At 72.8% G+C, this 56,860-nt stretch carries 51 protein-coding genes, 1 tRNA gene and 3 pseudogenes (2 of these 55 running past the window's edge); 42 read left to right on the top strand and 13 right to left on the bottom strand.

From position 1 onward, the window contains the following. The 11 genes from ABFY03_RS31425 to ectB all read left to right on the top strand — a co-directional run. A protein-coding gene (locus ABFY03_RS31425) for an amino acid adenylation domain-containing protein (RefSeq protein WP_346171412.1) crosses the window boundary here: on the top strand, positions 1 to 1,194 show its 3' portion. 459 nt of this gene lie to the left of the window's left edge; only the last 1,194 of its 1,653 coding nucleotides appear in the window; the start codon falls outside the window, past its left edge; the stop codon is at positions 1,192 to 1,194. Next, the gene (locus ABFY03_RS31420; RefSeq protein ID WP_346171411.1) at positions 1,187 to 2,137 is read left to right on the top strand and encodes an alpha/beta hydrolase fold domain-containing protein; all 951 of its coding nucleotides are present in this window, start codon (positions 1,187 to 1,189) and stop codon (positions 2,135 to 2,137) included. The genes ABFY03_RS31425 and ABFY03_RS31420 overlap by 8 nt, the downstream gene beginning before the upstream one ends. Next, positions 2,134 to 3,729 carry an AMP-binding protein gene (locus ABFY03_RS31415; RefSeq protein WP_346171410.1) on the top strand — a complete coding sequence of 532 codons (1,596 nt, stop codon included), beginning with the start codon at positions 2,134 to 2,136 and terminating at the stop codon, positions 3,727 to 3,729. The genes ABFY03_RS31420 and ABFY03_RS31415 overlap by 4 nt, the downstream gene beginning before the upstream one ends. Next, on the top strand, positions 3,726 to 4,430 hold the full coding sequence (locus ABFY03_RS31410) for a rhodanese-like domain-containing protein (RefSeq protein ID WP_319010366.1): 705 nt from the start codon (positions 3,726 to 3,728) through the stop codon (positions 4,428 to 4,430). The genes ABFY03_RS31415 and ABFY03_RS31410 overlap by 4 nt, the downstream gene beginning before the upstream one ends. 92 nt (positions 4,431 to 4,522) lie before the next feature. Continuing rightward, a complete protein-coding gene (locus tag ABFY03_RS31405; RefSeq protein WP_346171409.1) occupies positions 4,523 to 5,785 on the top strand; it encodes an NAD(P)/FAD-dependent oxidoreductase in 1,263 nt (420 codons plus the stop codon). Between the two features lie 95 nt (positions 5,786 to 5,880). Continuing rightward, on the top strand, positions 5,881 to 6,429 hold the full coding sequence (locus tag ABFY03_RS31400) for a DUF3291 domain-containing protein (protein ID WP_319010364.1): 549 nt from the start codon (positions 5,881 to 5,883) through the stop codon (positions 6,427 to 6,429). Between the two features lie 42 nt (positions 6,430 to 6,471). Further along, positions 6,472 to 8,418, top strand: coding sequence for a class I tRNA ligase family protein (locus ABFY03_RS31395; RefSeq protein ID WP_346171408.1), 1,947 nt, complete (start codon positions 6,472 to 6,474; stop codon positions 8,416 to 8,418). Next, a complete protein-coding gene (locus ABFY03_RS31390) occupies positions 8,415 to 9,527 on the top strand; it encodes an NAD(P)/FAD-dependent oxidoreductase (protein WP_346171407.1) in 1,113 nt (370 codons plus the stop codon). Before ABFY03_RS31395 ends, ABFY03_RS31390 begins: the two co-directional genes overlap by 4 nt. Positions 9,528 to 9,616: 89 nt before the next feature. After that, entirely contained in the window at positions 9,617 to 10,900 is a 1,284-nt protein-coding gene (locus ABFY03_RS31385) for a lysine N(6)-hydroxylase/L-ornithine N(5)-oxygenase family protein (RefSeq protein WP_319010361.1), read from the top strand. Next, a complete protein-coding gene (locus tag ABFY03_RS31380) occupies positions 10,897 to 12,084 on the top strand; it encodes an amino acid:polyamine antiporter (RefSeq protein WP_346171406.1) in 1,188 nt (395 codons plus the stop codon). The genes ABFY03_RS31385 and ABFY03_RS31380 overlap by 4 nt, the downstream gene beginning before the upstream one ends. 54 nt (positions 12,085 to 12,138) lie before the next feature. Beyond that, positions 12,139 to 13,389, top strand: a complete 1,251-nt coding sequence (ectB, locus tag ABFY03_RS31375; protein WP_346171405.1) for a diaminobutyrate--2-oxoglutarate transaminase — start codon at positions 12,139 to 12,141, stop codon at positions 13,387 to 13,389. 278 nt (positions 13,390 to 13,667) lie between these two features. On the opposite strand, the pseudogene ABFY03_RS31370 reads toward ectB, so the two are convergent. Further along, positions 13,668 to 14,021: pseudogene (locus tag ABFY03_RS31370) on the bottom strand (winged helix-turn-helix transcriptional regulator); the annotation flags it as partial. A 107-nt stretch (positions 14,022 to 14,128) separates the two neighbouring features. Between ABFY03_RS31370 and ABFY03_RS31365 the strand changes: the two are divergent. Further along, positions 14,129 to 15,340: a pyridoxal phosphate-dependent aminotransferase gene (locus ABFY03_RS31365; RefSeq protein WP_319010358.1), complete on the top strand. Its 1,212-nt coding sequence runs from the start codon at positions 14,129 to 14,131 to the stop codon at positions 15,338 to 15,340. Positions 15,341 to 15,484: 144 nt separating this feature from the next. Further along, positions 15,485 to 16,783, top strand: coding sequence for an ATP-grasp domain-containing protein (locus ABFY03_RS31360; protein ID WP_319010357.1), 1,299 nt, complete (start codon positions 15,485 to 15,487; stop codon positions 16,781 to 16,783). 564 nt (positions 16,784 to 17,347) lie between these two features. On the opposite strand, the gene ABFY03_RS31355 is transcribed toward ABFY03_RS31360, so the two are convergent. Next, a complete protein-coding gene (locus ABFY03_RS31355) occupies positions 17,348 to 17,959 on the bottom strand; it encodes a TetR family transcriptional regulator C-terminal domain-containing protein (RefSeq protein ID WP_346171404.1) in 612 nt (203 codons plus the stop codon). A gap of 67 nt (positions 17,960 to 18,026) precedes the next feature. On the opposite strand from ABFY03_RS31355, the gene ABFY03_RS31350 reads away from it, so the two are divergent. The 4 genes from ABFY03_RS31350 to ABFY03_RS31335 all read left to right on the top strand — a co-directional run bounded on the left by ABFY03_RS31350 (position 18,027) and on the right by ABFY03_RS31335 (position 22,692). After that, positions 18,027 to 19,574: a DHA2 family efflux MFS transporter permease subunit gene (locus ABFY03_RS31350; RefSeq protein WP_346171403.1), complete on the top strand. Its 1,548-nt coding sequence runs from the start codon at positions 18,027 to 18,029 to the stop codon at positions 19,572 to 19,574. Further along, a complete protein-coding gene (locus ABFY03_RS31345; RefSeq protein ID WP_346171402.1) occupies positions 19,571 to 20,320 on the top strand; it encodes an SGNH/GDSL hydrolase family protein in 750 nt (249 codons plus the stop codon). Before ABFY03_RS31350 ends, ABFY03_RS31345 begins: the two co-directional genes overlap by 4 nt. A 110-nt stretch (positions 20,321 to 20,430) precedes the next feature. Further along, the gene (locus tag ABFY03_RS31340; protein ID WP_346171401.1) at positions 20,431 to 21,309 is read left to right on the top strand and encodes a hypothetical protein; all 879 of its coding nucleotides are present in this window, start codon (positions 20,431 to 20,433) and stop codon (positions 21,307 to 21,309) included. Positions 21,310 to 21,426: 117 nt separating this feature from the next. Further along, positions 21,427 to 22,692, top strand: a complete 1,266-nt coding sequence (locus ABFY03_RS31335) for an MFS transporter (RefSeq protein WP_346171400.1) — start codon at positions 21,427 to 21,429, stop codon at positions 22,690 to 22,692. A 257-nt stretch (positions 22,693 to 22,949) separates the two neighbouring features. Here the strand turns inward: ABFY03_RS31335 and ABFY03_RS31330 are convergent, their stop codons facing one another. Beyond that, entirely contained in the window at positions 22,950 to 23,288 is a 339-nt protein-coding gene (locus tag ABFY03_RS31330; protein ID WP_346171399.1) for an alpha-amylase, read from the bottom strand. 987 nt (positions 23,289 to 24,275) lie between these two features. Between ABFY03_RS31330 and ABFY03_RS31325 the strand changes: the two genes are divergently transcribed. From ABFY03_RS31325 to ABFY03_RS31305, 6 genes are all read left to right on the top strand, one after another. Beyond that, positions 24,276 to 26,288 carry an ATP-binding protein gene (locus ABFY03_RS31325; RefSeq protein ID WP_346171398.1) on the top strand — a complete coding sequence of 671 codons (2,013 nt, stop codon included), beginning with the start codon at positions 24,276 to 24,278 and terminating at the stop codon, positions 26,286 to 26,288. A 248-nt stretch (positions 26,289 to 26,536) separates the two neighbouring features. Next, positions 26,537 to 27,706: a ThiF family adenylyltransferase gene (locus tag ABFY03_RS31320; protein ID WP_346171397.1), complete on the top strand. Its 1,170-nt coding sequence runs from the start codon at positions 26,537 to 26,539 to the stop codon at positions 27,704 to 27,706. Continuing rightward, positions 27,703 to 28,356: a GNAT family N-acetyltransferase gene (locus tag ABFY03_RS31315; protein ID WP_319010348.1), complete on the top strand. Its 654-nt coding sequence runs from the start codon at positions 27,703 to 27,705 to the stop codon at positions 28,354 to 28,356. The genes ABFY03_RS31320 and ABFY03_RS31315 overlap by 4 nt, the downstream gene beginning before the upstream one ends. 100 nt (positions 28,357 to 28,456) lie before the next feature. Further along, positions 28,457 to 29,146, top strand: a complete 690-nt coding sequence (locus tag ABFY03_RS38025) for a DUF8189 domain-containing protein (RefSeq protein ID WP_487222188.1) — start codon at positions 28,457 to 28,459, stop codon at positions 29,144 to 29,146. A gap of 804 nt (positions 29,147 to 29,950) precedes the next feature. After that, positions 29,951 to 30,793: a PP2C family protein-serine/threonine phosphatase gene (locus tag ABFY03_RS31310; RefSeq protein WP_319010346.1), complete on the top strand. Its 843-nt coding sequence runs from the start codon at positions 29,951 to 29,953 to the stop codon at positions 30,791 to 30,793. Between the two features lie 249 nt (positions 30,794 to 31,042). After that, positions 31,043 to 32,077 carry an MASE1 domain-containing protein gene (locus tag ABFY03_RS31305; protein WP_386723551.1) on the top strand — a complete coding sequence of 345 codons (1,035 nt, stop codon included), beginning with the start codon at positions 31,043 to 31,045 and terminating at the stop codon, positions 32,075 to 32,077. Positions 32,078 to 32,905: 828 nt separating this feature from the next. Here ABFY03_RS31305 and ABFY03_RS31300 read toward each other — a convergent pair. From ABFY03_RS31300 to ABFY03_RS31280, 5 genes are all read right to left on the bottom strand, one after another. Next, the gene (locus ABFY03_RS31300) at positions 32,906 to 33,217 is read right to left on the bottom strand and encodes an SCO5918 family protein (protein ID WP_319008235.1); all 312 of its coding nucleotides are present in this window, start codon (positions 33,215 to 33,217) and stop codon (positions 32,906 to 32,908) included. A gap of 49 nt (positions 33,218 to 33,266) precedes the next feature. Continuing rightward, on the bottom strand, positions 33,267 to 33,506 hold the full coding sequence (locus ABFY03_RS31295; protein ID WP_319008234.1) for a CBS domain-containing protein: 240 nt from the start codon (positions 33,504 to 33,506) through the stop codon (positions 33,267 to 33,269). 35 nt (positions 33,507 to 33,541) lie between these two features. Continuing rightward, on the bottom strand, positions 33,542 to 34,819 hold the full coding sequence (locus tag ABFY03_RS31290; protein WP_346171396.1) for a DEAD/DEAH box helicase: 1,278 nt from the start codon (positions 34,817 to 34,819) through the stop codon (positions 33,542 to 33,544). A 281-nt stretch (positions 34,820 to 35,100) separates the two neighbouring features. Continuing rightward, positions 35,101 to 35,304 (bottom strand): cold-shock protein, encoded by a 204-nt coding sequence (locus tag ABFY03_RS31285; protein WP_319008232.1) that lies wholly within the window; start codon positions 35,302 to 35,304, stop codon positions 35,101 to 35,103. A gap of 362 nt (positions 35,305 to 35,666) precedes the next feature. Next, positions 35,667 to 36,065 (bottom strand): hypothetical protein, encoded by a 399-nt coding sequence (locus ABFY03_RS31280; protein WP_346171395.1) that lies wholly within the window; start codon positions 36,063 to 36,065, stop codon positions 35,667 to 35,669. Between the two features lie 744 nt (positions 36,066 to 36,809). Between ABFY03_RS31280 and ABFY03_RS31275 the strand changes: the two genes are divergently transcribed. The 12 genes and pseudogenes from ABFY03_RS31275 to ABFY03_RS31220 all read left to right on the top strand — a co-directional run bounded on the left by ABFY03_RS31275 (position 36,810) and on the right by ABFY03_RS31220 (position 47,527). Then, the gene (locus tag ABFY03_RS31275) at positions 36,810 to 37,259 is read left to right on the top strand and encodes a hypothetical protein (protein WP_346171394.1); all 450 of its coding nucleotides are present in this window, start codon (positions 36,810 to 36,812) and stop codon (positions 37,257 to 37,259) included. Next, the gene (locus tag ABFY03_RS31270) at positions 37,198 to 38,736 is read left to right on the top strand and encodes an integrase (RefSeq protein ID WP_346171393.1); all 1,539 of its coding nucleotides are present in this window, start codon (positions 37,198 to 37,200) and stop codon (positions 38,734 to 38,736) included. Before ABFY03_RS31275 ends, ABFY03_RS31270 begins: the two co-directional genes overlap by 62 nt. 77 nt (positions 38,737 to 38,813) lie before the next feature. After that, a complete protein-coding gene (locus ABFY03_RS31265) occupies positions 38,814 to 40,454 on the top strand; it encodes a hypothetical protein (RefSeq protein ID WP_346171392.1) in 1,641 nt (546 codons plus the stop codon). Beyond that, positions 40,451 to 42,571, top strand: a complete 2,121-nt coding sequence (locus tag ABFY03_RS31260) for an integrase (RefSeq protein WP_346171391.1) — start codon at positions 40,451 to 40,453, stop codon at positions 42,569 to 42,571. The genes ABFY03_RS31265 and ABFY03_RS31260 overlap by 4 nt, the downstream gene beginning before the upstream one ends. Continuing rightward, the gene (locus ABFY03_RS31255) at positions 42,571 to 42,972 is read left to right on the top strand and encodes a hypothetical protein (protein WP_346171390.1); all 402 of its coding nucleotides are present in this window, start codon (positions 42,571 to 42,573) and stop codon (positions 42,970 to 42,972) included. The genes ABFY03_RS31260 and ABFY03_RS31255 overlap by 1 nt, the downstream gene beginning before the upstream one ends. A gap of 152 nt (positions 42,973 to 43,124) precedes the next feature. Then, positions 43,125 to 43,769, top strand: a complete 645-nt coding sequence (locus ABFY03_RS31250; protein WP_346171389.1) for a uracil-DNA glycosylase — start codon at positions 43,125 to 43,127, stop codon at positions 43,767 to 43,769. Between the two features lie 192 nt (positions 43,770 to 43,961). Next, a complete protein-coding gene (locus tag ABFY03_RS31245; RefSeq protein ID WP_346171388.1) occupies positions 43,962 to 44,219 on the top strand; it encodes a hypothetical protein in 258 nt (85 codons plus the stop codon). A gap of 50 nt (positions 44,220 to 44,269) precedes the next feature. Next, complete coding sequence (locus ABFY03_RS31240) at positions 44,270 to 44,431, top strand: hypothetical protein (protein WP_346171387.1); 162 nt, start codon at positions 44,270 to 44,272, stop codon at positions 44,429 to 44,431. A 325-nt stretch (positions 44,432 to 44,756) separates the two neighbouring features. Then, positions 44,757 to 45,056 carry a hypothetical protein gene (locus ABFY03_RS31235; protein ID WP_346171386.1) on the top strand — a complete coding sequence of 100 codons (300 nt, stop codon included), beginning with the start codon at positions 44,757 to 44,759 and terminating at the stop codon, positions 45,054 to 45,056. 94 nt (positions 45,057 to 45,150) lie between these two features. Then, on the top strand, positions 45,151 to 45,639 hold the full coding sequence (locus tag ABFY03_RS31230) for a hypothetical protein (RefSeq protein WP_346171385.1): 489 nt from the start codon (positions 45,151 to 45,153) through the stop codon (positions 45,637 to 45,639). A gap of 82 nt (positions 45,640 to 45,721) precedes the next feature. Continuing rightward, positions 45,722 to 46,339, top strand: a pseudogene (locus tag ABFY03_RS31225) (pentapeptide repeat-containing protein); the annotation flags it as partial. Positions 46,340 to 46,498: 159 nt separating this feature from the next. Next, positions 46,499 to 47,527 (top strand): hypothetical protein, encoded by a 1,029-nt coding sequence (locus ABFY03_RS31220; protein WP_346172380.1) that lies wholly within the window; start codon positions 46,499 to 46,501, stop codon positions 47,525 to 47,527. Between the two features lie 262 nt (positions 47,528 to 47,789). Here the strand turns inward: ABFY03_RS31220 and ABFY03_RS31215 are convergent, their stop codons facing one another. Both ABFY03_RS31215 and ABFY03_RS31210 read right to left on the bottom strand, forming a co-directional pair. Further along, positions 47,790 to 48,356 (bottom strand): hypothetical protein, encoded by a 567-nt coding sequence (locus tag ABFY03_RS31215; RefSeq protein ID WP_346171384.1) that lies wholly within the window; start codon positions 48,354 to 48,356, stop codon positions 47,790 to 47,792. Positions 48,357 to 48,566: 210 nt separating this feature from the next. Next, positions 48,567 to 48,881: a hypothetical protein gene (locus ABFY03_RS31210; RefSeq protein WP_346171383.1), complete on the bottom strand. Its 315-nt coding sequence runs from the start codon at positions 48,879 to 48,881 to the stop codon at positions 48,567 to 48,569. Positions 48,882 to 49,234: 353 nt separating this feature from the next. Here ABFY03_RS31210 and ABFY03_RS31205 point away from each other — a divergent pair. Continuing rightward, positions 49,235 to 49,714, top strand: a pseudogene (locus ABFY03_RS31205) (tyrosine-type recombinase/integrase); the annotation flags it as partial. A gap of 97 nt (positions 49,715 to 49,811) precedes the next feature. Here the strand turns inward: ABFY03_RS31205 and ABFY03_RS31200 are convergent. Next, positions 49,812 to 49,885 (bottom strand) — tRNA-Pro (locus tag ABFY03_RS31200). Positions 49,886 to 49,989: 104 nt separating this feature from the next. Between ABFY03_RS31200 and ABFY03_RS31195 the strand changes: the two genes are divergently transcribed. Next, positions 49,990 to 50,496 (top strand): DUF309 domain-containing protein, encoded by a 507-nt coding sequence (locus ABFY03_RS31195; protein ID WP_346171382.1) that lies wholly within the window; start codon positions 49,990 to 49,992, stop codon positions 50,494 to 50,496. A 189-nt stretch (positions 50,497 to 50,685) separates the two neighbouring features. On the opposite strand, the gene ABFY03_RS31190 is transcribed toward ABFY03_RS31195, so the two are convergent. Both ABFY03_RS31190 and ABFY03_RS31185 read right to left on the bottom strand, forming a co-directional pair. Beyond that, on the bottom strand, positions 50,686 to 51,054 hold the full coding sequence (locus tag ABFY03_RS31190) for a DUF488 domain-containing protein (protein ID WP_346171381.1): 369 nt from the start codon (positions 51,052 to 51,054) through the stop codon (positions 50,686 to 50,688). A 29-nt stretch (positions 51,055 to 51,083) separates the two neighbouring features. Continuing rightward, positions 51,084 to 51,683, bottom strand: a complete 600-nt coding sequence (locus tag ABFY03_RS31185; RefSeq protein ID WP_319008227.1) for a TetR/AcrR family transcriptional regulator — start codon at positions 51,681 to 51,683, stop codon at positions 51,084 to 51,086. A gap of 189 nt (positions 51,684 to 51,872) precedes the next feature. On the opposite strand from ABFY03_RS31185, the gene ABFY03_RS31180 reads away from it, so the two are divergent. The 5 genes from ABFY03_RS31180 to ABFY03_RS31160 all read left to right on the top strand — a co-directional run. Beyond that, entirely contained in the window at positions 51,873 to 52,730 is an 858-nt protein-coding gene (locus ABFY03_RS31180) for a phosphatase PAP2 family protein (RefSeq protein WP_346171380.1), read from the top strand. Continuing rightward, a complete protein-coding gene (locus ABFY03_RS31175; protein ID WP_319008225.1) occupies positions 52,727 to 53,767 on the top strand; it encodes a DMT family transporter in 1,041 nt (346 codons plus the stop codon). The genes ABFY03_RS31180 and ABFY03_RS31175 overlap by 4 nt, the downstream gene beginning before the upstream one ends. A gap of 88 nt (positions 53,768 to 53,855) precedes the next feature. Continuing rightward, positions 53,856 to 54,872 carry an SPFH domain-containing protein gene (locus ABFY03_RS31170; protein WP_346171379.1) on the top strand — a complete coding sequence of 339 codons (1,017 nt, stop codon included), beginning with the start codon at positions 53,856 to 53,858 and terminating at the stop codon, positions 54,870 to 54,872. Next, the gene (locus ABFY03_RS31165) at positions 54,869 to 55,780 is read left to right on the top strand and encodes a diacylglycerol kinase catalytic domain-containing protein (protein WP_346171378.1); all 912 of its coding nucleotides are present in this window, start codon (positions 54,869 to 54,871) and stop codon (positions 55,778 to 55,780) included. Before ABFY03_RS31170 ends, ABFY03_RS31165 begins: the two co-directional genes overlap by 4 nt. 643 nt (positions 55,781 to 56,423) lie before the next feature. Continuing rightward, positions 56,424 to 56,860 carry the 5' portion of a GNAT family N-acetyltransferase gene (locus ABFY03_RS31160; RefSeq protein WP_346171377.1) on the top strand. 430 nt of this gene lie beyond the right edge of the window, so the window shows 437 of its 867 coding nt (coding positions 1-437); it begins with the start codon at positions 56,424 to 56,426; the stop codon falls past the right edge of the window.

The raw sequence follows: 56,860 nt of genomic DNA, 5'->3' as shown, positions 1-56,860 counted from the left end.
GTCCTCGCGGGCCCGGCGCGGGAGTGGCCGACCGTGCCGCACCGGCCCGACTCCACGGCGTACATCATCTTCACCTCGGGCTCCACGGGTGAGCCCAAGGGCGTGGAGATCACCGTCGCCAGCCTGGTCGCGTACTTCGGGAACCACAACGAGGTGCTCCGGTTCACCCCCGCCTCGCGGGTGTTCAGCCTCTCGCCGTTCCACTTCGACGTGTCGATCGAGGACACGCTGCTGCCGCTGTCGCTGGGCGCGTACGTCCACCAGTTCGGCGGGATGCACGCCGGAGCGGTCATGCGGGCGTTGATCACCCGCGAGCGGATCACCCATCTGATCGCGGTCTCCACGCTGTTGACGATGATCACCGAGGGCGGGCGGCACGTCACCCGGGAGAACTTCCCGTGCCTGGAGATGGTGATGACGGGCGCGGAGGTCTGCGACCCGGGGGTCATCAACGTCTGGAAGGAAGGCCTGCCCGAGGTCCGGGTGATCAACGTCTACGGGCCGACCGAGACGACGATCGTCTGTGTCGCCCACGAGATCGTGCGGGTGGACCCGGACCGCGTCGGCTCCTATCCGATCGGCCGGCCGCTGCGCGGGGTCGAGGCGCGGATCGTGGACGACGGGTCACCGGTCCACGAGCCGGGCCGGGTCGGGGAGTTGTGGATCGGCGGCGAGCAGGTGATGCGCGGCTACCTCGGCCGGCCGGAGGAGACCGCCCGGCGCGTGGTCGAGGTGGACGGCGTCCGCTACTACCGCACCGGCGACCTCTGCGCGTACGACGAGAACGGCGACATCGTCTTCCGGGGCCGGAACGACGACGAGGTGAAGCTCGCCGGCCGGCGGATCCATCTGGGCGAGATCCGGCAGACCGTGCTGAGCTGCCCCGGCGTCGAGCGGGCGGCCGTCGCGCTGGTCCCCCGGCTGGGCCACGACGTGATCGCCCTGGTGGTGATGGCACCGGACCGGGCGGCGGTGGCGACGGCGGAGAAGCGGCTCGCCGAGCTGCTGCCCGCCTACATGATGCCCAGCGTGATCGCCTGGTCGCCCGAGCTCAGCGTCTCCTCGACCGGCAAGACGGACGAGAAGCTGCTGATGGGACGGCTCGCCGAGGCGGTCCGGGAGGAGAGCGCGACCCGCTTCGCCTTCACCCCGGCCGGGGACGTGAGGCCCGTCGACGGGGGTGGGCATGCCTGAGACGGAGACGGGGGTGGCCACGGCCGGCACGGAGTCGGCGCTGCACCCCGAGTTCGGGCGGCTGGCCGCCGCCCGCCGGATCATGGCGGTACGGGCGTCGACCGGTTCGCTCACGCAGGACCGGGCCAACGCCGAGCGCTGGATCGCCCGCTTCGGCGGCGCCGTCGACCCGGCGGACGGCGCCGCGATCGAGCGGGGGCCGCACTCGGTCACCGTCCGGCCCCCGCGGGAGGACCCGGACAGCCCCTGGGTCGTCTACATCCACGGCGGCGGGATGGTCTACTACTCGACCGACGTCTTCCAGCCCTTCTTACGCACGCTGGCGGGCACCCTGCGGGCGCCCGTGGAGGCGTTCGACTACCCCAAGGCGCCGGAGCACACCGTCGAGGTGGCGGTGGAGCGCCTGGCGGACCACATCGCCGCCCGGTGCGGGGAGTCGACGGGCCGGCCGGTGGTGCTGGCCGGCGACAGCGTCGGCGGACTGCTCGCGCTCTATCTGAGCCTGCGGGTGTCACCCGGGGCGTTCGCGCGGATCGTCCTCCTCTACCCGGTCCTCGACCTGCGGACCGAGCGGGCGTCCTACCGGGCCTTCGGCGAGGGCCACTTCCTCGACCGGGACGCCATGCGGACCTTCCTCTCGTTCCTCGAACCCTTCTTCTCCGCCCGGGACTTCGATCCGATGCGACTGTCGGAGAGCGATCTGGCACGGCTGCCGGGCACCTCGATCGTGACCGCCGGCTGCGACGTCCTCCGGGACGAGGGGATCGCCTGGGCGGAGCTGACCGCCGCCCGCTCGCCCGGTCTGCGGCACCTGCACTTCCCCGATCTCCCGCACGACTTCTGCCTGTACGCCGGCCGGCTGGCCTCGGCGGGAAGCGCGGTCGCCGAGATCGCCCGGACCGCCTTTCCGCTCCCTCCTCTCGACGAACGGGGTCGCTCGTGACCGGAGTCAACGGCGCCGCGGGTCCGCCGCCCGCCCTCGGTGATCTGCTGGCGGGACCGGCCCGCCGCTGGCCGGACCGCGTGGCGATCGACGACGGCGGCGTGCGGCACACCTTCGCCGAGCTCGAGGACGGCGCCCTGAGGATCGCGGCCTGGCTGGAAGGGCAGGGGGTGGGCCCGGGTGACCGGGTCGTGGTCCTCACCGAGACCCGGCCTGTCATGCCCATGATCATCCTGGGCATCTGGAAGCGCGGCGCCGTCCACGTCCCCGTCGACGCGGCGGAACCAGGACCCCGCCTCCACGCGCTGCTCGACCGGCTCCGGCCCGCCGCCGTGGTCACCCCGCCCGGGCGGCCCCCGGTGCTCCCCGGCGTCCCGATGCTCGACGGGGAGGGCCTGGTCGGCGTCCTCCACGGGCCCCCCGTCGCGCACACCACCGTGGCCCACGGGCCGGACGACCTCGCGTACATCGTCTTCGCCTCCGGCGCCACCGGCGAGCCGCAGGGCGCCGAGATCACCGCCGCCGGCCTGGTCGCCCACTTCGCCGGCCACAACGAGGTGCTGGGCCTCACACCCGACTCCCGGGTGCTGTCCCTCTCCCCGTTCCACTTCGACGTGTCGCTGCTGGACACCCTGCTGCCCCTCTCCGTCGGGGCCTTCGTCCACCAGTTCCGCGGCCTCCCGGCCGGCGCCGTCCTCCGCTCCACGCTGGCACGGCAGCGCATCACCCACCTGATCGCCGTCACCATGCTGCTCGCTCTGATCACCGAGGACGGGCGGCATCTCACCCGCGACAAACTGCCTTCTCTGGACGTGGTGATGACGGGCGCTCAGGTCTGCCCGCCGCACGTGCTGCGCTCCTGGACCACGGGGCTCCCCGGGATCCGGCTGGTGCACGCCTTCGGCCCGCCGGAGGCGACGATCTTCGCCCTCACCCACACCGTCGGCACCGGGGACGTCGAGAGCGGCGCTCCCTGTCCGGTCGGCCGGCCCCTGCGGGGCACCCTCGCCAAGCTCGTGCGGGACGGGGCCGAGGTCCGCGGAGCGGGCGCGGAGGGCGAGCTCTGGATCGGCGGCCCCCAGGTCATGCGCGGCTACTTCGACCAGCCCGAGGAGACCGCCCGGCTGGTCGTCGAGGCCGACGGGACCCGCTGGTTCCGCACCGGGGACGTCTGCGCCCACGACGAGGGCGGCGCGCTCGTGCTGCGCCGCCACGCCGACGACCGGATCACCTGGCTCGCGGGGCGCCGCACCCACCTGTACGAGATCGAGCGGGCCGCCCTCGGCTGTCCCGGCGTCGAGCGGGCCACCGCCGCCGTCGTCCCGCGGGGCCGGCGGAACGTCGTCGCCCTCGCCGTCACGGCGAAGGACGCGGGGACGCTCCACGACGTCACCGAGCACCTGCGGGGCCTCCTGCCCGAGCCCCTGCGCCCGGCGGTGCTCGTCCGGACCGTACCGGGTCACGAGCCCGACGCGCCGCTGCTGGTCCAGCGGCTCACGGCGGCGGACGCGCCGCCGTCCTCCCCGTACCTCGACATGTCGGCCGATGGCGCCGTCGAACCCTTCGACGACGCCGACAAGGAGGAGATATGACCACAGCGGTGAACGACCCGGTCAAGGAGAAGGTCGCCGCCTACCTGGAGACGGCGCTCGGGAAGCCGGTGGACCTCGCCCCGCTCCCCGACGCCACCCCGCTCAACACCCTGGGCCTGGACTCCCTGCTCACCATCAGCGTCCTCGTCACCCTCCTGGAGGACGCCGGCGTCGACCTCGGCGAGCACGCGGACTCCCTCGTCACGCCCAGCACCCTCGGCGACCTGTACGCCATCGCCGGCCGGTTCCTGGGCGGGCCGGAGGAGCGGCCCGCCGCCGAGACCGCCGCCGCCGAGCCCCGGGAGCAGAACGACCAGCTCGCCTACTACCAGGCCAAGCTCGCCTACGAGATCGACTCGGCCGACCTCCGCGACGCCCTCGCGGCCGGCCAGGACCTCGTCGTCGTCGACGGGCGCAGCAGCGAGTCGTACGCGGCGGAGCACATCCCCGGCGCGGTCAGCATCCCGCACCGCTCGATCTCCCAGGACTCGCTGGCCGGGCTCTCCCGGGCGCCGCTGTACGTGACGTACTGCGACGGGATCGGGTGCAACGCCTCCACCAAGACGGCGATCAAGCTGGCGACGGCGGGCTTCCGGGTGAAGGAGCTGATCGGCGGCCTCGACTGGTGGAAGCGGGACGGCCACCCGACGGAGGGCCACGCCGCCCCGGAGCACAGCCACCACGCCGGCTGCGGGTGCTGACCGCCGGCGGCCCGGAGCCGACCGGCACGCCCGTCCGACCGCACCACCGTCCCACCGACCGTCCGTCCCTTCCAGAACCGGGGAGCCGTCCTGTGAGCACCGAGGAGCACGACGACAGGCCGCTGGACGTGGCCGTGGTGGGCGGCAGCCTCGCCGGCTGCGCCACCGCCGTCCACTTCGCCACGATGGGGTACCGGGTGGCGGTCTTCGAGAAGCGGGCGACGCCCGAGGAGTACCACAAGCAGCTCTGCACCCACTTCGTGCAGCCGCACACGGTGCCGCTGCTCAACGCCCTCGGGCTCGCCCACCTGCGCGAGCCGTCCTGGTCGGTGGCGACCAAGGCGGTGTTCGTGACGCCCGGGGGCGTGGTCGAGACGCCGGGCACCGGATACGACCCCGAGCGGCCGGAGTCGTACGCGCTCAACCTGGAGCGGCGGGTCCTCGACCCGGCGATCCGTGAGTCGGCGCGACGGCACGGCGTCCGGTTCGCGGAGGCCACCGGGGTGGAGGGCGTCGAGGAGGGCGCCGACGGCTGGTCCGTGGTGCACACGCGGGGCGAGGCCGGTGAACGGCGGTACCGGGCACGCCTCGTGGTGGCGGCGGACGGGCGGCGCTCGCGGCTGGCCGGGCTGCTCGGCAACGAGGCCGAGAGCCGGCCCAACGAACGCGCCGCGCTCTTCGGCTACTTCAGGGGGATCGAGGCACCGCCGGACAACCGCTCGGTCTTCGTGATGAACGAGCAGGACCTGGCCTGCAGCTATCCGCTCGTCGACGGCCGGACCGAGCTGGTGCTCTTCGCGGACAAGGCGCGGGTCGAGGGGTGGCGGCGCGGCCCCGAGGGCCGGATGCAGGAGTTCCTGAAGTACTTCGACGGGCTGGCGGAGGCGCCGTCGGTGGCCGACGCGGTCCCGGAGGGCCCGCTGCTCGGCTACAGCGACTATCCGAGTCTCCTCCGGCGGCCGGTGGCCGGCTCCGTGCCGTTCGTGGGCGACGCGGCCCTGTCGCTGGACGCGATGAGCGGCGTCGGCTGCGGATTCGCCCTCCTCACCGCCCAGTTGCTGGCCCGTTCGTTCGCCGGCCGGAACCTGGACGCGGACGGGGTCCGCGACGGACTCGACGCCTACCGGCGGGAGTTCGAGAAGACCCTGCTGCCGCACGCCGAGGGGATCTGCGGGGACTCCCTCGTCGGCAAGGACGAGGCCACCCGCAAGCGGATGTTCGAGACCATCTGCGCGGACCAGGAGCTCGCCGCGAAGTACCTGGCCCTGACCGGGCGCATGATCATGCCGGCCGAGTTCCAGCGCGCCTTCATGCGCGGCCTGATGGCCCGCGGCGCGGGAGCCGCACGTCGCTAGCGCCCCCTCGACGGCCCCCGTCCCTCACCCCCCACCCCCGGACATCCAGCAGCGGAATTCCAGCACCGGAATTCCCCAGGGAAGGACACCGACCGATGCCGCGTGTCGCGTTCACCACGTTCGCGATCCTGAAGAAGCCGTACGGGAACCCCGAGGTCCAGGAGTTCGACGACCTGACGCCGCCGACCTTCGAGGAGGCGGAGCGCAGCCCCGGCTTCATCGCCCGGGCCAAGGAGGACCCCGGCCAGAGCCACCTCACCAACTTCCAGCGGGACTGGGGCGCGTGGGGCAAGTTCGAGGTGCCCCGGTTCTACACCGGCGGCCGCACCGACGACACCGACAGCCGGGCCTCCACCCTCTCCCTCTGGGCCGACCTGGACTCCGTCCTCGCCTTCGCCTACAGCGGGCTGCACCGCTCCACGCTCGGCCGGCGGCACGAGTGGTTCCTGAAGCCGGAGTGGCCCACGTACGCGGCCTGGTGGGTCTCCGACGACACCGTACCCACCTGGGCGGACGCCTGCGCCCGGCTGGAGCACCTGCACGACCACGGGCCCTCGCCGTTCGCGTTCTCCTTCCGCGCGCCGTTCGACGCCGACGGCGCCCCGGCGCGGCTGCGCGGCGCCGCCGAGCGCCGCGGCTCCTGACGCCGCCCCGCCCGTCCCTTCCCACTCCACCAGGGGGTCCCCTTGATCACGCGCGCCTTCGACCGGTCGGCGATGAGCTGGTCGTACGAGATGCACCTGCAACCCATGCTGTCCGCGACCGACATCGAGGGGCTGCCGTTCGGCTCCGTCTTCGGCAGCGTCCCCGCGCACACCGCCTCGAAGCGCCACGCCCACCAGGACGGCGAGATGTTCATCGTCCTGGCCGGAAGGGCGGTCGTCGTGCTCGGCGACGAGGAGCGCGAGCTGGGGCCCGGGAGCGTCTGCTACCTGTCGCCGTTCGGCTTCCACGAGATCCGCAACGACCACGACGAGCCGTTCGACATCGTCTCGGTGTACTGGGAGCACATCCCGAGCGCCGTCGCCGTCCTCGACAAGGCTCCCCCGCGGGACCGGCTCGCCGACCGCACCCTGGTGTTCTGCCCGCCGCCCACCCCCAACGGCGGCCTCCACCTGGGCCACCTCGCCGGCCCGTACGTCCGCGCCGACCTGCTGGTGCGCGCGCTGCGCAGCACCGGCCGCGACGCGCGGTACGTCACCGGCACCGACGACCACCAGTCGTACGTGGCCGCCGCCGCCCGGCTGAACGGGACGACCCCGGAGGCCGTGGCCACGGCCGAGGGCGACGGCATCGTGGCGACGCTGCGCGCGGCAGGCGTCGGCGTCGACCGGCTCACCCGGCCCGCCGGGGACCCGGGCCACGCCGACCGGATCCGGGCGCTGCTCGACCGGGTCGCCGCGTCGCCCGCGGTACGGGAGGAGGAGCGGGAGACCGCGTACTGCCCGAGCTGCGACCTCTCCCTCCACCAGGCGTTCGCCCGCGGGGCGTGCGCGCACTGCGCGGCCGCCAGCGACGGGGAGATCTGCGAGGCGTGCGGGCGGCCCAACGAGGCCCGGGAGCTGACCGGCGTCCAGTGCCGGATCTGCGGCACGGCGGCCGTCACCCGCCCGGAGCGGGCGCTCTGGCTCGACCTGAACGCGTACGCGGACGAGCTGCGGGAGTATCTGCGGGTCACGGCCACCGCCCCCGACCTGCGGATCCTGGTCGAGCGGCTGCTCGACGAGGGGCTGCCGCCGTACCGGCTCGCCCGGACCACCGGGTGGGGCGTCGACCTCGGCGAGGGCCGGGCGCTCGACGCCTGGGCGGACCTCGCCCTCACCTTCCTGGACGCGGCGAAGGCCGAGGCCGAGGAGGGCGGACCGGCCCGGATCGCGCTCTTCCTCGGCTACGACAACAGCTTCTACTACGCGGTGCTGCTGCCGGTGCTGGCCTTCGCCGCCGGGCTGGGCGAGCACCTGCCGGCCGCGTTCGTCACCAACCAGTTCCTGCACCTGGGCGACGAGAAGTTCTCCACCAGCCGCGGTCACGCCGTGTGGGCCGACGACGCCCTCGACGCGTCGGGGGCGGACGCGGTACGGCTCGCGCTGCTGCGGGACGCCCCGGAGGGCCGGGTCACCCGGATCACCGAGGAGCGCGCCGGCCGGCTGACCGAGGACCCGCTGTACCTCGCGGCGCACGCGTGGCTCGACGGCTTCGCGGAGCTGGGCGGCCCGGGCGACGGCGTGGTGCCGGGGACGGGCGCCTGGACGGACGCGCACCGCGAGTTCTACCGGTACCTGAACCTGGTGACCCGTCAACTCGACGGTCTGGTCCTGCCGGAGGCGTTCAGCGCGCGGGGATACGTCGAGCTGCTGGAGTCCTTCGTGAAGCGGTGCGCCGAGTTCCGGGCGACGGAGCGGGTGGCCCGCCAGGTGCCGTCGCTCGCGGAGGAGGCCCGGACCAGTCTGGCGCTCGAATACCTGGCGGCCAAGGTGTTCGCCGCGCTGGCGTGGCCGGTCACGCCGGGGCTCGCCGAGCGGGTCTGGGCGTGGCTGGGCCTGCCGGGCGAGCCGGTCCGCGAGGCCGACTGGTCCTTCCTGCCCTCCGGCACCCGGTGCGCGGCGCCCGCGCCCGCGAGCGGGCGCTCGTGAGCGACGCCGACCCGACCGGTCCCGCGGGCGGCGGGGAGCTTCCCGCCGCGGCGGACGTCGTGGTGGTGGGCGCCGGGATCACCGGCGCCGCCGTCGCGCACCACCTGGCCCGCCGGGGCGCGGCCGTCGTCGTCCTGGAGCAGGCGCCCCGCCCGGGCGCCGCCGGGGCGACCGGCTCCTCCGGCGGCATGGTCCGCGCCTACGACCCCGATCCGGCGATCGCCCCGCTGGCCCTGGCCGGCCTGGCCGCCTACCGGGACCCGGCGCTCTGGGCGTCGGGGCGGGCGCCCCTGCGCGCGGTCGGCGCGGTGACCGTCGCCGACCCCGCCCGGGAGGCCGTCCTGCGGGCGGCCGCGGAGCGGATCAACGCGGCCCTCGGCACCTCGGCGCACGTGGTGGCGGGTCCCGCGGACGCGGCGGGCGTCGGGCTGGCCGGCGGGATCGCGCTGGTCGAGCCCGAGGCCGGCTGGGTCGCCCCGGCGGAGGTCACGGCGGACTGGCTGGAGCAGGCGCGCGCGGACGGCGCCGTCGTCCGCTGCGGGGTGCCCGTGCGGGCGGTGGAGACGCGCGGCGGACGCCCGGCGGTGGTCACCGGCGCGGGCACGGTGCTGGCCGGGGCCGTCGTGTCGGCGGTCGGGCCGTGGGCGGCCGACCCGGCGCCCGGGCTCCGGCCCGCCGCTCCGGTCCGCTCGCGGTCGATCCAGGTCAGCGTGGTCGGGCGCGGCCCGGCCGTGCCGGACCACGCGACCTTCGTCGACCTCAGGACCGGCCTGTACGCCAAGCCGGTCGGCGCCGACCGGACGCTGATCGGCATGCCGCACCTGGTCTGGGACGCGCCGGTCGGCGCGCCGCCGGACCCCGGGCACGCGCGGGCGACCGTCGCCGCGCTCACCGCCCACTTCCCGTGGCTCGCGTCGGCGCCGTACCTCGACACGATCCGCGCCGCCGACGCCTACGGCGAGCCGGACGGCGGCGGTCCGGCGTCCGGGCTGCTCACGGGGACCGGCGTACCGCGTGTCTGGGCGGTGCGGGGCTGGAACGGCGGCGGCGTCAAGACGGCGCCGGAGGCCGGCCGCCGCATCGCGGACGCGGTCCTGTCCGACGCCTGACCCGGCGCCCTGCTCGGTGTCCGACCCGGTGCCCGCCGCGGGCGGGCTCCGGCTGCACGACTCCTATCCGTTTTCGTCAAGGGGGAACAGTGATCCGCTGCCACGACGTGCTCGGCATCGGCTTCGGTCCGGCCAACCTGGCCCTGGCCATCGCCCTGGAAGAAGAGGGGCACGACCTGGACGTCCGTTTCCTGGAGGCCCGCCCGGGGCCGTCCTGGCAGAGCGCGATGATGCTCGACGGCTCGGACATCCAGAACCACCCCGTGCGCGACCTGGTGTCGCTGCGCAATCCGCGCAGCCGCTACAGCTTCATCAACTACCTCTTCGAGAACGGGCGGTTGCTCGACCACCTCAACCTCCCGATGGAGTTCCCGCTGCGCAAGGAGTACGCGCAGTACGTGACCTGGGCGGCGGGTCACTTCGACCGGCTCGTCGACTACGGCACGCGCGTCACCGGCGTCACGCTCGACCGGGACGGTGACGGCCGGCCCCGCTACACGGTCACCACCTCGGCCGGGGAGACCCTCCAGGCGCGGGTCCTGGTCGTCGGCACCGGTCGCGCCCCGTACGTCCCGGAGCCCTTCGACGCGGTCGACTCGCCGCGCGTCTTCCACCTGACGCGGTACCTGCCGGCCCTGCGGGAGCTGGAGGAGTCGGGGGTGGTGCCGCGCCGGGTGACCGTGGTCGGCGGCAGCCAGAGCGCGGTGGAGCTGACGCTGGACCTCGCCCGGCGCTATCCGAAGGCCGAAGTCACCACGCTCGTAAGGTCGCTGACGCTTCGCGAGAAGGACACCAGTCCGTTCAGCGAGGAGGGGTACTTCCCCGGCTTCACCGACTACTACTACGGGGCCTCGCGGGAGCGGAAGGACGCCATCGACCGCTTCATGCGGCTGACGAACTACTCGTCCGCCGACGGCGACGTGCTGCGCGAGCTGTACCGGCTGATCTACGAGCAGCGGCTCGACGGCGAGCAGCGGGTGTTCGTCAGCGGCAGCCGGCAGGTGCGGTCCCTGGAGGTGGGCGAGGACGGCGTCCGGATGAGCGTGGACGAGCTGAACACCGGGGAGTCGGAGGTGCACGAGGCCGACGCCGTCGTGCTGGCCACCGGCTTCCGCGACCTCGGCCCGGCCCCCCACCAGGAGCGCGTCCCGGCGCTGATGCGGGGGCTCGCGGAGGAGTTCGCCTTCGACGCCCACGGCTATCTGGCCGTCGGACCGGACTACGAGGTGCGGCCGGTGGCGCCCGAGACGCCGCCGCTCTTCCTCAACGGCCTGTGCGAGTCCAGCCACGGCATCGGTGATGCCGGCTCGTTCAGCCTGCTGTCGCTGCGGGCCAAGGTCATCGCGGAGAGCCTCCGGAAGCGCCTCCCGTGACGGAGCCTCCGGACGCCTTCGACGCGGCGACCGGCGAGGGGTCGCCGGCCGGCGCCCCGGCGGCGGCGACGCGGCCCGAGCGGGCGATCGCCGGCCGGGTCGCGGGCGGGGTCCTGGGTGCCGGGCTGCTGGTGATGCCGCCGGTCGTCACGGCCCTGGCGGGCGGGGCCGGCCCGCTCGTCTGGGCGGCGCACGTCCTGCTGGGCGGCTCGGTCGCCCTGGTGCTGGCGGAACTGGTCCGCGCCCGGCTCGGCCCGGTCTCCCTCGCGGGGGCGGCGGGGGCGCTGCTCGGCACCTGGGCGGAGCGGACGGTGGACGGCGTCTTCGCCGTCGCCTTCACCGCCGGGCAGGCCGCGATCGCCTGGTTCGCCGCGACGGCGCTGCTGACCGCCGCGGACGGTGTGCCGCCGGCGGCGGGGGCGGACGGGCTGCCGCTCGCCCTCGGCGTGCTCGCCGTGGGCGTGGCGGGGGCGCTGGCCCCGCTGACGCTCCCGGCGGCGCTGCTCCGGTGGCGTCCGTGGGCCGCCGGGGCGCTGGCGCTGGCGTGCGCCGTCTGGTTCTGGCCGGCCGATCCGGGGCCGGGGACGGCGCTGGCGCCGTCGGGGCTGTCGGAGCCGGGCGGCCTGTGGCTGGCGCTCGCGGCACTGTTCTTCGCCGGCGTCGGCTGGGAGTCCGTCACCGCGGCCGTCCCGGCGGTCGGGGCCGGGCCGCGGCGCACCGCCGCCGGTGTGGTCCTGGGGGCGGCGTGCGTGGCGGTCGCCTACCTGGGGCTCGCTGCGGTCCAGGGGCGGGGTGCCGGTGCCCCGGTCGCGGCGCCGGCGCGATGGGTGCTCGCCGTGGCGACGGCCGCCGTCCTGACCTCGTACGTCCTCACCAACGTCCGCACCGCGGCCCGGATCGCGGCCCGGCTGCGCCCCGCCGGGTCCGCCCGCCGCACGCCTGCCCCCTGGCTGGTCCTGGCCGTCGGCGCGGCGTGCTGCGCCTTCGCCTGGGCGGGGGCGCGGGACGGCGGCGTGCCCCTGCTGCTGCTCGGTCCCGCCGCGGCGGCGCTGGTCGGGTACGCGCTGGGCGCCGTCGCGGCCGTACGTCACGGCGGGCCGCCGCTGCGGGCCGCCGGGGCGCTGCTGCTGGCCGTGCTCGCGGGCGTGGCGGTGCTCGCCGTTCCGTTCCTGTCCGGTGCCTGAGCGGGCCGGTCGTTCCCTCCGTACCTTTCCCACCCCTCTCCGAGGAGACCCCTCATGAACGCCTCCCGCCTCGAATCCGAGGTCCGCAGCTACAGCCGGAACTGGCCCGTGGTCTTCGACCAGGCCCGCGGCAGCCGGCTCACCGACCGTGACGACCGCGTCTACCTGGACTTCTTCGCGGGCGCGAGCGCCCTCAACTACGGTCACAACCATCCCGTGTTGAAGCGGGCGCTGCTCGACTACCTGGAGCGGGACGGGATCGCGCACAGCCTGGACATGCTGACGGTGGCGAAGGAGGACTTCCTCCGCGAGTTCGGGGCGCGGGTCCTGGGTCCGCGGGGGCTCGACTACCGGGTGCAGTTCCCCGGCCCGACCGGCACCAACAGCGTGGAGGCCGCGCTGAAGCTGGCCCGGAAGGTGACGGGGCGTCACACGGTGGTGGCCTTCACCGGTGCCTTCCACGGCATGTCGCTGGGCTCCCTGGCGGTCACCGGGAACGCGTCCAAGCGCGGCGGGGCCGGGGTGCCGCTGGGGCACACCTGGCGGCTCCCGTACGACGGCTTCGCCGGAGGCGAGGTGTCGGGTCTGAAGCTGCTCGACAGCATGCTCGACGACCGCAGCAGCGGAATGGAGCTGCCCGCCGCCGTCATCGTGGAGACGGTGCAGGGCGAGGGCGGCGTCAACCCGGCCGGGCACACCTGGCTGGCGGACCTGGCGGAGCTGTGCGAGCGGCGGGGCATCCTGCTGGTCGTGGACGACATCCAGATGGGCTGCGGGCGGACCGGGCCGTTCTTCAGCTTCGAGGCGGCCGGGATCACCCCGGACATCGTCTGCCTGTCCAAGTCCCTGAGCGGGTACGGGCTGCCGATGGCGCTGACGCTCTTCCGCACCGAGCTGGACGTCTGGCGGCCGGGCGAGCACAACGGCACGTTCCGCGGCAACAACCCCGCCTTCGTGACGGCGGCGGCGGCGCTGCGGGAGTTCTGGGCGGACAGCGCCCTGGAGAAGCAGACCGAGGTGCGGGGCGCGCACTTCGAGGAGCGGCTCGGCGACCTCGCCCAGCGGTACCCGGCGCAGGTGTCGGCCCGGCGCGGGCGCGGCCTGGCGTGGGGCCTGGCCTTCCGGGAGGCGGAGGTGGCCCGGGGGGTCGCCGACGCGGCGTTCGCCCGCGGTCTGCTGGTGGAGACCTCCGGCTCCGACGACGAGGTGGTGAAGCTGCTGCCGCCGCTCACCGCCACCGACGAGGAACTGTCCGAGGGGCTCGGCATCCTGGGCGAGTCGGTGGCCGCGACCGTGGACGCCTGAGCCTCCCGGCAGGTGCCGCCGTCATGGCCGCGACCGTGGACGCCCGAGCCTCCCGGCAGGCGCCGCCGTCATGGCCGCGACCGTGGACGCCCGAGCCTCCCGGCAGGCGCCGCCGTCATGGCCGCGACCGTGGACGCCCGAGCCTCCGGGCACGTGGCGCCGTCGCTGACGCGCCGGTGGGCGGCTGAGCCTCCCGCCCGGTGTCGTCAGCGTGTCGCGACCGTGTCCCCTTCCCGGGCCGTGCCGGACGCGGCCGCGCCGGCCGGGTCGCGTTCGGTGAACCAGTGGGTGCGGACGGCGTCCGTGGGCCGCTGGTCGCCGAGCGCGTCCAGGCCCCAGGCGGCCAGGGCCTGGACGACCGGGCGCAGTTCGGCCCCGCGCGGGGTGAGCTGGTAGACGGTCGCGTTGGCCGGCCGCTCCAGGCGGCGGCGCTCGACCAGCTCCTCGCCCTCCAGCTGCTTGAGCCGGCTGGCGAGGATGTCGGTGGAGACGCCGGGGAGGTCGGCGTGGAGGTCGGTGTACCGCCGCGGGCCGTTCAGGAGCTCCCGGACGATCAGCAGACTCCAGCGCTCCCCCACCGCGTCCAGGGCTCGGGCGACGGCGCAGTACTGGTCGTAGCTTCGGCGTGGCATGGTGGCCAGCATAGCCAAAAGGTTGGACTTTCCAAGTGGGTACTTGGTAGAACGAAGCAGCCACAGCGGCGCGGATGACGGTGACAGTGACGGTCGGGAGGCCGCAGATGACGTTTCGACAGTCCAGCAAGTTGAAGGACGTGTGCTACGAGATCCGTGGCCCGGTCGTCGACCAGGCCAACGCCCTGGAGGAGGCGGGTCACAGCGTCCTGCGGCTGAACACCGGCAATCCGGCGCCGTTCGGCTTCGAGGTGCCGGAGGAGATCCTCCAGGACATCATCCGCAACCTGCCCAACGCGCACGGCTACAGCGATTCCCGGGGCATCCTGCCGGCCCGGCGCGCGGTCATGCAGTACTACCAGCAGCGCGGCGTCACGGGCGTGACCGTGGACGACGTCTACCTGGGCAACGGCGCCTCCGAGCTGATCCAGATGGCCGTGCAGGCGCTGGTCGACGACGGCGACGAGGTCCTGGTGCCGATGCCCGACTACCCCCTGTGGACGGCGGTGGTGCGGTTCGCCGGCGGCCGGCCCGTGCACTACCTGTGCGACGAGGAGGCGGACTGGTTCCCCGACCTCGACGACATCGCGTCGAAGATCACCGACCGCACCAAGGCCATCGTCGTCATCAACCCCAACAACCCCACGGGCGCGGTCTATTCGAAGGAGCTCCTGGAGGGCATCCTCGAACTCGCCCGCCGCCACGGCCTGATGGTGCTCGCCGACGAGATCTACGACAAGATCCTCTACGACGACGCCGAGCACCACTGCCTCGCCGCGCTGAGCGACGACGTGCTGACGCTCACCTTCAACGGCCTCTCCAAGTCCTACCGGGTGGCCGGCTTCCGCAGCGGCTGGCTGGTCGTCTCCGGCCCCAAGGGGCGGGCCACGGACTACCTGGAGGGCCTGACCATGCTGGCCGGCATGCGCCTGTGCCCCAATGTGCCGGCCCAGTACGCCGTCCAGGCCGCGCTCGGCGGCCGCCAGTCCATCCACGACCTGACGCTGCCGAACGGCCGGCTCACCGAGCAGCGCGACGTCGCCTGGCGGGCGCTGAACGAGATCCCGGGCGTGAGCTGCGTCAAGCCCAAGGGCGCCCTGTACGCCTTCGCCAAGCTGGACCCGGAGGTGCACAAGATCGTCGACGACGAGCGGCTCGTCCTCGACCTGCTGCTGCGCGAGAAGATCCACATCGTCCAGGGCACCGGCTTCAACTGGCACCGCCCGGACCACTTCCGCTTCGTCACGCTGCCCCGCGCCGACGACCTGGAGACCGCGATCAACCGCATCGGCCGCTTCCTCTCGACCTACCGCCAGTAGTCCCGCCCCCGGCTGCGGGCGCAGATTTCCGGCCAATCCGGCGCAGCGGTCCCCGAATTGACGTATCGACAGACCGGGCGCGCAGCGGCCGGGCAAGCTGGATCTTCCACGACCGTGCATCCGCATCCCACCGGAGGAGCTCCGTTGAACCGTCAGAGCCAACGTCCGCCCGCCGTGATCGTCATGAGCGACCTGGCGGCCCTCGCCCGCCAGCACCGCCTGATCACCGACATCGCGGAGCGCGGGCTGGCGCCGCTGGTCGTCGTCGGCCCCACCACCGACCTGGCGAAGCTGACCGGACACATCGAGGACCCGGCCCACCCGCTGTCGCGGATCCGGGCCGTCCGCCAGTTCCCGGACGCCGTGATCGCCGGGGTCCTGGCGTCCGTGCAGGACTGGATAGCGGACTACGACATCCGCGGGGTGATCTGCAGCGGCGAGGTCTTCGTCGACCCCTGCGGGGTGCTCTCCGACGCGCTCGGCCTGCCGGGTCCCGGCGCCTGGGCGGCCCGGGTCTGCCGCGACAAGGTCATGCAGCGGGTCGTCCTCCGGGACCACGGCCCCGCCTGGCGGGCCTTCGCCCCCCATCAGCGGGAGTCCGCGACCGCCGACGCGTACCCCGCCGTCGTCAAGCCGGCCGGCCGGATGTTCAGCTCCGGCGTCGTCCGGGTCGAGAACGACGAGGAGCTGCGGGCCGCGCTCACCGCCTACGAGCCGGACGAGACGATCCTCGTGGAGGAACTGGTCACCGGGCCCGAGTTCTCCGTCGAGGCCCTCGTCCACCGCGGCGAACTGCTGTGGAGCGGCGTCACCGCCAAGCTCACCAACGAGGACGACAGCCCCTACTTCACCGAGATCGGCCACACCAGCCCGGCCGACCTGCCGCTCGCCCACTCGGACGCGCTCGTCGCCGCCAACGCCGCGATCCTCAAGGCGCTGCGCTTCGACAGCGGCATCACCCACGCCGAGTTCCGGCTGCGCGACGGCCAGCCGGTCCTCATGGAGATCGCCGCCCGGCTCCCCGGCGACGCCATCACGATGATGTGGCACCTCGCCACCGGCCGCCCCATCGAGCCGGCCATCGTCGACCTCGCCCTCGGCGTGCGCCCCGACTACCCGGCCCCCACCCGCCGGGCCGTCCAGCGCTTCGTCGAGCACACGCCCGGCCGGCTGACGGACGTCCGCTACGAGGGCGAGCCGGTCTCCTGGATCGTCGACGACGCCGTCTGGCCCCTCGTCGAGGCCACCACCCCGGACGCCCCCGCCCGTTGCGCCTCGGTCATGGTCGCCCTCGCCCGCGGCTCCCGCCTCGGCGCCCTCCACGACTCGTCCGGCCGCTCGGCCTACGTCGTCGCGGACCTGCCGTGGGACGCCGACCCGGTCGCGGAGGTCCGCGCCTACACGGACCGCGTCGAGCTGACCATCGAGCCCGACCCCGCCTGACCGCTCCGGCCGCCCCGCCCTGCTCCGATCGGAGGGGGCGGGGCGGCCGAGCCGGGCCGTCGGCGCTGCCGCACGACGGACGGGCGCCACCGGGGGCGGCCCGCGAGCAGCTCTCCGGCGCACGTCCCTGGGGCCGGGCGGGCCGACACCCTTCCGGCCCGCCGCAGCGCGGCGCGCGCACGGCGACCTGCCGAACGTCACCACCCCGGTGTACGTCGCCGCCTTCGCGCCCGACGCCGGCGAGAGCCCCGGCGGCTCAGCCAGGAGATGCCACCCGCCGCGTTCCACGAGAGCTTCGCCCAGGACCTGTCGGCGGACGAGGCCCTCGTCATGGCGGTCACCCAGAAGGCGCCGCTCGGCTCCACGTTCGGCGACGGCGTGACGGCGCCCGGCGTGACGGCGCCCGGCGTGGCGGAGCAAGATGGCCCAGCGCATGAACCGCCGGAAGATCGTCGAACTCGACGCGAACCACGCCTCCTTGGCGTCCCGACCGCAGGAGATCGCCGACCTGATCGAGGACGCGGTGCGCGAGACGACAGGCCGACATACGGCTGTGACGACCCGTCAGTTCGACGGCCGCACACCGAGGATGGCGTACATGCCGCGCAGCGCCCACTCCTCCGTACGGCTGTCGCCGTGCAGGAGGCGCGCCGGAGTGACGCCGCCGGCCAGGGACTCCAGCCCGTAGACGACCTGGGCGGTGTCGGTCCCGGACGGGAGGTCCCCGGCGGCGACGGCCGCGTCGACGTCGCGACCGAGGACGTCCCGCCAGCGGGTCCGGCTCTCGGCGATGCGGTCGTGCACGGCTCCGGCGCGGCCGTCGTAGTCGTAGGTGACCTGGGTGAGCAGGCAGCCCCCTGAGTAGCCGGGGTCGACGGCGTACCTCACCCAGGCCGCGCACACCGCCAGCAGGCGCGGCAGTCCGGCGTCGAGATGGCGCACCGGCCGCCAGACGCGGACGCGGAAGCTCTCCACGACCAGGTCCACGGTCTCCAGCTGGAGCCTCTCCTTGCTGCGGAACTGACCGATCACGCCCGCCTTGCTCATCCCGAGCACCTCCGCGAGGCGGCCGATGGTGACGCTGTCCAGGCCCTCCCTGGAGGCGATCTCGGCGGCGGCCTCCAGGACCGATCGCCGCGTTTCGAGGGCTGCTTGAGCCGATGCGCGTCCTGCCATGGCGGCCACTTTAGCAAACGACCGTACGGCATTGACGTACGAACGGTCGTACTCTTAAATCCTCGCCATGACGTCTTCCGTCCCCTCCTCCCCCGGCTCCTCCCCCGCCTCCTCCCCCGACTCCTTCCCCGACTCCTCTCGCGGATCCTCTTCCCCCAACTCGCCTTCTCCGGGGGCCCTTTCCGCGCCCTCACCCGCCGGCGGCCCCGCCGCCCGGCGCGCCTCGCTCGCGCTGCTCCTCGCCTGCGCCGGCACGTTCCTGAGCTTCCTCGACGCCACCGTCACCAACCTGGCGGTGCCGCCGATCGCCGCCGACTTCGGCGTCTCGCTGACCACCGTCTCGTGGGTCGCCACCGCGTACGTGATCCCCTTCGCGGCCCTGCTCGCGCCGGCCGGGCCGCTGGCCGACGCGGTCGGCCGGGCCCGGCTCTTCCTGGTCGGCGTCGCCGTCTTCACCGCGTCGTCCCTGCTGATCGCGGCGGCACCGAACCTGCCCGTCCTGCTGGGCGCCCGCGCCGTCCAGGGCCTGGCGGCGGCCCTGCTGGTCCCGGCCTCCCTGGGGCTCGTCCTCGCGGAGATCCCCGCCGAACGCAGGCGCGCCGCGATCGGCGTGTGGAGCGCGGCGGGTGCCCTGGCCGCCGCCGCGGGTCCGGCACTCGGCGGCGTCATGGTCGAAGTCCTCGACTGGCGCGCCCTGTTCTGCCTCAACCTGCCGGTGGGCGCCTGGGTGCTGATCGCCGGCCGGAAGCTGCCGAGCGGCGAGTCCCGCGCGGGGCGGGCCCCCGACCTGCTCGGCGGTCTGTTCCTCGCCCTCGGCGTCGGCGCGGCGGTGTACGCCCTGACGCAGGGCCCCGACCACGGCTGGGCGTCGGCACAGGTGCTGACCGCCGCCGCCGTCACCGTCGTGGCGGGCGTGGCGACCGTGCTGCGGGCGCTCCGGCACCCGCGCCCCGCGCTCCGGCTCGACCTGCTCAGCGGCCGCCCGTTCGCCGTCGCGACCGGTGCCTCGTTCGCGTACGGCACCGCGCTGTTCACGACGATGCTGCTCGGCGTGCTCTTCCTGACCGGCGCCTGGGGCTACTCCACCCTGGAGGCCGGTCTCGCGATGAGCCCGGCGGCGCTCGTCACGGCCGCCGTCGGCGTCGGCGTCGGGCGGCTCCCCGTCGCCCTCGCCCCGCGCACGATGGTGGCCGGCGGCTCGGCCCTCATCGCCGCCTCGACGGGGGTCCTGGCCCTGCTGATCGACGCCGAGCCGCGCTTCTGGACGCTGTGGCTCCCGGCCGGAGTGGTGATGGGCGTCGGCGTCGGCCTGGCCACCGTCGGCATCTCCAGCGCCGCCGCCCTCTCCGTCGCCCCCCGGGACTTCGCCGCCGCGACGGGCATGGTCATGGCCGCCCGCCAGGTCGGCGGAGGTCTCGGCATCGCCGCCACGGCCGTGATCATCGCGGAGGTCGCGGGCGCGGGAGCGGAGCCGTACGCCGCCGTGTACGGGTTCGCCACCGCCGTCAACCTGGCCGCGGCGGCCGGCGGTCTCGCCCTGCGGCTCACGCCCCCTCCCCCGCCGCGCCCCGCCGCCGCGGCCACCCCGCGCACCCTCGAAGGAGACCGGCGATGACCGTCCCCCCGCACCCCGTCCGGAATCCGCGCCGCACGGATCCCGTCGAGTCCGACGATCCGTACTGCATGCCCGCCGACGCCGCCGCCGCGCTGCTCGGCGGCCTCCCGTGGAACCGGCTGGCCGTGCTCGGCGACAGCGTCACCGCCGGGGTGATGGACCCGCTCCCCGGCTACCGCCACCGGTCGTTCGCCGACCGCTTCACCGACGCCCTCGCCGCCACCCGCCCCGGCTTCGCCGCGCTCGACCTGGCCGAACCCCACCTCCTGCTCGCCGAGATCCGGGAGCGGCAGCTCGTCCCCGCCCTGGAGTTCGCGCCGGACGTGGTGATGGTGAGCGCGGGCGGCAACGACGCCTTCCGGAGCTTCGACCCGGACGCGCTGCGGGCCGGACTGGCCGCGCTCCTCACCCCGCTCGCCGAGAGCGGCGCCGTCGTCGTCACCATCGGCCTCTTCGACCTCGCCCGGTCGGGCCTCGTCCCACCGGAGTACGCGGAGGGCATGGCCCGCCGCTTCGACACGCTCGACGCCCTCACCGCCGAGCTGACGGGGAGCCTCGGCGGCGTCCACATCGACACCCACCACCATCCGCTCGCCGCCGACCCCGGCATCTACGCCGCCGACCGCGTCCACGCGAACGCCCGCGGGCACGCGGTCGCCTTCGCGGCGATCGCGGACGCCTTGGGGCGGGAGCGGAGGCTGGGGAGGTGGGGCGGCCGAGGAGGAGAGAGGTCGGGAGAAGCCTGAGGAGAATCTCCTTCCTCAAGATCTGCCGGAATACCCCCGGGGGGTATATGGTTGTGATCGTCGTCCTGACCGGACGGCAACAGGATCCGCATCACACCTGGGGAGACGTCATGAACAACCACGCAGGTCACCACGGCAGCCATGCGGGGCACGGCAGCCACGCGGGACACACCGGTCATGGCGGCCACGCCGGTCACGGTGGGGCTCAGCCCGGCGGGCTGTCGGTCTCGGCGGACGGCTACACCCTCGTCCTCGATTCCACGATCCTCACCGCCGGTGTACAGCCGGTCACCTTCCGGGTGATCGGCCCCGACGGCCGGCCGGTGACCGAGTACGTCGCCGAGCACGAGAAGGAGCTGCACTTCATCGCCGTCCGGCGGGACACGGCCGGGTTCCAGCACGTGCACCCGGTGCGGGACGAGCACGGCACCTGGAGCACCGAGCTGACCCTGGAGCCCGGGGACTGGCGGTTCTTCACCGACATCCACCCGGTCGGCCACGACGGGACCCTGACGCTGGGGATCGACGCGGCGGTCGCCGGAGCGTACGCCCCGCAGCCGCTGCCCGAGGCGACCGGGACCGCGCGGATCGACGCGTACACCGTGGCGCTCAAGGGCGAGCTCGTCGCCGGCGAGGCGAGCGAGCTGACCCTCACGGTCAGCCGGGACGGCCGCCCCGTCACGGACCTGGAGCCCTACCTGGCCGCGTACGGGCACCTCGTCGCCCTGCGGGTCGGAGACCTGGGCTACCTCCACGTCCACCCGGAGGGGGAGCCCGGCGACGGTGTCACCGCGCCGGGTCCCGCGATCTCGTTCATGGCGGTCGCGCCCACGGCCGGCACCTACCGCCTGTTCCTGGACTTCCAGCACGAGGGAGTCGTCCGTACGGCCGAGTTCACGGTCCGCACCACGACCCCCACGCCCGCGCACGACGACCACAACGCGCACGGCGACCACCACGCGCACCACGGCCACGACGGTCACCACTGACACGAACGGAAGCGATCCCTTGCCCTGCTGTCACCCTCTCCCCGCCTGTCGCCGCGGGGCGCGGCCGCCACCACGACGAGGCCGTGCCCCGCCGCATGGACACGGAAGGAACCCGCCATGCGCCTGTTCGCCATCCGCGACTACCGCCGACTCTTCGGCGCCCAGGTCATCGCCCTCTTCGGGACCGGTCTGACGACCGTCGCCCTCGGACTCCTCGCCTACGACCTCGCCGGTCCGCGCGCCGGCGTGGTGCTCAGCACCGCCCTGACCATCAAGATGGTCATGTACGTGATCATCGCGCCGCTGGCCGCCGCGTACGTCGACCGGCTCCCCAGAAGAACGTTCCTCTTCCTCCTCGACGTGGTCCGCGGTCTGGTCGTCCTGGCGCTGCCGCTGGTCACCGAGGTCTGGCACATCTACGTGCTGATCGGCCTGCTCCAGGCGTCCTCGGCGGCGTTCACGCCGACGTTCCAGGCCGTGATTCCCGACATCGTCACCGACGAGTCCGCCTACACCCGCGCCCTGTCGGCCTCCCAGGTCGCCTCGACCATGGAGAGCCTGCTCAGCCCGGTCCTCGCGGCCGTCGCCCTGACGTTCCTGAGCTTCGACCGGTTGTTCCTGGGCACCTCCGCCGGCTTCCTCGTCTCGGCCGTGCTCGTCCTGTCGACCCGTATCCCCGACGCCCGCCCCAGCGGTCACACCAAGGCCTGGGACAAGGCGGCGGCCGGCATCAGGACGTTCCTCGGGACGCCTCGGCTGCGGGGTGTGATGGCGCTCAACCTCGTGGTGGCGTCGGCGGGTTCGATCGTCGTCGTCAACACCGTCAACCACGTACGCGACGAGCTCGGCGGCTCGCAGTCGGACGTCGCCTGGATGCTCGCCGCGTCCGGCACGGGCACCCTCCTGGCCGCGCTGGTCCTGCCCCGCGTCCTCGACCGGATCGCCGCCCGCGCGGTCATGCTGACCGGCGCCGGAGTCCTGGTCGGCGGCACGACCGCCGCGGTGACGCTGTCCGCGACGGGGCTGCTCACCTGGACCGCCACGGCGGGCATCTGGACGGCGATCGGCGTCGGGATGGCCCTGGTCATCACCCCGACCGGCACGGTCATCCGCGCCTCCGTCGGACGGAACGCGATCCCCGGCGCGTTCGCGGCCCAGTTCTCCCTGTCGCACCTGGCCTGGCTGATCACGTACCCGCTGGCGGGATGGCTCGGCACGGCGGCCGGCTTCACCCTCACCTGGACGGTTCTCGCGGCCCTCGCCACGACGGGAGCGGTCGGCGCCCTCCTCCTGTGGCCGCGCCACGAAGCCCGGGACGCCGCCCCCGCACTCACCCGCCACGCACCTGCCCCGCACCGCGCCACCCTGACGAAGGCCGCGTGAGACCAAGCCCGACCGCTGCCCGCCGACGACACCGTCGGCGGGCAGCGTCGGTCCCGCCCCGGACGGCCCTCGGCCCCGGAGGAGGTGACGGGGCGGCGAGACGAACGACGTCGTCGCCGGCACGTGCCGGAGGGGGCCCGCAGGAGAGCGCCGACGAGGTCGGGGAGGGGTCGCCCGACGTGGCCGGAGACGCGCCGCGGGTCTGCGACAGAACCTCGGGCCTGCGCGGCGCCGAGCATCGGGACGTGCCTGGGGGCTCAGGCGTCGCCGGGCGTGGCAGGGTCACATGTCCGCAGCCCCGTGACGTAGTTGCCGTCGGTTCCGTAGCCGGCGAAGGTCGCCCACCGGCCGGGCTCGATCACACGGCACGGCGCCCACTGCCCGTTGGTGTACTCGACCGTGACGGAGACGGTGTCCCCACAACCGTTGTGGACGTCGGTGTAGCGCCAGCTCTGGAAGTACTCCACGCACTCCGGAGCCGGTGATCCGGTGGTCGCCACCGCCGACGGGGCGGCGACCGAGGCCGCCAGAAGACCCGCCGCGGCAGTGCCGGCGAGGACAACCGGACGGGCTATGCGCTGCATGAGGTTCGTCATGCTCCGAAGCTTGGAGACAGGGCGGACCCTTGCGCAAGATCTTGCAAACATTTTCAGTCACTGGCAGCTCAAAGTCACGAACATGCAGTTCAACTCCATCCTCACTGCCGCAAGTTGTTGCAGCCCTTTCACTCACTGCACCTGGTGGGACTCCTGAAGCCATACGGACCTGCGGCTACACAATGGCCGAGATGCGACGACTCTCCGAAGCGGCTGCGTTCCCGGCTCGGGCTGAGGTGACGGGGGGAAGTTCACGGTGGCCTTCCGGGCCGAGCACCGAAACGGGCCGCGGACACCGGGCTCCGCCCCCGCGTTCGGAGGGGGCGATCAAGGCGCCACCCGGCACGAGCCCGCCGTGGATCCCCTGGGACGGCACCACGCCGACAGGTCGTACCCGATCCGGGCGGTGTCGCCACCGGCGGGAAGGCGTCGTCGGCCCACACCCGTGGTCACGGCGGACCCATACGCGTGGGGGCGGGGTCGGCTCCCTGCCGCCACCGGCCACGTCGCGGACGCCGAGCTCGCCACCACCACCGCGGACCACGCGGCGGCCCCGGCACTCCTGGATTCACACGGTCAGGTGATCGCGTGCGGCAAGGTGGGCAGCTCGTCCCAACAAAGCCGGCTTCACCGGCGCCACCCGTCGACATCGGCGTCCCGGCGTGCAGGCGTCAAGGGGTCGGGGAGTCCGGCCGGGGCGAACGCCGCCGCGTCGGCGAGCCGAGCCCCTCGACGCCTGCGCCGCCGCCGGCGCGGTCACGTCCCCCGCCGGTGCCACCGTCGTCAGGGCAGGTACACGCTTCGCCATTCGCGTCCCGTGATCAGGCCGAGGCTGCCAGGATGCGTGCACGCTTTCGTTCTCGGCGCGGTCCGGGCTCCCGAGCCGTGCCGCACGGTACGCGCCGTGTGTCCCGGTGCGGCCCGTCGGCACGCGGGAGGCCGCTGCGCCAGGCCGGAAGCCTCTTCACAGGTAGGGAGGATGGATCCGTGTTCGTGGGGCGCGAGCATGAACTGGTGGCACTACAGGGCGCGTTGAAGGTCAACCGGCTGGTGACCTTGACCGGGGTCGCGGGCGTCGGCAAGACGCGGCTGGCGCGGCAGCTGGTGGACCTCGGCCTGGTGGCCGCCGCGGAGGATGCCTGCTGGGCGGACCTGTGGCAGTTGCGCGATGACGGGTTGCTCGCGGCACTCGTGGCTGATGCGTGCGGCCTGTCCGATCACACGCCGCGGATGCCGGTGGACGTGATCTGCGACTGGATCGGCGATCGCGAGCTGCTGCTGGTGCTCGACTCCTGTGAGCATGTGCTGCCCGCGTGCCGAAGCCTGGTGAAGGTGCTGCTCGCGAAGTGTCCGCAGCTGAGGATCGTGGCCACCAGTCGCGAACTCTTTCATTTGGACGGCGAGTTCGTATCCGCCGTCCAGCCGCTGCCGTGTACCACCGATGCCGCCGAGTTGTTTCTGCGGCGCGCCACGGAATCGGGGCACGTACCCGAGCCCGGGGATCTGAACCAGGTCACCGAGCTGTGTACCTACCTCGACGGGCTGCCCCTGGCCCTGGAGTTGGCCGCGGGGGCGCTGCGGCACTGCAGCATCGAGGATCTTCTGCGCCGCCCGCGGCACGAGTTGAGCCGGGGGGAGGACGAGGTGCGCCCACTGGCCCCCCGCCGGCACGACGTGCTGCGGACCGCGCTGGGCTGGAGCCATGAACTGTGCACGCCCGCGGAACGCCTGTTGTGGGCCCGGCTGTCCATTGTCCACGGGCACTTCGACGAGGCCGTGGCGGTGGCCCTGTGCTCCGGTGGACCGCTGTCCGCCTTCGACGTGGGCCACGCTCTGGCCGGGCTGGTGGACAAGTCCGTCGTGACGCGCCGCCGCGGGCGCTGTCTGCTGCTCGACACGGTGCGCGAGTACGGGCGCCTGTGGCTCGCCGAGCTGGGTGAGCTGGACGCGATGGCGAGCACGCACGCCTCGTACTTCCTGACGCAGGCGCGGCGGGCGGACGCCACGTGGACGAGCGCCGAGCAGACCGGCTGGTACCGCACCATCAAGGAGGCGCACCCCGATCTGTGCGCGGCCCTGGACCACCTGCTCGACCACGACGTCGACGCGGCGCTCGAACTGGCCACGTTGACCGGCTTCTACTGGACGTGTTGCGGCCACGCGCACACCGCGCAGCTCTACCTTTCGCGCACGCTGAATGCCTGCGACCGCCAGGGGCCGATGCGGCAACGCGCCGTATGGGCGCTGGGATTGACCTACCTGCTGCAGGGAAATCACGTGACGGGGACACACCTGGCGCGTCAGTGCCTGGAGAGCGCCCGTGTCACCGGGGACGCGACGGCGCTGCTGCGGGCCGCCTATCTGCAGGCCATGAGCGACCTTCTGCAGGGCAACCCCCGGCCGGGCCTGGAGCTGTTGGAGCACGCCCTGCGGAACGCGGACGTACACAGCGCGGACAGGGGCGACGAGCCCGCTCGCCAGGCCGTGATGATGTGCCGGATGCTGCGCCTGTTCGCCCTCACGGGGCTCGGGGAACTGGAGGAGAGTCGACGGTCGGCCATGGCGCTGCGCGCGGAGTGCGTCGCCATGGGTGAGCACTGGATCCGCTCGTATGCCGACTACCAGATGTGCGTGATCGCACTGCGCGCGCAGGACAGCGAACTGTCCCTGAAGTACGCCCGTTCGATGCTGCACGCGAAGCAGCAGATCGGCGACACGTTCGGCATCGCGCTGGGACTCGACATGCTGGCCGCGGCCTTCTCCGCCAACGGAAACGGCATTTCCGCGGCGCTCGCCTCCGGCGCGGGCCAGCGGCTGTGGGATGCGGTGGGGCATCCGCAGCGCGGAGCTCCGGACGTGGCGCCGCTGCGCGAGGCGGGCGAGGAGCGGGCGCGCAGGCTTGTCGGTGCGGGTACCTACGAGTCGTACCGCAGCGAGGCCTCCCATGCCGACCCCGGCGAGATGCTCGCCTGGGCGGCCGGCGGGGAGCCACCTCTGTAGGGCGCGGGCGCGGCGCGATCGTACGAGATGACTTCCCTTGACGGTCACCCGTTCGCCGCGCCCGTATGACTTTCGCCGCCGCCGGTGCGGAGTGGTGAAATCCGTTGTGCCGCCTGGCCGAAGTCGCCTTCGGGAGCGCGTCGACAAAGGGGGGCGTGAGGTGGTGAATACCCCGCGCACGAATTCGACTACGTACGCCCCCTCGCGCCGCGGGATTCCAAGATCGCACGCTGGTAGCTTCCGGCCTCGTGATCAATTCGCTTCCCGAGAATCCGGGTGACCCGCACGACCTCATGCCGACACCCCAGGGACGGGAGGTCCCTGTCCGGCCCACCCTGCTACGCCCCGCGTCGGAGGACGACCGGGCCGTCCTCGACGCCCTGCTCGCCTCCGGCCGCGTCCGCGAGCGGCACGACCGCATCGACGAGCAACTCGCCGAACTGGTGCGCTGCGAACGCCCTCACGACGCCCTGGCGGGACGCCGGCTGGCGGAGGCTGTGGCAGAGGCGACCGAGGGCGTCGAACTCAGCCGTTACGGAACATGGGCGTGGTACCCCTGGTCCGGGCGCCTCGTCCACGTCCTGCCCCGTGAGGAGTTCCGGCGGGTGCGTACCGACCGCAACCGGGACAAGATCACCACGGCGGAGCAACGGCGGCTGCTGGCGCGGCGGATCGGGGTGATCGGCCTGTCGGTGGGCAGCAGCGCGGCGATCACATGTGCCATGGAGGGCGTCGCAGGATCGTTCCGTCTGGCCGACTTCGACACGCTCGGACTCAGCAACCTCAACCGGTTGCGGGCCGGCGTCCACGACGTGGGCCTGCCCAAGACGGTGCTGTGCGCACGGCACATGTACGAGCTCGACCCCTACCTCGACATCGAGCTGTGGCAGGACGGGCTCACCGAGGACACCATCGACGCCTTCTTCGGCGCCGCGGACCGTCCGCTCGACCTCGTGATCGAGGAATGCGACACCCCCTGGGTGAAGACCGCCGCCCGCGAGCACGCACGGCGGCACGGCATCCCCGTCCTGATGGACACCAACGACCGCGGGCTGCTGGACGTCGAGCGCTTCGACCTGGAGCCGGACCGGCCTCTGTTCCACGGCCGCGGCGGCGACCTGAGTGCCGAGGACGTACGGCGTCTCGCACCGGCGGACGCCCTGGACTACCTGCTGCGCATCTGCGACGAGAGCCGGCTCAGTCCCGCCATGAAGGACGCTCTCGGCCGGATCGGGCACTCCCTGTCCAGCTGGCCGCAGCTGGCCAGCGGGGTGATGCTGGGCGGCGCCCTGGTCACCGACACCGCGCGCCGCATCCTGCTCGGCGAGCCCGTGGCCTCGGGCCGCTACTACACGGACCTCGAAGAGATCATCGGTGCCGTCGAGACCGAGCGTGTCCCGGTGGGAGCGGCCCGGTGAGCCACCTCCCCGAACTCCACGGCGAGCACCTGTGGTTGCGCGAGCTGCGGGCCACCGACCTGGCGCCCTTCGAACGCATCCACACCCACCCTCTGCTCACCCGCTACCTCGGCGTCGACCGCATGGACGCCCGCGAGGCCCAGGACGCGTTCGCCCAGCACCTCGCCCAGCCCTACACCCATCCGCGGCGCAAGCACACCCTGGCCGTCTGTCCGCCCGGCCAGGACGTCATGGTCGGCACCATGGGCCTGCTCATCGAGGACTACGGGCGCAACGCCATGCTCACCAGCCTGGTCCTGCTCCCCGACGCACCCGTGCGGGGACACGCGCACGAAGCGGGGCGGCTCCTGATGGCCTATGGGTTCGGGCACTTGGGGCTGCACCGCATCTGGGCCGGGCACCGCGCGGACCACCTCCGGATGCGCGAGGTGATGCTGGCGGCCGGGCTGCAGCCCGAGGCCACGCTGCGGGAGTTGTTCCACACCCAGGGCCGGTGGCACGACGTCACCACGTACGCGGCGCTCGCGCCGACCTGGACCCGCCGGATCACCCCCGCCGAACGGGCCATCCTCCACGGCACCGCTTTCCCCTCCCCCGCCGGCGCCTCGGGCGCACCGGCACGGTCCGCGTATGCGACCACCGGCCGGTGAACCCCTCCGCCGGCGGGCTCCGGCGCCGCGGTGAGGGCCGCTTCCCACGCCCCGAGGAAGCGGCCCTCACCCACCGCGAGCCCGTGCCGCCGCACGATGGATCGGTCCCCTGACGCCGCCCACGCGCCCGCACCTCAGACCTCCCCGGCCACGGCGCAGCGGCACCCAGACGCCGGCGACACAGCGTGCCCGCCGCGATCCGCGGCAAGGACGGCACGGTACGCGTCTTCTACCGCACCCCGGGCAACGACCTGAAGGTCATCGCCCAGGACAAGATCAACAGTACCTACGGTGCGGCCCGCACCCTGGCCACCGACATCGGTGGGGACCCGGCCGCCGCGCCGGGCACCGACGGCCGCCTCCACGTCTTCTTCCCCGGCAGCGACAGCGCCTGCGCCACACCCGCAGCACAGACCTGCGGTACGAGGAGTACGCGCAGCCGAGCTCCCCGGGCGGCCAGATCCAGGCCACGCCCTCCCCCGCCCTGGACGGTTCGGGGCACCTGGTCGTGGCCGTCAAGGGGGCCTCCGGCACCCCGTACACCATCCAGCAGAAGTCGGAGGACTCCACCAGCTTCGACGACTACGTTTCGCGGAGCACCGGCGTGACCTCCCGGCCGGCGGCGGTGACCGATGCCGCCGGCCGGGTGCAGATCTTCTACCGCGGCAGCGAGGCGCGGCCACGCGGGCCGGAGAGAGCGACGACCACCAGTCCTTCCAGAGCGCGGTCAGCCTCGGCGGCGCGCTCATCGGCCGGCCCACGGCCGCACCCGGGCAGGACGACCGGCTGACTCCCTCGGGGGAGGCATCGACGTCCCCGTGCCGATCGCCGACCGCGACAACCTCCTCCACACGTTCACCGTAGGCTCGGGAAACGACCGCAACCTCTACCACGCACGCCAGCACTGGGCCTGACCCCCTCCGCCCCGTGCTGCCTGCCGAAGGCCACGTCCTCCACGGCAGGCGCCACCTGCACCCAGCAGACAGGGGAACGATCACCGCGCAGGGCCACTCCAGCACCGGCCCGAGCTGGAGTGACCGCGAGTGGCGGACGGTCGCCGACGCGGACGCCGACGCGGCCGTCTCGGACTACATCTCGCCGTGTGCAGCCCCACGACCCGGGCATGCGCCACGGCCGGCGGGGGCACTGCCGCCGGTTGCCGCAGGCGGGGTACTCGCTGCAGCCATCGGTCAAGACCATCCAGGCCGGGATCGGGTTCGGGCAGGAACCGTCGCTGGACCTGTTTCCGGAGCCGCGAACATGACTCCTGACATGGCCGCGGAGGTTCGGTGGCGCCCACCAAGGCTCCGCTTCGAAGGTGACGGAGACAGCCCTGCCTGGACGCCCCGCCAGGAGGGAGCCATGTGCCTGTCCGCCGGGGCTTTCCTCCGGATCCGTGAGGGGCCGCCCGGAACCGGGCCCCGATCTCCCGGCGGTGCCTCCGGGCCGGAGCGCGGAGCGATGAGATGCGGGCCTCGTGCCCTCCGGGCAGAGTAGGGAAGGACCTGTCCGTACCGAAGTGTTTCCCGTGGGGTCCCGCATGCTGGAGACGGGACGGAGTGATACGAGGATTGTCGTGACGTCGGAGTGATCGATGTTCCGCAGACGGCCGGCCGACAGCAGCGAGGATCTTCTGGTCCGGCTCGGGTCGCTGACCGCCAAGGCCCGGGAGCTGGCCGAGACCCAGCGTTCCCGTGTCGAGCTCGCCGTGGCCCTGCAGCGCGGCATGCTGCCCTCGGACCTGCCCAGTTTTCCGGGTGCCCGGCTGGCCGTCCGCTACGAGCCCGCCAACCACGGGCTCAACGTCGGCGGTGACTGGTACGACGCCTTCTCCCTGCCCGGCGGGCAGATCGGCATGTCCATCGGTGACGTGCAAGGGCACAACATCGAGGCTGCCGCCTTCATGGGACAGGTCCGCGTGGCACTGCGCGCGCTGGCCTCGGTCAGCGGAGAACCGGGAGAGCTGCTCGGTCGCACCAACGACCTGCTGGTCTCTCTGGGCGCCGACCTCTTCGCCACCTGCACCTTCCTGCGGCTCGACCCCGCTGCCGGCACCCTGGAGTGCGCCCGGGCCGGTCACATCCCCTACATCTGGGCCACCAGCGACGGCCACTCCGGCATCGACGACAGCGAGGGCGGGCCTCCGCTCGGTGTGCTCCGCGGCGTCGACTACCAGGCGACGCGCCACCGGCTCACCGCCGACGGTGTCTTCGTCCTCCTGACCGACGGGGTGGTGGAGGGACCCTCGCTCCACATCGACGAGGGTCTGGACCGCGTGACGAGGCTCGCCGGGATCACCGCCGTCGCCGGGCTGGACGTCGACGCGCTCGCCACCGCCGTCATGAAGCTGGCGGCCACGGTGGGGCACGAGGACGACGCAGCCGTCCTGGTCGTCGGCCACGACGGCGGTCCCGCCCTGCCGACGGTCGAGGGGTGAAGGGGCCCGCCCCGGGGTCAGCCCGCCCCGGGCCGGCCCGCCCCGGGCCGGCACGTCCCGGGCCGGCACGTCCCGGGCCGGCACGTCCCGGGTCCCCTCCCGGTTCGGGGCCGGCCCTCGGACCGGTCGTGACTCCACCAGCCGTGCGGACCCGTGCCGTACGGACCCGTGCCTTACGGACCCGTGCCGTGCGGCGGCGCCCGACACGCAGGCGTCCTTACCCGGCCGTGACGGCCCGGCCGGTGTCTCATGGCTGGCGTGTTCGTTAATCGGCAGTTCCGGCCCCTGACCGAAGCGGCGCTGATTTCGCTGGCCGTGGCGGCCTGCTACTACGCGGCCGGACGCCTCGGCCTGCTGGGCCGCCTCGTCGTCGGAGACGTGGTGGCCACCCCCATCTGGCCCCCCACCGGCGTCGCCGTCGCCGCCCTGCTGCTGTTCGGCGCGCGGGTCTGGCCCGGGATCGCGCTCGGCTCCTTCCTCGTCATCGCCTCCCTCACCACCCCTGGGCCCACCACAGCGGTCACCGTGGCGAGCAGCACCGTCGCGCCGCTCTGTGCCTTCCTGCTGCTCAGACGGGTCGGCTTCCGGCTCGACATGGCCCGGCTGCGCGACGGACTCGCGCTGATCTTCCTCGGGGGGTTCGGCGCCATGCTGATCAGTGCGACCGCGGGGGTCGGACTGCAGGTCGTGACGGGCTCCCTGGACAGGAGCGAGTTCTGGGCCGTGTGGCTGGCCTGGTGGGCGGGCGACACGATGGGGGTTCTGCTCGTCGCTCCGCTCCTGCTCGTACTCGCGGGGACCACCGGACGGTTCCGGATACGGCGCTGGAAGGAGGCGGCCTTTCTGGGGCTGACGACCCTGGTCGTCGTCCCCGTGGCCGTGCTCAGCCCGATGAGCCTGCTCTTCCTCGTCTTCCCCCTGCTGGTCTGGGCGGCGCTCCGCTTCCAGCTCGCCGGCAGTGTGCTGTGCGCGCTCTTCGCGTCCGTATTCGCCACCTTCGAGGCGACCTCCGACCGGGGCGCGTTCTTCCACCTGTCGGACGTCGAGATCATGGTCAAGCTCCAGACGTTCAACGGTTCCGCCGCCCTGACCGCCCTGCTCCTCGCCTCCGTCATCACCGAGCAGCGTGCGACCCGCCGTTCGGTGCGCCGCGCCTGCGAGGAACTGGCGGAGGTGCTGGAGCACCTCGCGGCGGGCGAGCCCTCGCCGGGTCCGCCCGCCGAACCCCCGCCCGAGCCCTCCGAGAGCCGGCCGGCCCCACCCGGCGGTCTCCGGGACCCATGACCCTCCGCGTCCGCGAAGGATCCGCTCGACGGTGGCCGCGGCGCTCCCGCTCCCGGCCTCACCCTCGACCGGCACCTCGCGGCGCACGGCCCCCTCGCCGGCTCCCCTCTGCTCGCCTTGGCCGCAGGCACCGCCCAGGCCCTCGCAGCCATCCACGCGCTCGGCGTCGTCCATCGTGACTGTTCATGGAGGGCCCATCCTGGGTGCTGTTCTGCGGCAGGCGGAGCATACGGCGGGGCGTCGACATCCGGCGTGGGGAACCTCAGACGAGGGTTCTGACGCGGTTCTCGTACTCACGGCGGGCCTTGCGCTGGGCCGGGATCGCCGGGGTGCCTGGATACCGTCGAGCGGTTGGCAGAGCGCGAGGAGCCGGCGGTGCACGGCCGGGACCGCGGCAACGCGCAGGGTGTACCCCTGGCCGTGCCGCACGACCACCCCATGGTCGAACCGCTGATCCCGGCAGGGCTCGCCCAGCTCACTCGGCCCGGCTCCTCGACGCACGAACAGCCGCCGACTCAGTCGGTGTCGGTCGCAGCGAGCACGGCCGGGCGCCGTCGACCTGGGGAGAGCGCGGCCACTACCGCCGGCGGGTTCAGGTCCTGCCCCGCGGCTGTGCTGGAGTCGCAGTACTCGGTCCTCCACTGAGCGCGGGGCGCCGGAGCGGTGGTTCGCCCGCCGGTCGATGCGCGGGGCCGGCGCACCTTCCGGTGTGCGGGCCGGTGGTCTGGTCCGTTCACCGAGCGTCACGCCGCCCGCCAGGAACACCGGTGCTGGCACTCCTGGCGGGCGGAGGGATCGACGAGGGGAATCGACGGGCGGAAGCGGCCGTCAGGCCGCGGGCGGCGTGCCCAGGAGGGCCGATGCCTGCTGGACCGGTCCGGCTGCCGTAGCCGAGCGGGAGACGGTCGTGCCGGTGCCGCACGTGAAGCCGAGGCGGGTCATGGCGCGCAGGACCTCGCCGGCTCCGAAGTCGCGGCGGTCCTGTCGGGTGACGACCGCGCCGACCTGCATAGCGGGGTAGACACGGCGTCCGATCCTCACGAACGCGCCGGTGACGGGCTCGGGCGTGACGCCCTTCATCGCCTCCAGGACACCGCTCATCGTCAGCTCGAACGGGTAACGGGCGATCACGCAGCGCATGGGACCTCACAGGGGCAAGGGAAGGGGAGCGGGTGGGCGAGGCGGGCGGTCACGCGCGGGACGCGGTGTCCGACGGGCCGAGTTCACGCAGGCGCACCCGGTCGGTGTACGCGGAACTGGCGCGGAATCCGGTGAGCTGGGCCCGGGTGACGACGCCGGTGCGCCGTCCGTCGGCGTCACGGATGATCAGGCGTGCGGTACGGGCTCCGTGCATGACCGCGAGGGCGACTTCGACGGTCATGTCGGCCCAGACGGACGGGTGAGCGGGTGGTGTCTGCGTCGCTGTCACGAGCGGCTCCTGGAAGACGAAGGGGAAGGGCAAGGTCAAGGGGAAAGGGAAGAGGAAGGCGAAGCGGAGGGCGAGGGCGGAGGCGTCCGCTCCGGGGCGCCCGTGATGCGGTGCAGTTCCGCCTCGCCGGGGCGGAACCGGGTGATCACGGGCTGGACGCCGGCCTCGGACATGAGGCGGGCGAGGGCGCGGCGCTGCTTCGGCGTGGCCAGAGTGACGACGCTGCCGGGCCTCCCGGCCCTGGCGGTGCGGCCGCTGCGGTGCAGGTAGTCCTTGGGGTCGGCGGGGGGATCGACGTTCACGACGAGGTCGAGGCCGTCGACGTGGATGCCGCGGGCGGCGACGCTCGTGGCGACGAGTACCGGCACCTGTCCGCTCCTGAACCGGGCGAGCGCGCGGGTCCGTTGAGGCTGGGATTTACCCCCGTGCAGCGCGGCGGCCTGCACCCCGCGGGCCAGCAGGTCCCCGGTCAGCCGGTCGACGGCGTGCTTGGTCCCGAGGAACATGATCACGCGCCCCGGGCGGCCGGCGATCTCGGCCGTCGTGGCCTGTTTGTCGTCGGCGTGGACGTGCAGGACGTGGTGCTCCATCGTGCTGACGGCTCCGGCTGCGGGGTCGACCGCGTGCACGACGGGGTCCGACAGGTAGCGGCTCACGAGCCGGTCGACGCTGCGGTCCAGAGTGGCGGAGAAGAGCAACCGCTGGCCCCCGGCGGGTACCCGGTCGAGGAGTTCGGCGATCTGCGGCGCGAACCCCATGTCGGTCATCTGGTCCGCCTCGTCCAGGACGGTGACGCAGATCCGGTCCAGCAGGCAGTCGCCCCGTACGACGAGGTCCGCGAGCCGGCCGGGGGTGGCGACGACGATCTCCGCGCCCTTCCGCAGGGCGTAGGTCTGCCTGCTGAGGGGCGATCCGCCGACGATCGTGGCCGTCCTCGACCCCACGGCACGGGCGTAAGGAGTGAGCGCGTCGGTCACCTGCTGCGCCAGCTCACGGGTGGGGACGAGGACGAGGGCGCGGGGCCGCCGGGGCAGGGCCCGCGTTCCCGCCGTACGGGCCACCAGGGCGAGGCCGTAGGCCAGCGTCTTCCCGGATCCGGTGCGGCCGCGCCCCAGGACGTCCCGGCCGGCCAGCGCGCTGGGCAGGGTGGCGCCCTGGATGGGGAACGGCACGGTGATGCCTTGGTCGGCGAGCGTGGCGAGCAGCCGGTCCGGCAGGTCGAGGTCGGCGAACGCCCGGACGGGGGACTCCTGCCGGGCGGGGGCTTCGTCTTCCCTTGCGGAGCGACGGCCGGTCGGGTGGGCGCTGTTCATGCGGAACCTTCCTTGCTGAGAGGCGCGTCAAGGAATGTCCGCAGTGAAGGAACGGAACCAGATATTTCCCGACGGTCTCGAATGGGGCAGGAAAGCTGAACCGCCGGAAAGGACCCCGAAAGGCGGGCTCGGCGGAGGGGGTGGCGCGGGCGCGGAGACGATATCCGCGGGCCACGGCGGTTCCGGGAGGGGATCCGCTCGGCACGGTCTCGGTGGTGCGTACGCGGCTGGGGCCCGCACCCCGAAGGATGCGGGCCCCAGCTGCGGTGTGCGTGCCTGGATCAGGCGGCGACGATGTTCTCGGCCGTCGGGCCCTTCTGGCCCTGCGCGATGTCGAAGCTGACCTTCTGGCCTTCCTGCAGCTCGCGGAAGCCCTGGGCGGCGATGTTCGAGTAGTGGGCGAAGACGTCGGGGCCGCCGCCGTCCTGCTCGATGAAGCCGAAGCCCTTTTCCGCGTTGAACCACTTCACGGTACCCGTGCTCATGTCTTGCTCCTTCGGGGAATCACCGGCATCCGCACTGTGCGGAAACCATGTCGCCGTGATGATTGCCCCGCCGGATGATCCGGAGATGAAAAAAGTACTCCTGCCGCCCTGGAGGCCGCTGGGGCACTTGAAGTTTCGGGAACCACAACTGCAACTGAAATCGAAGGTAGCACGACATCGCCCCGAAAGTCGGCGGAAATATCCACGCTCCTTTTGTGCGGCAGTAATCCTCTTCGCGCCGCGTGCCGAATTCTCATCCCGCCCGCACAGATATCGGGACCCACCGCGGACGACGAAGCGGGCCCGGGTCGGCGGCCCGCGCCCGCTCTCACGCGTAACTCAGCAGGACCGGGGCCGAAAGATCATGCGTGCCCCGACGACGAGGCGGGGCGGAGCGGGGGCTGGGGGGAGGCGCCGCCACCCTTGAACCCGTGCCCGAGACCGCGCCGGCGGGGCCTGCGTCCCGTACGCGGGGAGGGGACCGCGCCCGCGGCGGCCGGCTCCGGCTCGGTGTCCACCGGCAGGCCCATACGGCGCCGGGCGGTGGAGGCCGCCGCTGTCGCTGCGGCGAGGACGTCCTGGATCTCCGGGCCGATCCCGCCCAACGCCTCGGCCAGGGTGTCGATCGCGGTGAGGGCGTCGTCGGCGGCCACCGTGCTCCAACCGCCGGCGCTCACCGCGTCCGCGCACAGGCAGGCGCTCTCGGCGGCCTGGTCGGCGTGCTCCTCGATTGCGGGCAGCGCCCGCCCCACCAACTCCACGAGGCTCCTCGACGACGTGCGCGGAACGATCACGGTGAGTGTCACACGGCCGCCCGATTCGACACCCACAGGAAGTGAGAGCGGACTTCGGCCCCGACGAGCCCGCGCGTGCACCGAGGTGCACCATGAACGAGCAATGCGATGGTCCGCTCCTCTCCGCCGGCACCTGATACTCGACCAGAGAGCTCGCCGCTGCCCTCCGCATCGACGCTTCGACCTTGCGTCGCCGGCGAACATCCCGTCCACCCCAGGGCCCTCCCTTCGTTTCCATGTCCGAGCGCGTCGTCATGTACAGCGCCGCCGATGTTGAGACCTGGCTGGACAGCCGCCGCACCGGGCCCGACCGGAAGGCTCAATGCCGCACATAGAAACCGTCCCCGTCGGCGTACGACTTTCGACGGACGTCGAGTACAGACCCGACAGGCCAAACCCGTACCGCGCCCGAGTTCGCTGGTTCGACCCCACCACCAAACGGCGGAGGTCCCTGTCCGAGGGGAAGGACAGCGAGGAGGAAGCGCAGGAGTGGATCCAGGCCATCATCGAAGCCGCCGAAGCAGGACTCGCTCCCGCCACGGCCACGATGAACCTGACCGGCGTACGGCGACGCCAACATGGAACTCGCCCTGCGCGGAATTGAATTGAAGACGCGCGACCCGTACCTCTCCGGGTGGAGGCTTCGCGTCGCGCCTTCGCTGGGGCACCTGCCCGTTCGGATGATCACCAACGGTCTGGTCGACCCGCACCGTGCAGAACTGGATCGCCGACGAGTACGGCCGGTCCACCGTCAAGAACACCCTCGCCGTCCTCGTCCGCGTCATGGAACAGGCGGTCCGCGACGGCATCATCCCGATCAACCCAGCACTCGTCACCGGCTGGCAGAGGCTGTACAAGCAGGCCGAGGACGAACTCCTTGACCCCCAAGCCCTCACACCGCCGGACCGGGAGGCGCTGGTCGAGCTGGCCGACGCGCTCGTGGCCGCCTCCTACGGCGAGTACCGCGGCTGGGGCGAGGTGGTGCTCTTCGCCGCGTGTACCGCCGCGCGCATCGGCGAGGTCTCCGGCAGCCGGGTCGGGGGGCATCGACGCGACTTCCCTGATGATTCTGTGAGTTCACGCATCAGGGAGGCGTCGGTTGGCCGAGTGGCAAGTGGTGTGGGTACCGGATCCGGGCCGCTGGGGTGTCCTCCCCGATGAGGATGTTCTCGGGGTTCGGGACTTGCCGGCAGCGGTGGCCCGGATCGGTCTTCGGCCTGGTGATCCGGTGTTCGTGGGGCCGGACGGCACCGTCGATGCGGGGCTCCTGGAGTTCGTCCTGTCCGACTCGTTCCGGCGCTTGGAGCGGGAGACGAAGCGGAACTACGCGACGGACATTCGGCCGCTGTTGACTTTCCTGTCCTCGCGCGGGGTTTTCTGGCGAAGGGCGAGCCGCAGGGATCTGGCGGATTACCGCGACTGGCGGTGCCGGGCGGTGGAGAACCCGAAGCGCATCGGCGGGACGAAGTGGAACCGGGAGGCAGCCGCATTCACCAAGCTGTTTCGGTGGGCGGGGGTTGAGCCGCTGCCTGTGGACGTCGGACGGCGCGAGGACCGGGCCGCGGACTCTGTCAGCTCCAACGTGCTGTGGCTGACGCCGCGGACGTGGCGTTTGTGGTCGGACATCGGGCTGCGCGGCCACCTGGGCCTCGGGTTACCGGCGGCCGGGTGGGAGTCGAGGACCGAGCTGCGCAACACCAGCTTTGTCCAGCTGCTGCTCGGCTCCGGTCTGCGGCGCCAGGAGGGCGGCTCGCTGCTCACCTTCGAGGTGCCTGTCGAGAGGCTGCGCCATGGCCGCTACTGCCACGGGCAGGTCGCCGCGGCCGTCACCCGGGCGAAGGTGGGCCGGGTCTTCTACGCCACGGTGGACGCGGTCGGGCAGGTCGAGGCGTACATCGCCTCGGAGCGCGCCTGGGCCGTCCAGCGCGCTCAGCAGCAGGGCCGGTACGAGCGTCTTGCCGAGTTGAGGCTGGTCACGGGAGTGAGGCGGGGCCGCAGGCCGGTGGTGGAGTGGGTAGACCGGCACGGTGTCGCAGGCCGGCAGGAACTGGGGCGTTTGGGGTGGCGGGAGCGGCAGTTGCTGTTCGTCGACGGCCCGGACGGACCGGAGCCGGCCTGGCTGTGGCTCACCGAGCAGGGCCTGCCGATGGCGCCGGAGCGGTGGAACGGGGTCTTCAGTCAGGCCAACCAGCGCTGCGAGCAGGTCTTGCTCACCGCCCCGGAGCGGATGGTGGGACGCGGTCTGAGGCTGGCGGAGGTTCGTGGCCGGAGTCCGTACGCGACGCCGCTGGCCGCCCGGCATTCGTACGCGCTCTACATGCTGGTCCTGCTGAACACGCTGCTGGAGTCCCGGCTCGGGTTGACGAAGGCGGATCGCCGGGATTTCGCGATGCTGTTCGGTGATCCGTGGTGGTTGGTGAAGACCCTGCTCGGACACGCCGATGTGGAGACCACGAAGCGCCATTACCTTGCTCCGGTCGCGCACCTGGAGCTGGAGTCGGTCCTGGCCGCAGGATGCGCCGAAACCGCTGGGGTGCGTCCTGCAGAGGACCTGGACGGGGTGTTCGCCTGCCTTGCCCGCGAGTCGCAGGGTATCCAGGACATCGACATCCTGCTGGCCGAGCGGGCGGACGGATGAGCAGGCGGGGGCGCCGGGCCGCTATGCCTCCGGCCGGACACCGCGCTGCCGAGCCGCTGGCTGCCGACGAGCTGGTGGTGACCATCGCCTCGAGCGAGGACACATACTGCCGGTTCGACTTCGCCGGCCTGCCTGTCGCCGAGCCGATGCAGCGTTCCCTGGCCCGTTTGTTCGCCACCAGGTCGGCCCGGTGGAACAGCCTGGAGACCGCGACGGCCTACTGGACGGCGCTGGGAGCGTTCGCCCGTTTTGTCGCCGAGCAGCCAGACGTGGTCGAGGACCTGGACGGTCTCACCGCCGCGATGCTCAAGCGGTGGCGGGCCCGGAACATTGCCACCAGCGGGGGCATCAGCCTCATGCGTCACATCAGGCCGCTGTTGAAGCTGGACGAGCGGCTGGCCGCCGGGCCGGTTGCCGAGGAGCTTCTGCGGCGTCTGCCCACCCATCCCTCGAAGCGCCGGGCCTTCGACGCCCAGGAGCAGCACCACGTGGTGCTGGCCGCGCAGCGGCAGTTCCGCGCTGCGCTCCTGCGGGTGCGGGACAACGCTCGCCTACTGGACCGCTGGAGGTCCGGTGAACTGCCCCGGGGCAGTCGCGAAGCGCGGCTCGGTGCGCTTCTCGACCACCTGGCCCGTACCGGCCATCTCCCCGACCACGACCGTGCAGTGAGCTCCGAGCGGAGGCTGGTGGGCGGTACGAGCTGGGAGGACACCTGGGGCCGGCTGTATCTGGACCGCTCGGAGCTCACTGCCCTCGGCGTGCTGCTGACTCACCGATTCGGCTGGAACCTGTCCGTCTACGAACGTCTGCCCGCACCGACCACAGCGCCGTCAGCCGGTACGGACACGGCGCCGGTCTACCGGATCCAGGTGGAGAAGCGGCGCCAGGGCGGCGGCCGCTGGTTCTCGACGGAGAACGTGGCCGACACCGGCCCGAGCTCGCCCGGGCGGCTGATCGCCCAGGCGCTGGAGGCCACCGCCTTCGCCCGCCGTCTCGCCGCCGTCCTCGCCCCAGGAACGGACCGGCTGATGGTGGCGCGCCGGAACTACCCCAGCAAGTCGCATCGCGCCCCGCTCAGGCCCGCCTTCCTCGGCCCGCTGATCGTCGGCATCACCGACGGCGACGCGCAGAAGTGGGGCAAGGCCCAGGGGATGTCCGGGTCGCCGTTCCAGCGCAGCCGCCGCGCAGCGGTGATCCGCGAGGGCCGCCCGCTCCAGCACGCCCCGGGCACGTACGAGAGCGTGTACGTACTGCCCGACGAACAGGTCCAGCACGCATCCCGGGACGTCTTCACCGAAGGCGCCCACGAGGCCCTGGCCCAGGCGCGGGCCGCTGTGTTCGGCGGCCGGCTCACCGGCGCGGCCGATCCCGGCCACACCGCGACCGCCACCGCCGACTGCGCGGACGAAACCTCCAGTCCCTGGCCGGACGGCGCCGGGGGCTGCGCGGCGGATTTCTTGCTGTGCCTGGGCTGCCGCAACGCTCACATCCACCCCGGCCATCACCCGCGCCTGGCCTACCTGCACCAGGAACTGCGCAGTCTGCGCTCCGTGCTGCCCGCCGAGGTCTGGCACGCGCGGTGGGCAGAGCACTTCGCCCGCCTGAACGACCTGCGCGACAAGACCGGCCCGCCCGCCTGGGATACAGCCAGCAGCCGGGCCGACACCGACGACCACACCCTGGTCCACCTGCTGGTGAAGGGAACCCTCCGACCATGACCGCCGCCCAAGGCGCCGACGACGACCCTTACACGCTGCCCATGCCCACGCCGGAAACCCCGGTGGTGCTGGCGAAGTGGATCAGCCCCGGCAACACTCACCCCAACTCCACCTACCAGGAACCCGTCTGGTCGCTCGCCCCGCTCGTCGACAACCCTGCCAGCGCGCTGCCCCGCATCTACTGGAAGAACTGCACACCCTCACTGCGCGGTCAGCTGAAGCTGACCGCCTGGACGATGATCAACGGCTGGCTGCGCCCCACCTACCTCCACACCCGCGGCGTGCAGGCCAAGGCCCGCACCTCAGCCGGCGATCTCTACGCCACCTGCACCGAGTGGATGAAGCTCGCCCGCTGGCTCGCCCGGCAGCACGTTACCGACCTGGCCGGCTGCACCGACACGCTGTGGCGGGCCTACGTCCACGAGCGCCTGGCTACGGTCTCGCGCGCCACCGGGGCGCTGACCTGCGCCCGCCTGACGGACCTGTGGGCCTTCGACCGGCTCTCCGCCGCCCCGGCCGGTATCGCCCGCCCGCCGTGGGACACCGAAGGGGTGGACGACTTCCTGCCCGCCGTCGGCGGCGCCCGGGCCGAGAATGCCACCGAGCCCCTCGACCCGCAGGTTCTCGGGCCGCTGCTCATCTGGGCCATGCGGTTCGTCGACGACTTTGCCGGCGACATCCTCGCCGCCTCGGCCGAACGCCGCCGGTTGCTCGGTCTCGCCCGCACCAACCAGGGAACCCCGGCCACCGCGGCCGCACTGGAAGAGTTCCTGCTGCCACTGGTGCGTGACGGCGGCCCGCTGCCGGCCACCGCGGGTGCAGGCCGGCCTCTGCTGGCCAGGTCCTACGTCGGTGCGGTCACCGGCGCCAGCAGGTGGCAGGTCCTCCAGTTCGTCGAGCAGTACGGCGTGGGCGATCTTGTGGCGCAGAGACCTGGTCCCTGCCCGATGAACGTTCCCGTCCGAGGATCGCTCGACGGCAGGCCCTGGCGTACGGCCATGGACTTCCACGATGTGCCCCAGCTGATGCGCCACCTCAGCACAGCGGCCGCCATCGTGTGCCTATACCTGACCGGCATGCGTCCCCAGGAGGTCTTGAACCTGCGCTCAGGATGCTGCCCCGACCCCGAACCCGACGACACCACGGGCCGGCACCTGATCCGCTCCCGCCACTTCAAGAACGTCACCGACACCGACGGCCATCACCTCTCCGCCGGCGAGATCCGTGCCGTCCCATGGGTGGCCATCACGCCGGTCGTCAACGCCATCCGCGTCCTGGAACAGATGGTGCCCGCCGGGGAACTCCTCTTCAGTGCCGCCCACTACAGCGGCCGGCCCGGCGGGTCCCTGCAGACCGGGGGCCTGAACCTGCGGATCAACGACTTCACCGCCTGGATCAACCACGAGGCCACCGCCCGGGGCCTTACCGGCCAGCACATCCCCGACGACCCCCACGGCCCCATCAAGGTCAGCCGCTTCCGTAGGACCCTGGCCTGGCACATCGCCCGCCGCCCCGGCGGCCTGATCGCCCTGGCCATCCAGTACGGCCACATGCGCACCGTCCTGGACGCCCGCACCTCCAGCCGCTACGGCACCCGCAGCCGCGGCGGCATCCACACCGTCCTCGACGTCGAGACCGCCCTGGCCGCCGCCGACACCGCCGCCCGACTGCGCGACCAGCTCGCCACCGGCGAACGCATTTCCGGCCCCGCAGCCAGCCGGGCCCTCACCGCCGCCGCCCAAGCCCCCCGCTTCGAAGGACGTATCGTCCCGCGGACCTTCGTCCACAAAGCCCGCGCCTACCTCGCACGCGACGGCATCGTTCTCTACGACAATCCCGACACCCTGCTGATCTGTGCCTTCCAGCACGACATCGCCCTGTGCAACCCAGGCCCCGGCGCAACCGGACCCCGCCAATACGACTGCCGCCCCGGCTGCGGCAACACCGTCCGCACCGACACCCACGCCCGCCTACTGCGCCAGCGCGCCGCCGAACTCGACCAGCTCGCCGGGCACCTCCCCACCCCGCTCGCGAGGCGCCTACACACCAACGCCGACCGGCTCCGCGACACCGCCACCACCCACGAAGCCACCGCACAGAGTCCCGAGGCCCCGTGATGAACACCGACCACCAGGCCGAACGCACCCGCATCCGACAGGCCATGGACCGGCTCCTTACAGGCCGGGCCACGGTGTCCAACGGCGGCCTCACCTCCACCGCCCTCGCTGCCGAGGCTGGTGTCCACCGCATGGCTTTGATGAAGCGGCACGCTGACCTGAAGAACGAGTTCTTCGAACGTGTCCGCACCGAGACCGCCCAAATCCCGGAGGACGAGAAAAGGCTGCGCCGAACCGTCGCGCAGCTCAAACAGACCGTGGCCGACCGAAACGCCGAGATCCAGGAACTGCGCCAGCAGATCACCCGCCTCACCCTCGCTGCAGCAGTCCTCACCCACGACCGCCCAGCAGCACCTGCAGCGGACATCAGTAACGTCCTCCCCTTGCGAGGACAGTCCTGAGCAACGCGGAGTGGTGGCTGCATCATCCCCTGAACACCAGAGCCGCCCGGAGCTTCCGTCGTTACTCGTCCTCCTGCGCCTGCTCCAGGAGCCCGCCGTCAGACATGCCCGGTAGGGTCCCCGCGATAGCGGAAGTCGGCACAGGAGGAAGCATGGCGAGGCAAATGCGCGAAGAGGCGTTCCGGATAGAGCAGGAGCAGGGGCGCTATGCCCCCCATGTACGTCCGGTCAACGAGATGGTCGACGCTTTGCGCGACCAGGACGGGCGTGGCTGGATGCCGCATGTCGCTCCCTGGCACGGGGGCGTGGAGGCGCGCGTCCTGTCGATCCTCCGGGACCCGGGCCCCAAGACGCAGGAGGGGGCCGGCTCGGGATTCCTGTGCGTGGAGAACGACGATCCGACAGCGGAGCTTCAGGTCCAGCTCTTCGAGGAGGCGGGGATCGCACCAAGAGATGTCACTCCCTGGAATGCCTACCCCTGGTACATCAACCGCTCGCCGAAGGTGGCCGAGGTCCAGGCCGGCATCGAGGTCCTGAAGCAACTGCTGGAACTGATGCCGAAGGTCGAGGTCGTGCTTCTCCAGGGCGGCGAAGCCCAGGACGCGTGGCGCCGCCTGCTCAAGACGCATCCCGGAGCTGTCCGCGAACGGAGTCTGAAAGTGGTCAGCACCTACCACCCGGGACGGCAGGCTCTCTTCACGCCGGACCCGGAGGAACGGGCCCGCCGCGCGCAGCACAGAGTCGACTCCTTCCAGACCGTCGGTGACCTGCTCCGTGGATCGGTCGGGGAGCCGTAGAACTCCACCGCGCCCACACCACTCGGGGAGGACCCGACGAGGCGCCAGACGAGCCGTCCGACACAGCGGACCGTGTCACACGTCGTACAGCTGTCGCTACCCGACCGGCAGCTGTGGGGAAGTACCTAGCCCGTCCCATCTACAGGGCGGGGAAGATCAAGAAACGCAGAAGTTGCCGGAGAGGTGGGGACCGTGAAGGTGAAGAGGCAGGCGCTGCGCGAGGCAGAGATACCCGGCTGGGAGGTGCTGTACGACGCGGCCGATCCCCGGCACGCGGCGGCCGGCACCGAGTACCTGCGGCACGTCGGCGAAGGGACCACGCCGAATGTGTACGCCTTGTGGTGCGTGAAGCATCGCGTCGCGCGGGTGCTGGCGCACTTCCACGAGGACCGGGAACTGATCTCCTCGGGAGCCTGGTGCGTCGAGTGCGTGAAGGCTGGCGGCCGGTGAGCGGGCAGGCCAAGCCAAACCCAGCAGGGGCATGCTGCCTGGTAATCGTCGTGATCTTCGTGATTGCCGTCGTCGCCGGCGCTTTCAGCGGGGACGACGAACCGCAGACGAACCGGCAGCGGTGCGAGGCGGAGTCATCGCAGGAGGTGTGGAGCTTCGACGACTGCAAGAAGATGTTCCCGGGTGAGCGCGGCATCAGCGGTTGGGACTAGCAGGCCGGTTGAGTGACCATGCGTCCAACACAAGCAATCCGTGTGACAGACCGTACGACGATGGCGTCTGCCCCTCGACCGAACTGGGGATGGGCGCCATCGTGTCGACAGGCTTGGGTGACCCCAGCGGTCCACGAGGGGGTCGAAGACGTCGCCGGCGGTGGCCGGTGCAAAGTCACTCTGCGTGCCCGGTCCTTAGATCGCGCCCGACTCGCTGATCATCCGGGTGTCGCCTGTGCCCCCGTACTGAACTCATCGGCTTCCGGATCGATAAGCGCGGCAAGCGCTACAGTCTCTGCGTTCGTGCAGATCAGAGGGAGGGGACATGGTCAGACGCTGGGGGGTGGCCTCCGTCGCCGTGCTTGCGCTCGCGACTGGCTGCGGGACCGAGGTGCAGCGCGGGGCGAACGCCTACGACTATGCGGCTGGGTACCTGAGCGGGCGCAACGAGAGCCGGGCGGGCGCGGAGAAAGGCTCCGGGTGCGTACAGCAGCTCCAGGACTACGAGGCCGCCATGGGTGAGGGCGCGATCTCCGAAGTGCGCAAGTACTTCATGAAGGGGTGCATGGACGGCTTCGACGGCGCCAGTCCCGCGATGTGGCCAGAAGACCAGCCAAAGCCGTAGAGCGAGATCGGCCTCGGGGAGCATGGCCGACGTGGGTAGCGGTGGGGTGTTCAGTTTGTTGAACGGCCCGTGCGGGGGTGGCAGGCTGGGCAGGGTGAAGGGTGACCGGCTGGGGAAGTCCGGCCGTGCGAGCGTCGCCGAGCGGCTGGTGGACGAGGTGGGCTGGATCCGGCAGTGCGCCGACTGGATCGACCACCTGGACCACGAGTCCTACCCGCCCGCCGCCAACCTCCGCCCCGAGGCCGACTTCCCCGACCGTGCGAACGTCGTGGTGGACTTTGCCCGGGTCTCGGCGATCCTGCGCCGGATCGCCTTCGACGTGGACGAACTCGCCCGTGCCCGGAACGTGGACGATCTGACCGGTGCTCGCGTCGGCGACGACCCGCGGGCCGAGCGCCGCCGCCGACTCGCCGAGCCGGACCTGGAGTACGCCGAGTTCACCCGCAGGAAGAACCTGCCGTGGCGCTCCACCCGGCAGGGCGAGGCGGCCTGGGACGCCTACCAAGCCGAGCGGCACCGCCGCGGTGAGACGGACCAGGCCCCGTACACCGCGTACAACCCATTCCGGCCTGGGCCCGCCTGACCAGGCACCACCCGCACGACCTCCGTCCCTCGTCCGACGACCGTCGGCACGGGAGCTTCTTCTGTCTGGAGCCGTCCCCGCTATGAGCACGCTCACCTCTCCGACGGCAGCGCCGTCCTGGCCGCACTGCACTCACGGGGCTGACCCGGTCACCGACCCCGTCGGCTGCCGCGGCATCCAGGTCATTGGCCACACCGCCTGTCTCGCACACCTAGACGACGCCGACCGCACCACCTACCTGGCGGGCCTGACCCCGGGCGCGAACATCGACCACCGTGGCACCCCCTTCACCGAAGACCTCCTCAACGAGCTCTTGGTCGCCCTCGCCGACCCAACCACCCAACACCCGCACCTCGGCGATGCCTGGTTCAACAGCGCCCGGTTCTCCGGCACTGCTCCGTTCATGTTTACGCGGTTCTCCGGTGTTGCCCAGTTCGGTGAGGCGCGGTTCTCCGGCGACGCATGGTTCGGCGGAGCTCAGTTCTCCGGCGACGCCTGGTTCGGTGGGGCGCGGTTCGCTGGTGCCGCGGGCTTCGAGAGGGCGCAGTTCTCCGGCGATGCTCAGTTCGCCGATGTGCGGTTCTCCAGTGATGTCGAGTTCGTCAATGCGCGGTTTTCCGGTGCGGCAGGGTTCAGCTGGACGCATTTTTCTGGTGTCTCCCATTTCAATCGGGCGCGGTTCTCCGGCGACGCATGGTTTGGCAGGGCTCAGTTCTCCGGCCATGCCGATTTCGGTGGGGCGGAGTTCTTGGCGGCTGGTCAGTGGGGGCCGGTGGTGTGCACACAAGAGGTGGATCTGTCGGGGGCGGTGTTCGGGGCGCCGGTGACGCTGGAGATTGCGGCGAGTGCGGTGTCGTGTGTGCGGACGCGGTTCGAGTCGACGGCGACGCTGCGGGTGCGGCGGGCTGAGGTGGATCTCGGCTACGCGGTGCTGGCGGCTCCGGTCGCGCTCACCGCCCACCCCGCCCCCTTCACCACCGGCACCGGCGTCGTGGACGAGGGGCTGCTGACCAGCCCCGACCGGGTACGGGTGACGTCGGTGCAGGGAGTGGACGCCGCGCACCTGGTCCTGACCGACACCGACCTGTCCGAATGCCTGTTCTCCGGCGCCTTCCACCTCGACCAGCTCCGCCTGGAGGGCCGCACCACCCTCGCCCCCACCCCCACCGGCTTCCACCGCCGTGGCATAGCCCCGATCCGCTGGACCCGCCGGCGCACCCTGGCCGAGGAGCACCACTGGCGCGCCCACAGCGCCGGGCAGCCCTCCGGGCCCGCAGACGCCCCGCCCGAGCCTCGCCGGTGGCGCAACGGCCCGGACCACGGCGACCCCGCCCGCACCCCCGACCCTGACGACGTCGCCGCCCTCTACCGGCAGCTCCGCAAGGCGTTCGAGGACGGCAAGAACGAACCTGGCGCGGCGGACTTCTACTACGGCGAGTGCGAGATGCGCCGCCACGACCGCACCGGCACCCCCAAGACCGAACGCCGCCTGCTGTGGGCCTACTGGCTGCTCTCCGGCTACGGCCTGCGCGCCTCGCGCGCCTTGGGATGGCTCGCCGCCGCCATGCTCACCACCATCCTGCTGCTGATGGCCTTCGGCCTGCCCGCCTCCTCCCCGAAACAGGAAGCCACCGGCACCGTCCCCGCCGGCGGTGGGAAGGTCACCTTCGTCATCGACAAGCAGGACCCGAAGAACCCTGTGAAGGACCGGTTCACCGCCAAACGCTTCGACAAGGCCCTGAGCGTCACCCTGAACTCGGTGGTGTTCCGCTCCAGCGGGCAGGACCTCACCACCGCCGGCACCTACATCGAGATGACCTCCCGCATCCTCGAACCCGCCCTCCTCGCCCTCGCCGTCCTCGCGATCCGCGGACGCATCAAACGCTGACCACCCCACCGGAGAAGACCGTTCAGCAAACTGAACACCCACCCGCTACCCACTGAACCCCTGCTCCCTGAGGCCGGAGATGCGGGGCGATCCAGCTCCGCGTGGGCGGCTCCATGTCCAGGAGCCGCCGCAAGGCGTTCGGCCGGTACTTCTGCCAGCTGCCAGATCTGCTCGGCGGAATGCGGCCACCTGTGCGATAGGTAGCCGACTACGAGACACCGTGCTTGTTGAAACCGCATCTGACTTGAAGAGGGAGAAGCCTCTATGCGGACGGTTCGCTTCCAGAGTTGCGGGCCCGTTCCAGCCGGCCGTGCAATCCACCGTGGTGGCGTAGGGCCTTCGTTGCTGTCCCTATGAAGCGGTGTCCTTCATCATCGAGGTTGAACTCGACGATGGTGCGGACACCGTCCTCTGGTCGACCGCTCTCGGAGGTGATCACGAGGTACTGGATTCGCTTCGGTCGACGGCCTCCGACAGGGCCCTCTGGGTCGAATACGGCGATGTCGTCGAACGGGAGGTCCATGCTTCTCGCCGAGAGACTCGGGCTGTCGAGGGCCACGATCACGCGGCGGTCCGTGAGGTAGAAACGCACGGGCAGTGGCGGGGCATCAGAAGGGACCCACATACCGCCACAGGTGACCCACTCGACCTCTCCCTCTTCCAGCGTGTCCTGGACAAACTGCCACAGGAGAGACTCGGATATTAGAGCGTCCGCTTCCTTCTTCGGGGCTGCCAAAGCGCCTGCGAAGCGAGTTCCGAAAGGTTCCACGGCGTGATCAGTGATGGGACGTGATTCCTGAATCTCCTTGCGGCGGCGGAACAGTGCCATGGGCTCTCCTTGTGAGTGGATGATCCGAAATGCATCGTTGGCATGCTGTGCCGCAGCTGCAGGAGGACGCTACCAACCACCAGGCTCTCTCGTCTCCGTGCTCATCGACGGCTCTGTCGGCCCAAGGCGAGCAGACTGGTGAGCTCGGCGGATCGCATCCAGGGAGGACCTAGATCAGCTGCGGACGTTCTCTGGTTCTTGCGCCGACGCTCACTGGGGTTGGCGAGCTGCCGGATTGCGTTCGGCGACATGGCGGGCGATGGCGTCGACCCCGGGGCGGGCGTAGCGCTCCAGGGAGCGGACTGAGGCGTGGCGGGAGCGAGCCGGCAGCATCGGGGTGGAGGTGCCGTGCTTGGCGTCGTGCGTGAGTGCGGTGTGCCGCAGCTGGTGCAGGGTCCAACCGTCCAGGTTCTCGATGGCGTCGGGTGAGGCAAGTGGGTTAGCAAGCAGCCGCGTGGCGCACTCGAAGATCTCCTCAGCCAGCCGATAGGAGAGTCGGGCCCATCCTGATCTCCAGGCATACATCCAGCAACGAAGTGCCAGCCGGAGCCTTACGGCTGGTGAGGAACAGCGGCCCGCGGGTGCGCTCGGTGATGAGCCGGGGCAGGAGCTGGGAAGTACCGGACTGCCAGCGGATTCACTTGATTGTCCCACCCTTGGCGGTGATCTTCCCCGCGCTTGTTGTGTAGGTACAGGTTCTCCACATTCAGGCACAGCACATCGTCGGCGCGGGCGTCAGCTCGTAGAGCATCTTCCCTGCGTCTTTTCCGCAGGCGTCCCCTGAGCAAGCCGGATACTCGCAGACGACACTTCGCCATAGCACCGCATGGCCATGCGAGCTTGAACAGAAAGACTTGACAGGGAACACGACCAACTGAATCTGGACCGTCCGGCGCCAGACGACTCCCGCCCCCGGCGGTCTCGTCGACAAAGGCACCACGGGCAAGCGGGCACGACAGGTACCGATCATCGAGGAGATCCGCCCGCTCGTCGCCCAACGCGTCCTGGCAGCAGGCCCCGATCCCGATGCCCGCGTGTTCACCGGCCCCCGCGGAGGCCGCGCCTCCACCGCGGTCCTGCGCGACGCGACCCACTGGGACGACGTCGTCACGAAACTCGGCTACGAGCATCTGCGTCGGCGCGGCCTCCGGCACAGCGGACTCACCTGGTTCGCCGACGCCGGCGTCCAGGTGCACGTCCTGCGCAAGATCGCCGGGCACGGCTCGCTGACCACCACGCAGCTGTATCTGCATCCCGATGTGCACAAGATCACCGCCGCCGGTGCCGCCCTCTCGGCACACCTCACGGCGCTCCGTGCGCCCCGGTCCCTGCCGAGCCCCATCGTGGTCGTTCGCTGACGGTCAAGTCGGGTTGGTCCCCGACTGGTCCCCAAGAACGATCAAGGGGCCGTTTCAGATTGCTCTGAAACGGCCCCTGACCTGCGACTCTTTCGAGTCGGGACGACAGGATTTGAACCTGCGACCCCTTGACCCCCAGTCAAGTGCGCTACCAAGCTGCGCCACGTCCCGGTGCTCGTTCGCCGCGGGGATTCCCGCGTCGGCGTGCAGGAGAACATTACCTCACTCCGCGGCGGGAGATCGCACGCCGGTGGGTGGGGGCGGAGAATGGCGGGATGAGCGGGGAAGCGAGACGGGCGGGGCGGGATCGGGACGCGGAGGGGCGGGCGCGGAGCGCTCGGCCTCGGGACGGGCTCGGGCGGCCGTTGCCGTACGGGGTCGCGGGGGTGGCGCGGCAGCCCGAGGGGGTGGTGCGCGGGGCGGCGGAGACGGTGCGGGAGGCGCAGCGGCTGCTGGACGCGGGGATGCCGTTCCATGCGCACGAGGTGTTCGAGGACGCGTGGAAGTCGGGGCCCGAGGGTGAGCGGGAGCTGTGGCAGGGACTGGCGCAGCTGGCCGTGGGGCTGACGCACGCCGCCCGGGGGAACGCGACGGGCGGGGCGCGGCTGCTGCGGCGGGGGGCCGGGCGGATCGCGGGGTACGCGGACGGGGGCGGCGAGGCGTACGGGGTGGACGTGGCCGGGCTGGTGGCGTGGGCCGGGGAGCTGGCGGGGCGGGTGGAGCGGGCGGGCGGCGGCGTTCCCGACGCCGCCCGGGAGGCGCCCCGGCTGGCCCGTCCCTAGCTGGGCCGTCTCTTCCGGATCATGCCGGGCTCGCGGCGTCTGGCACGCACGCTCGCCGCGTTGTCGTCGGTCGCCGACTCCCCCAGCTACCGCCGGGAGGTGCCCCCACCGCGTCGACTCCCTCCTCCGCCTTGCGAGCGCACGCACCGGACGCCGCTCCGTGATCCGGCCTGATCCGGAAGAGACGACCTAGCCGGTCAGTTCCGCCTCCAGGACCGTGGTGTGGCTGGTCTCCGGGTGCTTGGCGGCCGTCAGGAGGGTGAGCGTCTGCGTCCGGGCGAGGGTGCGGAGGCGGGCCAGGGAGGCGGCGGCGTCGGGGGCCGCGAGTTCGGCCTCGTAGCGGCGGCGGAACTCGTCGAAGTCGCCTTCTCCGGGGCCGTGGTACCAGCGGCGGAGCTCGGTGGAGGGGGTGAGGGCCTTCGGCCACTCGTCGATGCGGGCGTCGGCCTTGGCGAGGCCGCGCGGCCAGAGGCGGTCGACCAGGACCCTGACCCCGTCGTCGGGGGACGGGGCGTCGTAGACGCGGCGGACGCGGACGTCGGGGGCGGTGGCGGGCATGGTCCCAGGGTGCGGGAGCCCGGGGCCCGTCACCCGCCGACGCGCAGGACGGGCAGCAGGACGGCGTCGACGAACGCGCGGGCGGCGGAGTCGGGGAAGCGGTCCTCCAGGAGCCGCTCGATGCGGAGCAGGCCCATGAAGCTGGGGGCGACGAAGGCGGTGGCCGGATTGTCGGCGGCGACCTCGCCGCGCTCGACGGCGCGCTGCACGACGGCGTCGATGGCGGCGACCTCGGGGGCGATGACGGTCTCGCGCAGGGCGCTTCGCAGGTCGGGGTGCTGGAGGTACGCCTGGGCGACGGCCTCCATCAGTTCGGTGTCGCGCTCGTGGCGGGCGGAGGCGATGCGGGCCGCCTCGTGGAGGTCGCCGGCGAGGCTTCCGGTGTCGATGCCGGTGAAGAGCGCGCAGCGGCGGGCGGCGAGGGCCGCGGTGACGAGCTGCGGTTTGGCACCCCACTGCCGGTAGAGGGTGGCCTTGCCGCACTTGGTGCGGGCCGCGACGCCCTCCATGGTCACCGCGTCGTAGCCGCCTTCGCGCAGGAGGCAGAGCACGGCCTCGTAGAGCTCCGCCTCGCGCTCCGGCGTGATCTTGCTGCGGCGGGCGGCGGCGGTGGCGGCCTGTGTGGACATCGGTCCCTCCCGGATCCCTCCGGGGCTCTGCGCGCGGGGCGAGAGCACCCTTTTCTGCCACATACGAGGGTAGGGGGCGCACATTCGAGACGCAAACGTATCGAGACGCTTGCGTCTCGATGAATTCGGATCTAGGGTTTCCTCCGTTTGTTGCATTTTTGACCGATTGTCGAGGGGAAGTGCCGCGCCATGGCGACCCGGATACGCGGGGGACTCGGGCTCCGTCCCGGCTCCCGGGAGGGGAGCGGACGGCCGCCGCTCCTGCGCGAGCTGCTGCTCGTCACCGGGCTCTTCCTCGTCTACAAGCTCGGGCGGCTGGCCGCGAACGGGCATGAGGCCCGGGCCTTCCGCAACGCCGACCGCGTGTGGGACGCCGAGCGGGCCCTGCACCTCCCCGGCGAGGGCGCGATCCAGCAGCTCCTGCTGCACGGCGAGCCGCTGATCCGGGCCGCGAACACCTACTACGCGGCCGTGCACTTCCCGGCCACGATCGCCTTCCTCGCCTGGCTGTTCTGGCGCCGGCCCGCGCACTACCTGTGGGCGCGGCGCGTCCTGGCGCTGGTCACCGGCGCCGCCCTGGCCCTGCACATCCTGGTGCCGCTCGCACCGCCGCGGATGCTCGCCGCCACCGGCCTGGTGGACACCGCGCGGGTCTACGGCCCGTCCGTGTACGGCGCCGCTCCCGAGGCGGACTCGATGGCGAACCAGTTCGCCGCGATGCCGTCGCTGCACTTCGGCTGGGCGCTGATGCTCGCGATCGGCCTGATCGCCGCGGCCCGCACCCCCCTGCGCTGGGCGTGGCTGCTGCACCCGGCGCTGACGCTGCTCGTGATCGTCGGCACGGCCAACCACTACTGGCTGGACGCGGTCGTCGCCGCCGGGCTGCTGGGGCTCGCGCTGCTCGTCGTACCGAAGCCGGCCCGTCCGGCACCCCCGAGCGCCGCGCCGCCCGCCGACACCCTGCCCTCGGACGCGGCCGCCGAGCCCGGCGCCGTCCCGCGCGCGCGGTCCGCCGCCGGGGCCGTACCGGCCGGGGTGCCGCGATGAGCACCGCCGCCGGCACCGCGCTCGCGGTGCTCCTCTCCCTCGTCTCCGCCGCCGGGTACGCGCTCGCCGCCGTCGCCCAGGCCCGCCTCGCCGCCGCCCCCTCCGCGCCCTCGGGGCGCGGGGCGCTGCGGGCACTGCTGGCGCGCGGGCAGTGGTGGTGGGCCGTCGGGCTCAACGCCGCCGGCGCCCTCGCCCACGTGGCCGCCCTCCACTACGGCCCCCTGACGCTGGTGCAGCCGCTCGGCGCGCTGACCCTGGTGGCGGCGCTGCCGCTGGGCGCGTACACCGCCCGGCGGCGGGTGACCCGCACCGAGTGGCGGGGCGCGCTGTGGACCCTGGCGGGTCTGGTCGGGCTCGTCGCGGTCACCGGGCCGGCCGAGCCCGGCGAGGCGCTGAGCCTGCGCGAGGCCCTGGTGGTCGCGGCCGCGACGGCGCTGCTGATCGCCGCGCTCGCCGGAGCCGGGCGCCGGGGAGCGGGCGTACGGGGGCACGGGCTCGGGCACGCCACCGCGTCCGGGGTCGCCTCCGGCGTCGCGTCGGCGCTCACCCAGACCCTCACCGCCGCGCTGGCGGTGGGCCTGCCCGGCGGGCAGCCGTCCTGGTGGCAGACCGCGCTGCTCGCCGTGCTGATCTCGGCCTTCGCCATGGGCGGGCTGCTGCTCTCGCAGACCGCGTACCGGGGCGGGCTCGCCGCCCCGCTGGCGGTGGTGAACCTCTCGAACCCGGCCGCGGCCGCCGTCATCGGCGTGGCGCTGCTCGGCGAGACGTTCCGCGCGGGCGCGTGGGGGTGGCTGGTCGCCGCCGGGGCGGCGCTGGTCGCGGCCCGGGGCGTCGTCCTGCTGACCACGGGCGGGCCCGCGGCACCGGCCGCGGCCGTGCCGACCGCCGCCGGGGCGGCACCCGCGACGGCCGCGGACGCCGCGCGGCCGGTTCAGGTGCCGGCTCCGTCCGGGCCCGCCGAGCCGACGGTCACGAGTCTGGCCGAGACGCTGGGCGGGGCGCTCGGACCCGTTCCGGAGGCGGAGCCCGCCCGCTGATCCCCACCTCCCGAGACCCCCTTTGCGTCACCTTGACGAGAATCGATATCCGGCTCTATCGTCGCCATGACGACAAGGGGGTTCTCTCATGGCCGACATCACCCGGCGGGCCGGCTGGCGCCACCTCCGCTCCGCGCCCACCGCCCACATCCGCCACCAGAAGCGCGGCCGGCTCGCCCACGACGGCGCCGGGCTCAGCTTCTGGTTCCGGCCGCTCAGCGCGGCGCTCTCCGAGGTCCCGGTGGACGACCGGGAGCTCGCGATGGCCTTCCACGCGCGCACCGCGGACTTCCAGGACGTGAGCGTGCAGTCCACCGTCACGTACCGGATCGGGGACCCCGCGACCGCCGCCGCCCGGCTCGACTTCTCCATCGACCCCGACACCGGCGTCTGGCGCGGGACCCCGCTGGAGCAGATCGCGACCCTGCTCACCGAGACCGCGCAGCAGCACGCCCTCGACGTGCTCGCCCGGACCTCGCTGGCGCAGGCGCTGGTGGACGGCGTGGCAGCGGTACGGGACCGGATCACGGACGGGCTGGCCGCCGAGCCGCGGCTCCCGGCCACGGGCATCGAGGTGGTCGCCGTCCGCGTGGTCGCGATCCGCCCCGAGCCCGAGGTCGAGCGGGCCCTGCGCACCCCCGCCCGCGAGCAGATCCAGCAGGAGGCCGACCGGGCCACCTACGAGCGGCGCGCGGTCGCCGTCGAGCGGGAGCGGACGATCGCGGAGAACGAGCTGGCCAGCAAGATCGAGCTGGCCCGGCAGGAGGAGCGGCTCGTCGAGCAGCGCGGCACCAACGCGCGCCGGGAGGCGGAGGAGTCCGCCGCCGCCGACGCGGTACGGGCCGAGGCCGAGGCCGTACGGAAGGTGCGGCTCGCGCAGGCCGAGGCGGCGGCGGCGCGCGAGGTCGGCGAGGCCCGGGCGGCCGCGCAGACGGCCTGGCTCCAGGCGCACGCCGCCGCCGATCCGGCCGTCCTGCACGCCCTCGCCCTCACCCGGGCCGCCGAGCAGCTGCCCAGGATCCAGCACCTCACCCTCACCCCCGACGTCCTCACCGGCCTCCTCGCGAAGCTGGGCGACGGCGGCAGCGGCGGGGCGGGCGCGTGAGCCTCGCCCCGCGGGCGGTCCTCGTGCACCGCAGGACGGAGTACGAGGAGCTGCTCGCCCGGCACGGGACGCACGGCCAGGCCGCGTTCTTCCTGGCCGCGCGGGGCCGCTCCGCCGACGAGGTGCGGGAGCGGCACGAGCGCACCCGGCGGGCGCTCGCGGACGTGGCCGGCGCGGTCCCGCTGACCTGGCGGCAGACCCGGGTCGAACGCGCCGACCTCGACCGCTTCCTCTTCGGCCCCGAGGACGTGGTCGTGGTCGTCGGCCAGGACGGGCTGGTCGCCAACACCGCCAAGTACCTGGCCGGTCAGCCCGTCGTCGGCATCGACGCCGACCCGGGGCGCAACACGGGCGTGCTGGTACGGCACCGCCCCTCGGACGCGCGGCGGCTGCTGCGGTACGCGGCGGGGCCCGGTGTCGCGACCGACGAGCTCACCATGGTGGCGGCGGCCACCGACGACGGCCAGCGGCTGCTCGCGCTCAACGAGATCTACGTGGGTCCGCCGGGCCACCAGACCGCCCGCTACACCCTCGGCACGGACACCGGCGACGCCCCGGACGGCGCGGGGGCCGAGGCGCAGGCGTCCTCGGGGGTGCTGGCCGGGACCGGCACCGGGGCCACCGGCTGGCTGCGGTCGCTCTGGCAGCAGCGCTCCAGCGCACTCGCCCTGCCGGGGCCGGCGGAGCCGCGCCTCGCCTGGTTCGTCCGCGAGGCGTGGCCGTCGCCGACGACCGGGACGAGCCGGGTCGAGGGCGTCCTCGGTCCGGCGCAGGGCCTCCGCCTCACGGTCGAGTCCGACCGTCTGGTCGCCTTCGGGGACGGCGTCGAGTCCGACGCGCTCGATCTGACCTGGGGCCAGACCGTCCGCCTCACCGTCGCGGACACCCGCCTCCGGCTGGTGGGCTGAAGCCGCCCCCGCCCCGCCACGCCCCCGGCCACACGCCCGACCCGGCGCCCCCGCCCCGCCACGCCCCCGGCCAGACGCCCGCCCCGGCGCACGCGCACAGCGCACGCGCGCGGCGCACACGCCCGGCCCGCGCACCCGGCTCCGGACTCGGTCCCGGACAGCCGGCCCGGGGGCGCTCGGGCTCGGGCGCACGGTCCCGGGCGGCCGGTCCCGGGAGGCCCGCCCGGGGGCGCTCGGGCTCGGCCGCCCGGACCGGGGCCGCCGACCGTCGCACCCGGCCCACGCGCTCGGCCCGGCCAGCCCGGCCCCTCACACCCCGCCTGACGTCCGGCCCCGGCGCTCGCCCCGCGCCCGCGGGCCCCTGGCCCAGGCGCTCCGCCCGGGGCCGCCGGCTCGGGCCGCCCGGCCCGAAGCGCCCCGCTCAGGGCGGCCGGAATCGTTCGGCGGGGGCGGGTGGGCGGGGCGGAAAGCGCTACGGTGGGGCGCTTTGACCGATTCGGTGGGCGGTGGCCGGCTCGCCGTACGGCCGCCGGCGCGTACGGACCCCGGCCGGCCGGCGGGTACGGACCCGGCCCGGCCGGCCGTACGGTCCGGCGCGCGGCGACGGCCGCCACCCCTCCCCCGCCTCCCCGAAGGAACGCCCGTGACCACGTTCTCCCCCGGTTCGCTCGTCGTCGCCCGCGCCACCCGTGCCGAGTGGGAACTCGTCCGGGCCTGGGCCGCCGAGGAGGGGTGGAACCCCGGCCGGGCCGACGGCGACGCCTTCTTCGCGCAGGATCCGGACGGTTTCTTCCTCGGGCGGATCGACGGCGAACCGGCCTCCGCCGTCTCCGTGGTGACCTACGGCGACGCCTACGCCTTCCTCGGCTTCTACCTCGTCCGGCCCGAACTGCGCGGACAGGGCCTCGGCCTGGCCACCTGGCGGGCCGGGCTCGCGCACGCCGGGACGCGGACGGTGGGGCTCGACGGCGTGCCGGCCCAGCAGGACAACTACCGGCGCTCCGGGTTCGTCCTCTCCCACCGCACCGCCCGCTATGCCGGAGAAGTCCCGCCCGCCGAGCGCCCGGTGACCGGGATCGT

The organism is Streptomyces roseofulvus (assembly GCF_039534915.1).
GTDB classification, from domain to species: domain Bacteria; phylum Actinomycetota; class Actinomycetes; order Streptomycetales; family Streptomycetaceae; genus Streptomyces; species Streptomyces roseofulvus.
The sequence above is the reverse complement of the archived record's forward strand: the minus strand, read 5'-3'. Positions and strand labels throughout refer to the sequence as shown.

What these genes read in the sequence shown, in the direction of transcription:
- ABFY03_RS31420 (WP_346171411.1), top strand. Translation starts at nt 1,187, where the DNA reads ATGCCTGAGACGGAGACGGGGGTGGCCACGGCCGGCACGGAGTCGGCG.
- ABFY03_RS31410 (WP_319010366.1), top strand. Translation starts at nt 3,726, where the DNA reads ATGACCACAGCGGTGAACGACCCGGTCAAGGAGAAGGTCGCCGCCTAC.
- ABFY03_RS31400 (WP_319010364.1), top strand. Translation starts at nt 5,881, where the DNA reads ATGCCGCGTGTCGCGTTCACCACGTTCGCGATCCTGAAGAAGCCGTAC.
- ectB (WP_346171405.1), top strand. Translation starts at nt 12,139, where the DNA reads ATGAACGCCTCCCGCCTCGAATCCGAGGTCCGCAGCTACAGCCGGAAC.
- ABFY03_RS31365 (WP_319010358.1), top strand. Translation starts at nt 14,129, where the DNA reads ATGACGTTTCGACAGTCCAGCAAGTTGAAGGACGTGTGCTACGAGATC.
- ABFY03_RS31355 (WP_346171404.1), bottom strand. Translation starts at nt 17,959, where the DNA reads ATGGCAGGACGCGCATCGGCTCAAGCAGCCCTCGAAACGCGGCGATCG.
- ABFY03_RS31350 (WP_346171403.1), top strand. Translation starts at nt 18,027, where the DNA reads ATGACGTCTTCCGTCCCCTCCTCCCCCGGCTCCTCCCCCGCCTCCTCC.
- ABFY03_RS31345 (WP_346171402.1), top strand. Translation starts at nt 19,571, where the DNA reads ATGACCGTCCCCCCGCACCCCGTCCGGAATCCGCGCCGCACGGATCCC.
- ABFY03_RS31340 (WP_346171401.1), top strand. Translation starts at nt 20,431, where the DNA reads ATGAACAACCACGCAGGTCACCACGGCAGCCATGCGGGGCACGGCAGC.
- ABFY03_RS31335 (WP_346171400.1), top strand. Translation starts at nt 21,427, where the DNA reads ATGCGCCTGTTCGCCATCCGCGACTACCGCCGACTCTTCGGCGCCCAG.
- ABFY03_RS31330 (WP_346171399.1), bottom strand. Translation starts at nt 23,288, where the DNA reads ATGACGAACCTCATGCAGCGCATAGCCCGTCCGGTTGTCCTCGCCGGC.
- ABFY03_RS31310 (WP_319010346.1), top strand. Translation starts at nt 29,951, where the DNA reads ATGTTCCGCAGACGGCCGGCCGACAGCAGCGAGGATCTTCTGGTCCGG.
- ABFY03_RS31305 (WP_386723551.1), top strand. Translation starts at nt 31,043, where the DNA reads ATGGCTGGCGTGTTCGTTAATCGGCAGTTCCGGCCCCTGACCGAAGCG.
- ABFY03_RS31300 (WP_319008235.1), bottom strand. Translation starts at nt 33,217, where the DNA reads ATGCGCTGCGTGATCGCCCGTTACCCGTTCGAGCTGACGATGAGCGGT.
- ABFY03_RS31290 (WP_346171396.1), bottom strand. Translation starts at nt 34,819, where the DNA reads ATGAACAGCGCCCACCCGACCGGCCGTCGCTCCGCAAGGGAAGACGAA.
- ABFY03_RS31285 (WP_319008232.1), bottom strand. Translation starts at nt 35,304, where the DNA reads ATGAGCACGGGTACCGTGAAGTGGTTCAACGCGGAAAAGGGCTTCGGC.
- ABFY03_RS31260 (WP_346171391.1), top strand. Translation starts at nt 40,451, where the DNA reads ATGACCGCCGCCCAAGGCGCCGACGACGACCCTTACACGCTGCCCATG.
- ABFY03_RS31255 (WP_346171390.1), top strand. Translation starts at nt 42,571, where the DNA reads ATGAACACCGACCACCAGGCCGAACGCACCCGCATCCGACAGGCCATG.
- ABFY03_RS31250 (WP_346171389.1), top strand. Translation starts at nt 43,125, where the DNA reads ATGGCGAGGCAAATGCGCGAAGAGGCGTTCCGGATAGAGCAGGAGCAG.
- ABFY03_RS31235 (WP_346171386.1), top strand. Translation starts at nt 44,757, where the DNA reads ATGGTCAGACGCTGGGGGGTGGCCTCCGTCGCCGTGCTTGCGCTCGCG.
- ABFY03_RS31215 (WP_346171384.1), bottom strand. Translation starts at nt 48,356, where the DNA reads ATGGCACTGTTCCGCCGCCGCAAGGAGATTCAGGAATCACGTCCCATC.
- ABFY03_RS31210 (WP_346171383.1), bottom strand. Translation starts at nt 48,881, where the DNA reads ATGTATGCCTGGAGATCAGGATGGGCCCGACTCTCCTATCGGCTGGCT.
- ABFY03_RS31195 (WP_346171382.1), top strand. Translation starts at nt 49,990, where the DNA reads ATGAGCGGGGAAGCGAGACGGGCGGGGCGGGATCGGGACGCGGAGGGG.
- ABFY03_RS31190 (WP_346171381.1), bottom strand. Translation starts at nt 51,054, where the DNA reads ATGCCCGCCACCGCCCCCGACGTCCGCGTCCGCCGCGTCTACGACGCC.
- ABFY03_RS31185 (WP_319008227.1), bottom strand. Translation starts at nt 51,683, where the DNA reads ATGTCCACACAGGCCGCCACCGCCGCCGCCCGCCGCAGCAAGATCACG.
- ABFY03_RS31180 (WP_346171380.1), top strand. Translation starts at nt 51,873, where the DNA reads ATGGCGACCCGGATACGCGGGGGACTCGGGCTCCGTCCCGGCTCCCGG.
- ABFY03_RS31175 (WP_319008225.1), top strand. Translation starts at nt 52,727, where the DNA reads ATGAGCACCGCCGCCGGCACCGCGCTCGCGGTGCTCCTCTCCCTCGTC.
- ABFY03_RS31170 (WP_346171379.1), top strand. Translation starts at nt 53,856, where the DNA reads ATGGCCGACATCACCCGGCGGGCCGGCTGGCGCCACCTCCGCTCCGCG.